41 protein-coding genes and 2 pseudogenes (1 of these 43 cut by a window edge) are annotated in these 57,671 nt (G+C 74.5%); 16 read left to right on the top strand and 27 right to left on the bottom strand.

What is annotated here, in order from left to right:
* The 18 genes and pseudogenes from ACIP5O_RS05130 to ACIP5O_RS05215 form a co-directional block, all read right to left on the bottom strand.
* A protein-coding gene (locus tag ACIP5O_RS05130) for an ABC transporter ATP-binding protein (RefSeq protein ID WP_401289347.1) crosses the window boundary here: on the bottom strand, positions 1-807 show its 5' portion. 183 nt of this gene lie to the left of the window's left edge; only the first 807 of its 990 coding nucleotides appear in the window; its start codon is at positions 805-807; the stop codon falls past the left edge of the window.
* Positions 807-3,800: an FtsX-like permease family protein gene (locus tag ACIP5O_RS05135; RefSeq protein WP_401288747.1), complete on the bottom strand. Its 2,994-nt coding sequence runs from the start codon at positions 3,798-3,800 to the stop codon at positions 807-809. Before ACIP5O_RS05135 ends, ACIP5O_RS05130 begins: the two co-directional genes overlap by 1 nt.
* A gap of 488 nt (positions 3,801-4,288) precedes the next feature.
* Positions 4,289-7,672, bottom strand: coding sequence for an FtsX-like permease family protein (locus ACIP5O_RS05140; protein ID WP_401288749.1), 3,384 nt, complete (start codon positions 7,670-7,672; stop codon positions 4,289-4,291).
* 187 nt (positions 7,673-7,859) lie between these two features.
* Positions 7,860-8,264, bottom strand: coding sequence for a globin (locus tag ACIP5O_RS05145; RefSeq protein WP_401288752.1), 405 nt, complete (start codon positions 8,262-8,264; stop codon positions 7,860-7,862).
* Positions 8,265-8,336: 72 nt separating this feature from the next.
* A pseudogene (locus tag ACIP5O_RS05150) lies at positions 8,337-9,413 on the bottom strand (FHA domain-containing protein); the annotation flags it as partial.
* A 593-nt stretch (positions 9,414-10,006) separates the two neighbouring features.
* Positions 10,007-11,329 (bottom strand): VWA domain-containing protein, encoded by a 1,323-nt coding sequence (locus ACIP5O_RS05155; protein WP_401288754.1) that lies wholly within the window; start codon positions 11,327-11,329, stop codon positions 10,007-10,009.
* Between the two features lie 70 nt (positions 11,330-11,399).
* Positions 11,400-12,725: a PP2C family serine/threonine-protein phosphatase gene (locus ACIP5O_RS05160; protein WP_401288757.1), complete on the bottom strand. Its 1,326-nt coding sequence runs from the start codon at positions 12,723-12,725 to the stop codon at positions 11,400-11,402.
* A 2-nt stretch (positions 12,726-12,727) separates the two neighbouring features.
* Positions 12,728-15,259 carry a tetratricopeptide repeat protein gene (locus ACIP5O_RS05165; protein WP_401289350.1) on the bottom strand — a complete coding sequence of 844 codons (2,532 nt, stop codon included), beginning with the start codon at positions 15,257-15,259 and terminating at the stop codon, positions 12,728-12,730.
* 59 nt (positions 15,260-15,318) lie between these two features.
* A complete protein-coding gene (locus ACIP5O_RS05170) occupies positions 15,319-16,623 on the bottom strand; it encodes a hypothetical protein (protein WP_401288759.1) in 1,305 nt (434 codons plus the stop codon).
* A 60-nt stretch (positions 16,624-16,683) separates the two neighbouring features.
* Positions 16,684-17,730, bottom strand: coding sequence for a glutamate ABC transporter substrate-binding protein (locus ACIP5O_RS05175; protein WP_401288761.1), 1,047 nt, complete (start codon positions 17,728-17,730; stop codon positions 16,684-16,686).
* 11 nt (positions 17,731-17,741) lie between these two features.
* Positions 17,742-19,184: a hypothetical protein gene (locus tag ACIP5O_RS05180; RefSeq protein ID WP_401288764.1), complete on the bottom strand. Its 1,443-nt coding sequence runs from the start codon at positions 19,182-19,184 to the stop codon at positions 17,742-17,744.
* 335 nt (positions 19,185-19,519) lie between these two features.
* The gene (locus tag ACIP5O_RS05185; RefSeq protein WP_401288766.1) at positions 19,520-20,518 is read right to left on the bottom strand and encodes an N-acetylglucosamine kinase; all 999 of its coding nucleotides are present in this window, start codon (positions 20,516-20,518) and stop codon (positions 19,520-19,522) included.
* Entirely contained in the window at positions 20,509-21,774 is a 1,266-nt protein-coding gene (locus tag ACIP5O_RS05190) for a 6-phospho-beta-glucosidase (RefSeq protein WP_401288768.1), read from the bottom strand. The genes ACIP5O_RS05185 and ACIP5O_RS05190 overlap by 10 nt, the downstream gene beginning before the upstream one ends.
* A 7-nt stretch (positions 21,775-21,781) precedes the next feature.
* Positions 21,782-22,657, bottom strand: coding sequence for a carbohydrate ABC transporter permease (locus ACIP5O_RS05195; protein WP_401288771.1), 876 nt, complete (start codon positions 22,655-22,657; stop codon positions 21,782-21,784).
* 3 nt (positions 22,658-22,660) lie between these two features.
* Positions 22,661-23,659 carry a carbohydrate ABC transporter permease gene (locus ACIP5O_RS05200; protein ID WP_401288774.1) on the bottom strand — a complete coding sequence of 333 codons (999 nt, stop codon included), beginning with the start codon at positions 23,657-23,659 and terminating at the stop codon, positions 22,661-22,663.
* A 16-nt stretch (positions 23,660-23,675) separates the two neighbouring features.
* On the bottom strand, positions 23,676-25,022 hold the full coding sequence (locus ACIP5O_RS05205) for an ABC transporter substrate-binding protein (protein WP_401288776.1): 1,347 nt from the start codon (positions 25,020-25,022) through the stop codon (positions 23,676-23,678).
* Between the two features lie 39 nt (positions 25,023-25,061).
* Entirely contained in the window at positions 25,062-26,276 is a 1,215-nt protein-coding gene (locus tag ACIP5O_RS05210) for an ROK family transcriptional regulator (RefSeq protein ID WP_356541072.1), read from the bottom strand.
* 171 nt (positions 26,277-26,447) lie between these two features.
* On the bottom strand, positions 26,448-27,524 hold the full coding sequence (locus ACIP5O_RS05215; RefSeq protein ID WP_401288779.1) for a mechanosensitive ion channel family protein: 1,077 nt from the start codon (positions 27,522-27,524) through the stop codon (positions 26,448-26,450).
* Positions 27,525-27,778: 254 nt separating this feature from the next.
* On the opposite strand from ACIP5O_RS05215, the gene ACIP5O_RS05220 reads away from it, so the two are divergent.
* Positions 27,779-28,342, top strand: a complete 564-nt coding sequence (locus ACIP5O_RS05220) for an HNH endonuclease (RefSeq protein WP_356541074.1) — start codon at positions 27,779-27,781, stop codon at positions 28,340-28,342.
* Positions 28,343-28,392: 50 nt separating this feature from the next.
* Here ACIP5O_RS05220 and ACIP5O_RS05225 read toward each other — a convergent pair whose 3' ends face one another.
* A complete protein-coding gene (locus ACIP5O_RS05225; RefSeq protein ID WP_401288781.1) occupies positions 28,393-31,608 on the bottom strand; it encodes a beta-N-acetylglucosaminidase domain-containing protein in 3,216 nt (1,071 codons plus the stop codon).
* A 234-nt stretch (positions 31,609-31,842) separates the two neighbouring features.
* Here ACIP5O_RS05225 and ACIP5O_RS05230 point away from each other — a divergent pair, with 234 nt between their 5' ends.
* Genes ACIP5O_RS05230 through ACIP5O_RS05240 form a run of 3 tightly spaced genes read left to right on the top strand, consistent with a single transcriptional unit; the run spans position 31,843 to position 34,515 of the window.
* Positions 31,843-32,040: a hypothetical protein gene (locus tag ACIP5O_RS05230; protein ID WP_351968624.1), complete on the top strand. Its 198-nt coding sequence runs from the start codon at positions 31,843-31,845 to the stop codon at positions 32,038-32,040.
* Position 32,041: 1 nt separating this feature from the next.
* Positions 32,042-34,267 carry a 4-alpha-glucanotransferase gene (gene malQ / locus ACIP5O_RS05235; RefSeq protein WP_401288783.1) on the top strand — a complete coding sequence of 742 codons (2,226 nt, stop codon included), beginning with the start codon at positions 32,042-32,044 and terminating at the stop codon, positions 34,265-34,267.
* Between the two features lie 20 nt (positions 34,268-34,287).
* Positions 34,288-34,515: a hypothetical protein gene (locus ACIP5O_RS05240; protein ID WP_030210606.1), complete on the top strand. Its 228-nt coding sequence runs from the start codon at positions 34,288-34,290 to the stop codon at positions 34,513-34,515.
* Positions 34,516-34,602: 87 nt separating this feature from the next.
* Here ACIP5O_RS05240 and ACIP5O_RS05245 read toward each other — a convergent pair whose 3' ends face one another.
* Positions 34,603-35,121, bottom strand: coding sequence for a MarR family winged helix-turn-helix transcriptional regulator (locus tag ACIP5O_RS05245; protein ID WP_401288786.1), 519 nt, complete (start codon positions 35,119-35,121; stop codon positions 34,603-34,605).
* Positions 35,122-35,278: 157 nt separating this feature from the next.
* On the opposite strand from ACIP5O_RS05245, the gene ACIP5O_RS05250 reads away from it, so the two are divergent.
* From ACIP5O_RS05250 to alc, 3 genes are read left to right on the top strand one after another with little or no spacing between them, the layout of a single operon-like run.
* Positions 35,279-36,343, top strand: coding sequence for an EamA family transporter (locus ACIP5O_RS05250; protein ID WP_401288788.1), 1,065 nt, complete (start codon positions 35,279-35,281; stop codon positions 36,341-36,343).
* A gap of 9 nt (positions 36,344-36,352) precedes the next feature.
* Positions 36,353-37,297: a LysR family transcriptional regulator gene (locus ACIP5O_RS05255; RefSeq protein WP_401288790.1), complete on the top strand. Its 945-nt coding sequence runs from the start codon at positions 36,353-36,355 to the stop codon at positions 37,295-37,297.
* A gap of 59 nt (positions 37,298-37,356) precedes the next feature.
* Entirely contained in the window at positions 37,357-38,481 is a 1,125-nt protein-coding gene (gene alc, locus ACIP5O_RS05260) for an allantoicase (protein ID WP_401288792.1), read from the top strand.
* Positions 38,482-38,548: 67 nt separating this feature from the next.
* On the opposite strand, the gene pepN (ACIP5O_RS05265) is transcribed toward alc, so the two are convergent.
* The 4 genes from pepN (ACIP5O_RS05265) to ACIP5O_RS05280 all read right to left on the bottom strand — a co-directional run bounded on the left by pepN (ACIP5O_RS05265) (position 38,549) and on the right by ACIP5O_RS05280 (position 46,996).
* On the bottom strand, positions 38,549-41,125 hold the full coding sequence (gene pepN / locus ACIP5O_RS05265) for an aminopeptidase N (protein ID WP_401288795.1): 2,577 nt from the start codon (positions 41,123-41,125) through the stop codon (positions 38,549-38,551).
* A gap of 198 nt (positions 41,126-41,323) precedes the next feature.
* Complete coding sequence (locus ACIP5O_RS05270) at positions 41,324-42,340, bottom strand: aspartate-semialdehyde dehydrogenase (RefSeq protein ID WP_401288799.1); 1,017 nt, start codon at positions 42,338-42,340, stop codon at positions 41,324-41,326.
* Positions 42,341-42,502: 162 nt separating this feature from the next.
* The gene (locus ACIP5O_RS05275; RefSeq protein ID WP_401288802.1) at positions 42,503-45,823 is read right to left on the bottom strand and encodes a S8 family serine peptidase; all 3,321 of its coding nucleotides are present in this window, start codon (positions 45,821-45,823) and stop codon (positions 42,503-42,505) included.
* Between the two features lie 183 nt (positions 45,824-46,006).
* A complete protein-coding gene (locus tag ACIP5O_RS05280) occupies positions 46,007-46,996 on the bottom strand; it encodes a LuxR C-terminal-related transcriptional regulator (RefSeq protein ID WP_401288805.1) in 990 nt (329 codons plus the stop codon).
* Positions 46,997-47,149: 153 nt separating this feature from the next.
* On the opposite strand from ACIP5O_RS05280, the gene ACIP5O_RS05285 reads away from it, so the two are divergent.
* From ACIP5O_RS05285 to ACIP5O_RS05300, 4 genes and pseudogenes are all read left to right on the top strand, one after another.
* Positions 47,150-47,470, top strand: a complete 321-nt coding sequence (locus ACIP5O_RS05285; protein ID WP_401288807.1) for a hypothetical protein — start codon at positions 47,150-47,152, stop codon at positions 47,468-47,470.
* A gap of 357 nt (positions 47,471-47,827) precedes the next feature.
* A pseudogene (locus tag ACIP5O_RS05290) lies at positions 47,828-48,004 on the top strand (response regulator transcription factor); the annotation flags it as partial.
* A gap of 230 nt (positions 48,005-48,234) precedes the next feature.
* Positions 48,235-49,035, top strand: a complete 801-nt coding sequence (locus ACIP5O_RS05295; RefSeq protein WP_401288810.1) for a hypothetical protein — start codon at positions 48,235-48,237, stop codon at positions 49,033-49,035.
* Positions 49,036-49,053: 18 nt separating this feature from the next.
* Complete coding sequence (locus tag ACIP5O_RS05300) at positions 49,054-49,236, top strand: hypothetical protein (RefSeq protein WP_401288812.1); 183 nt, start codon at positions 49,054-49,056, stop codon at positions 49,234-49,236.
* Positions 49,237-49,303: 67 nt separating this feature from the next.
* Here the strand turns inward: ACIP5O_RS05300 and ACIP5O_RS05305 are convergent, their stop codons facing one another.
* Positions 49,304-49,843 (bottom strand): CGNR zinc finger domain-containing protein, encoded by a 540-nt coding sequence (locus ACIP5O_RS05305; RefSeq protein ID WP_401288813.1) that lies wholly within the window; start codon positions 49,841-49,843, stop codon positions 49,304-49,306.
* A 130-nt stretch (positions 49,844-49,973) separates the two neighbouring features.
* Between ACIP5O_RS05305 and ACIP5O_RS05310 the strand changes: the two genes are divergently transcribed.
* The 5 genes from ACIP5O_RS05310 (at position 49,974) to ACIP5O_RS05330 (ending at position 53,824) form a co-directional block, all read left to right on the top strand.
* Positions 49,974-50,441 (top strand): VOC family protein, encoded by a 468-nt coding sequence (locus tag ACIP5O_RS05310; protein WP_401288815.1) that lies wholly within the window; start codon positions 49,974-49,976, stop codon positions 50,439-50,441.
* A 33-nt stretch (positions 50,442-50,474) separates the two neighbouring features.
* Entirely contained in the window at positions 50,475-51,353 is an 879-nt protein-coding gene (locus ACIP5O_RS05315) for a pyridoxamine 5'-phosphate oxidase family protein (RefSeq protein WP_401288818.1), read from the top strand.
* A gap of 134 nt (positions 51,354-51,487) precedes the next feature.
* Positions 51,488-52,054: an HPP family protein gene (locus ACIP5O_RS05320; RefSeq protein WP_401288820.1), complete on the top strand. Its 567-nt coding sequence runs from the start codon at positions 51,488-51,490 to the stop codon at positions 52,052-52,054.
* A 9-nt stretch (positions 52,055-52,063) separates the two neighbouring features.
* Positions 52,064-52,549, top strand: a complete 486-nt coding sequence (locus tag ACIP5O_RS05325; RefSeq protein WP_401288822.1) for an NUDIX hydrolase — start codon at positions 52,064-52,066, stop codon at positions 52,547-52,549.
* 120 nt (positions 52,550-52,669) lie between these two features.
* The gene (locus ACIP5O_RS05330) at positions 52,670-53,824 is read left to right on the top strand and encodes a serine hydrolase domain-containing protein (RefSeq protein WP_401288825.1); all 1,155 of its coding nucleotides are present in this window, start codon (positions 52,670-52,672) and stop codon (positions 53,822-53,824) included.
* A 3-nt stretch (positions 53,825-53,827) separates the two neighbouring features.
* On the opposite strand, the gene ACIP5O_RS05335 is transcribed toward ACIP5O_RS05330, so the two are convergent.
* The gene (locus ACIP5O_RS05335; RefSeq protein ID WP_401288826.1) at positions 53,828-54,832 is read right to left on the bottom strand and encodes a hypothetical protein; all 1,005 of its coding nucleotides are present in this window, start codon (positions 54,830-54,832) and stop codon (positions 53,828-53,830) included.
* Positions 54,833-55,014: 182 nt separating this feature from the next.
* On the bottom strand, positions 55,015-57,564 hold the full coding sequence (gene pepN / locus ACIP5O_RS05340) for an aminopeptidase N (RefSeq protein WP_401288829.1): 2,550 nt from the start codon (positions 57,562-57,564) through the stop codon (positions 55,015-55,017).
* Positions 57,565-57,671 lie beyond the last annotated feature (107 nt).

Raw genomic sequence — 57,671 nt, forward strand, 5'->3', positions numbered from 1 at the left:
GCGCAGGACCTCCGAGGAGGTGCGGCCGTCGCGGATGGCGACCGTGCGGCGCACCTCGGAGGCGACCGCCTGGTCGTGGGTGACGATCACGATCGTCGTGCCCAGCTCCTCGTTCGCGCGCCGGAAGGCCGCGAAGACCTGCTCGCCGGTGGCCGAGTCCAGCTCGCCCGTCGGCTCGTCGGCGAGGAGCACGGCCGGATCGTTGGCCAGCGCGACCGCGATGGCCACCCGCTGCTGCTGGCCGCCGGAGAGCTGGTGCGGCCGCCGGTCGCGGATCTCCGCGACGCCCAGCATCGCGAGCAGCTCCTCCGCCCGCTCCGCCTTCTGCCGCGCCTTCGACCGGCCCCGCAACTGCATGGGGAGGGCCACGTTCTGAGCGGCCGTCAGGTAGGGCAGGAGGTTGCGGGCGGTCTGCTGCCAGACGAAGCCGACGACCTCGCGCCGGTAGCGCAGCCGCGCCTTCCCGTCCATCGCCAGCAGGTCGCACCCCGCGACCCGGGCCGCGCCCGCGGTCGGCACGTCCAGGCCCGCCAGGATGTTCATCAGCGTCGACTTGCCCGAGCCCGACGCGCCGACCAGGGCCATCAGCTCGCCCTCCTTCACGAGGAGGTCGAGCCCCTGGAGCGCCTGCACCTCCACCCCGTCCGTGGTGAAGATGCGGACGAGCCGGTCGCAGGCGATGAGGGCGTCGTGCCCGTACGAGGGCCGGTCGCGCCGCGCCGTCGCCCGCCGCTCCAGCTCTTCGAGGGTCGCGCCACCCGCCGCGGCCCCCGCTCCCGCCCCGTCCCGGATCCCGGTCTCCGTCATCATGCGTCTCCTGCCCTGAGTTCCTTGATCGAGCCCCTGCGCCCCGCCCACCAGGCCTGTCCGACCGCCGCGAGCGCCGTCAGGAGCACGACGGCGAGCGCGGGCACGAGCAGCGACCACGGGTCCGCCCGCAGCGGCGCCCCGTCGGCCCCGGCGAGTCCCGGGGTCGTCGCGAGCGCCAGCCGGAACAGGTCGACGCCCGGTGCGAGCAGCGGCACCGTCGCCCAGCCCACCAGCGCGCCGCCGAGCGCCGCGAGGACCGCCTGCGGCAGCGCCTCCAGACCGAGCAGCCGCCGCCCCTGCCTCCGGGTCAGACCCATCGTCCGCAGCCGGGCGAGCAGCGCGTTCCGCTCCGGCGCGCCCTGCGCGAGCGAGAGCAGCACGGCCACCACGGCGTAGCCGGCGCCCGCGCCGATCGCGCCCAGGTAGATCCGCTCGGCGCCCGACTGGAGCGGCGAGTCCACGTAGCCGGCCCGCTCCTCGCTCCGCAGCGTCACCCGGAAGTCCTTCGCCCCCTCCCGCACGACGCCCCGCAGCGCGGCCCCGTCCACCGGCCCGGTGACGAGCAGCGCGGTGGCGCCCCGGCGGGCGAGGTCGGCGCCGTTGACGAGGAGGAAGTCCTCGCCGGGCAGGGCCGGGGTGGTCGACCGGACGCCGACCACCTCCACCCGGAACGTCCCGGCCGCCGCCACGACCTCCAGCGGCTCGCGGCCCAGCCGCTCGGCCACCGACGGCGAGGCGATCGCGGGCAGCACCCGGTCGGTGTCGGCCGCGGCGCCCTCCCCGCCCCTCCCCGTCGGGGCGAGCAGCTCCGCCGGGAACGCGCCGAAGCCGGTTCGCTTCGCCAGCCGGGTGTACGAGGCGGGGTCGACGCCCACGAGCGGCGCGCTCATCGCCTCGGCGGAGGTGCCCTCGTGGGACGGCAGGTCCACCCCGTACTCGATCTGCACCGGCGCCAGGTCCCGCACCCCCGCCGCACCGCGCACGGCCTCGGGGAGGCCCGCCGGCAGCGGGGTCCACTCGACCGGGGCGTCGATCCGGGCGTCCGCGCCGGTCGCCAGGAGCGCGGCCCGGTCTCGGGCGCCGGCGACGCCGGCGAGGACGGAGCCGCCGAAGGCCGCCGTGGTGAGCGCGAGGACGAGGGCGAGCAGGGGGAGCGTGCCCGTCGAGGACGCGCGCCCGGCGCGGGCCAGGGCCAGCGGGCCGACCGCCCCGCGCAGCCGGCGGGCCGGGCGGCCCAGCCACCGCAGCGGCAGCGGATAGACCCGTACGAGCACCAGGGCGGCGATCAGGCCGACCAGAACGGGGGCGGCGCTCACCAGGTGGTCGCCGGGGTCGCCCGCGCCGCGCAGCCGCAGCGAGGCGACCGCGCCCACGGCCAGCACGAGCAGGGTGAGTTCGAGGACCGTGCGGCGCCGGGAGGGACGCGCGGTCACCAGGTCGTCGCGCCCGCCGTGCAGCCGCGGGCGCCGGTGCCGCACGACCGCCCGCAGCGGCAGCACGAGCATCGCGACCAGGGCGACGGCGCAGGCGGCGAGGAGCGAGGGGCTGAGGGGGATCCCGCCGGCCGCCCCGGAACCCCAGACCGCCCCGGCTCCCCCGGCCGCTCCGGACCCGCCGGTGGGCGGGCGGACCGTCACGACCGCGAGGCCGAGGGCGAGCGCGGCGGCCGGCACGGCGACGGCCGAGGTCTCGCCGAGCAGCCGCAGGCCGATGCCGGTGAGGGAGCCGCCCCGGGAGCGCAGCAGCGCCAGCTCGGCGTCGCGGCGGGCGGCGGAGAGGCCGCCGGCCATGGCGAGGACGACGGCGGCGACCGCGCCGATGCCGAAGACGGCGACGGCCACGACCGGTTCGATCGCGTCGCGCATCGAGCGGTACGCGTCGACGATCTCGTCGAGCCCGGTGGTGAGGGCGCCGGTGCCGCCCATGGCGGTCCGCAGCCTGACCAGGTCCGGGCCGCCGCCGGCGGAGGACAGGGCGGCGGAGAGCCGGTCGGTGTCCCGCCCGGTGAGGTGGCCGGCCGTCGGCACGAACCGGAAGAAGACCTCCTGCTCGCCGATGGTGGCGAGCACCGAGGCCGCCGAGGCGGGGGAGAGGAGCAGGGCTCCCTGCCAGTAGTGCTTCACCTCGTCGCCGACCATCGGGGCGAGCGCGGGGGTCCGCAGCAGCGGCTCCACCGCCCAGTACGCGGTCTCGGGGCCGCGCGGCTCCACGACGCCGGTGATCGTGACGGCGAGCGGCTGACCGCTCTTGCTCGGCACGTGCACGACCGAACCGGGCTTCAGGCGCAGGGACTCGGCGGTCTTCGCGGTGACCACCGCCTCCGGGCGGAGGGCGCTGCCCCCGGCGGGCCGGCCCTGCCGGAGCGTCGCGTGCCGGGTCAGGTCGGACGGGGAGGAGAGCACGAACTGGGGGGAGAGGCCGTCCGGGCGGGGCAGCCAGGGGTCGAGCCCCTCGACCCGGCTGACCGTACGGACGCCGTGGACGCTCTGCGCCGGGTCGGTCCGGATCGGGTCGGGCAGCAGGGCCCGCAGCGCTTCGCTCCGCTTCCGGAGGACGGCGGGGGCCAGGGTCCCCTCGAACTGGGACGGGGAGCCGACGGGCAGCGGCGAGGTCAGTTCGAGGACGCTGTCGCGGGGTGCGGCGGACGCGATGTCGTGCCGGAGGCCCTCCGTCTCGTACCGGTCGACGGCGCGCGGCAGCGCCGCCGCGAGGTAGGCGGTGACCAGGACGAGGAGCGCGAGCGCGACGGCGGCCCGGGGCGCGGTCCGCAGCCGGGTCCGCACCCAGGGCGCGACGGCCCGGGGGGCCCTGCCGGACGGGACGGTTCCGCTGCGCGCGGCGGAAGGAGAAGGCGCGAGCTCGGAAGGCCGGTCGGGGCGGTCGGGCTCGGAAGGCCGGTCGGGCCGGACGGGTCCGGAAGGCCGGTCCGTCCGGGCGGACGCACCGGGCTCGGACGGCTGGTCGGGCCGGGAGGACCGGGGCCGGGGCATGTCGGGGGCCTTCCTGCGTGCGTCGGGCTTGTCGGTGCCGTCCCCGTCCGGGACGGCGGGCGTCTCGGCGGGGCCGGTGGCGCCGTCCGGGGTCGGGCCGGGTGTGCCGTCCGGTGCCGGGCCCGGTGTGCCGTCCGGGGTCCGGACAGGCGTGCCGCCCGTACCAGGGCCCGGCGTCCCGTCCGGGATCCGGCCGGGCGTCCCGTGCGGGGGCCGTCCTGGCGCGCTGTCCGCGTCGGGATCCGGCTTCGCGTCGGAACCCGGCTTCGCGCCGGGACCCTGCGTCCCTCCCGGGCCGGAGGCCCTGTCCGGTGCCTGGTCCGGAGACCCGTTCGCGTCGGAACCCGGCACCCCTCCCGGGCCGGAGGGTCCGCCCGGAGCGGAGGAACTTCCCGGGTCGGAGGCCCTGTCCGGTGCCTGGTCCGGAGACCCGTCCGCGTCGGGGCCCCGGGACCCGCCCCTCGTCTCGTCCTCCCCGCGCGCCGGCATCAGCTCGCCCCCTGGTGGCGCAGGGTCACGACCGGGTCCGTGCGGCGCAGGGCGATCACGGCGACGATGGCCAGGGGGAGGGCGGCGACCCCGGCGACGAGCAGGGCGACCCGGGCGAGGGGGAGTTCCACCAGGACCGGCGGGACGGGGCGGGCGGCCTGGCCGGTGAGGACGACGAGCGGGACGACCGCCCGGGCCAGGACCGTGCCGAGCCCGATGCCGACGAGCAGGCCGATGCCGATGAGCAGCCCCTGTTCGGCGGCGATCAGCCGGGCGAGGCGCCGCTGCGGCGTGCCGAGCGCCCGCAGCACCCCGAACTCGGCGGACCGCTCCCGCATCGCACCGGCCGAGCCGACCGCGAAGCCGACGGCGGCGAGCGCGGCGGCGGCCGCGGCCACCGCCATCAGGGCCGCGTTGGGGCCCGCGCCGAGCGGGTCGCCGAGGAGTTCGGCGGCCATCTCGTCGCGTACGAGCACCTGGGTCGGGTCCGCGTCGGGGCGGGCCCGCAGGGCGGCGGCGACCTCGGCCGTCCTCCCCGGGGCGGTGGTCAGCCACCACTCGGTGGCCGGCACGGTCAGGGTCCCGTCGCCGGACCCGGCCAGGTACCGGTTGACGGTGACCAGGTCGACGAGGACCGCGCCGCCGTCCGCCGGGGCGGTCACCGACGGGCCGGCGGAGGCCGTCGGGGCGGCCGGCCCGGTGGTCGGCAGCTCCTCGACCACCCGGTCGACGACGACGGGGACCCGCAGGCCGTCGACGGTGACCTCCACGGTGTCGCCGGGCCCGTCGCCGGTCGCCGTCATGAAGGCCCGGGTCGCCACGGCGGGCAGCCGCGCGGGCGGTTTCGGCGCGGGGGCCTCCATCCGCAGGGCGTACTCCTTCGGTGCCGGATAGCTGTCGTCGTCATCGTCGTGCGTGCCGTCGACCCCGAACGAGACGGCGTACGGGGCGGGGCCGCCGGTTCCGGCCGGGCCCGGGTCGCCGGCCGCGGTGCCGCTCTTCCGTCCCCCGTCGCTCTCGGTCTGCTCGACGCCGGACGACCAGCCGACGAGGACCTCCGCGGGGGAGTGCGTCCGCGTGCCGCCGTCCGCCCCGGTGGTGGCGAGGCGTTCGACCCGGACGGTACGGATGTGGTGCGGCTTCTCCACGATCCGGCCGTCGAGCTCCAGGCCGGTGAGGGTGAGCAGGCCGTCGGAGCCGCGACCGCCGTCGCCGCCGGACGCGCCGGTGCCGGACGCCCCGGTGAGGGCGCCGAGGTCGAGGGTCAGCCGGTGGGCGCGGTCGTCGGAGGGCAGGGTGCCCAGGGCCTGCCGGTACGGGACGCCGCTCGGGTCCTCCAGGAGGGCCGTGACCCGGGAGGCCCCGCTGCCCGCCGGTGCGGCGGCCCGCAGGTCCACGGTGAGCGCGCGGGTCCCGGCGGGGAGCGCGAGCCCGGGGCGCGGGCCGCCCTCCGGGGCCAGCGGGGCGAGGAGCGAGGGGGCCGTGGTGCCGGCGAGGTCGGGGCGCAGGAGCAGGCCGCCCGCGGCCTCGCGGGTGTCCACGGCGAGGACGGTGGCGTTCCGGCCGGACACGTCCGTGGTGGCGCGGTGCACGGCCGCCACGGCCGCGACGCCCGGCACGGCGCCCAGGCGCTCGGTCTGCGTGGCCTCGGCGGGGCCGGGGCTCAGGACGCGGACGTCCGTACCGGCCCGGAAGTCGGCCTGGTCGCGCTGCGAACGCTCCCACGAGCCGCTCTGCCCGATGGCCAGCATCCCCATCGCCACGGCGAGGACGAGCAGGAGGACGGGGCCCGCGCCCCGCAGCGGCCGGCGGCTGAACTGCCAGCCGGCGAGGGCGGCGGAGAGCCCGCGCCCGGCGGCCGCGCGCCGCTCGGCCAGCCTGGCGGCGGGCGGCAGCAGCCGCAGCGTCAGGACGGTCCCGGCGAGCAGGGCGAGGGCGGGCGCGGCGACGAGCACGGGGTCGATCGAGCCCCCGCCGTCCCCGTCCGCGCCGAGGGTGCCGCCCGCGGCGGCGGGCCGCTGGAGCTGCCAGTACGCGACGGCCGCGACGGCGAGCAGACCGAGGTCCGCCCCGGCCCGCACCGGACCGGGCAGCGACGCCGAGCGGGCCTTGCGCAGCGAGACGGCCGCGTCGTCCCCGGCGGCGAGCGCGGGTGCCACGACGGCCGCCGCGCAGCACAGCGCCACCACGGCCGCGACCAGCCACACCGGGAGCGAGGGCGAGGTGTCGAGCCGCACCCCGAGCGAGGAGAGGGCGGACCGCTCGGCGAAGAGCCGGGTCAGCGGCCCGGACAGGAGCGGGGCCGCGAGCGCCGCCGGCAGGGCGAGCAGCAGGGCCTCGGCGGCGGCGAGCCCGGCGATCCGGCGCCGCGAGCCGCCGCGCGCCCGCAGCAGGGCCGTCTCGCCGGAGCGCTCGGTGCTGAGCAGCCGGGCGACGAGCAGCAGCGCGTACGCGGCGAGCAGCACCAGCTGCACGGCGACGATCAGCAGGGTCGAGCGGGAGACGAGCAGGGCCCGCCCGGTCCGGTCGAGGACGGCCGGCAGCGCGGTGGACGCCGAGACCGTCGCGCCGAACGCCGCCCGGTTCTCGGCCAGCGCCTTCGGGCCCTCGGTCGCGGCGGCGCGCAGGGCGTCCATCCGGTCCGTGGTGAAGCCGGTGAAGTCGGCGGTGCCGAGCCAGGAGGTGTCGCCGGGGCTCAGCGCCCCGGAGGCGAGGACGGCCGGGTCGGCGAGCAGCGGCCCGTACGTCGTGAACGCGACCGTCCGCACGCCCCGCCCGCCCGCCTGGTCGAGTTGCCAGTAGAGGTCGGCGGTGTCGACGGGCCGGTAGACGCCGGTGATCCGGGCCTTCAGCCGCCGGTCGGTGAGCCGGTCGGTGAGGTCGAGCACGGTGCCGGGGCCGACCTTCAGGCGCCGGGCCGCCTCCTCGGGCAGCGCCGTCTCGACCGTGCCGCCGGTCCGGGCGGCCGAGGGCCAGGCGCCCCGGACGAGGGCGAGCCGCGAGCGGTCGAGCGCGGCGAAGTGGGTGAGGTCGGGATCGCCCTTGCGGGCGGCGGCCGGCTGGAGGCTCCGGGGCAGGGCGTACGGCCCCGAGCGTTCGAGCCGCAGCACGGTCACCGGCAGCCCGTCGAAGGACGCCCGCATCCCGTCGCGCACGGCGGCGTCGGCACCGGCCCGCTTCCCGGGGGCCACCTGTCCGCCGACGAGGAGCGAGGCGGCGGCCGCGGACCGGCCGCGCAGGCCCGCCTGGAGGGCGGCGTCCCCGATCGCGCCGGAGAAGGCGGCGAGGGTGGCGAGGACCGTGGTGGTCAGGAGCACGGAGAGCAGCGCGGCGGCGAGCAGCAGCCGGTGCGCCCTGACACGCAGAAATACGAACCCCGTCACCCGTCCCCCTGGCCGCCCTGATCACGGTGTGCGCGTCGAACGCATTCCGAACGCCCCCGAAACTCCTTACGGATGCTTTCAGAGTCCACGTACGGCTGGAAACCGCTTGCGGGCGCACCTTGACCCGATCGTGACCGTTATCCGGTGTCCCGGCTCCGGAATGCGTCACTCCGGGAGGGGGAGGCGGCTACCCCGCCGTGTTCACCATCGAGGCGGCGGCGTAGGTGAAGTACCGCCACAGCTCCGCCTCGTACGCGGGGGCGAGGTCCAGCTCGTCCAGGGCGGTCCGCATGTGGCGGAGCCAGGCGTCGTGGGCGGCCCGGTCCACGGTGAACGGGGCGTGGCGCATCCGGAGGCGGGGGTGGCCCCGGCGGTCGCTGTAGGTGCGGGGCCCGCCCCAGTACTGGATCAGGAAGAGGGCGAAGCGCTCCTCGGCGGGGCCGAGGTCCTCCTCGGGGTACATCGGGCGCAGCAGCGGGTCCTCCGCGACGCCCTCGTAGAAGCGGTGGACGAGACGGCGGAACGTCTCCTCGCCGCCGACCTGCTCGTAGAAGGTCCGCTCCTGTGCCGTTTCCCCGGGAATCTCGCTCACCGCTCCATCGTCTCAGATGCCCCGGCCTAGGACCGGAGGTCCAGGACCCCCGGCCCCGGCCCCTTCGCGGGGTCAGTCCTGGCGGATCGTGATCGTGGTCCAGGCGCCGACGTGCACCCGGTCGCCGTCCTGGAGCTGGACGGGGACGTAGGGCTGGATCGGCTCCTCACCGCCGTTGATCGTGGTGCCGTTGGTGGAGTTCTGGTCCACCACCGCCCACGAGCCGTCCGGCTGCTGCACCAGGACCGCGTGCTGGTGCGAGACCCCCGGGTCCTCCGGCGGCACCGACAGGTCGATGTCGGGGGACTCGCCGGTGGAGTGCCGACGGCGGCCGATGGAGATCTGGTTGCCCTGGAGCGGCAGGTGCTTGTCCGGGGAGTACGCGGGCAGGTTCAGGCCCGTGGCCTCCGGACCGCTGCGCTGCATCATCGCCATGAAGTACGCGCGGTCGGGACCGACGACCGCGCTCCAGCTCCGGGGCGCCTGCGGCGGCTGCGGCTGGAACTGCTGCGGAGGCGGCTGGGGCGCCTGGTGCTGCTGGGGCGGCGGTCCCTGGTGCTGCGGGGGCGCCTGCGGCGGCTGGTGCTGCGACGGCGGCGGCAGGAGCCAGTCGTCGTCCGCACGCGGCTGCGGCGGCGCGGGCGGCGCCGGAGCCTGGGCGGGCGCCTGGAGGTACGAGGGCGGCGCCTGCTGCTGGGACGGCTGCGGAGGCCCCGACGGCTGGTGCGGCTGGTGCGGCTGCTCCTGCGGGCGCTGCTGCTGCGGCGGGGCCTGGTGGTGGGTGGGCTCGGCGCCGAGCGGCTCGGCGGGCCGGTTCACCTGCGAGGGCCGCGAGCCCTGGTACCCGAACGGGTCCGGCTGCTGCGGGGCCCCCGGCGGCGGGGTCCGGAAGCCCGGCGGCAGGTTCAGGCCGGGCGGCGGACCGGGCTGGCGCGGCGGGAGGTTGGACGGGGCCACCGGCGTGTACGAGGTCGCCGTGTTCGTGAGGAAGTTCCAGCGGCACTCCTCGCAGAAGGGCGCCATGTGCTCGCGCGGCGTGCGGCACTGCGGGCACAGCTCCGCCTGGGCGGTGGCGTTCGGATCACCACCGGACCCGAAGCCGCCGGGGACGGGGGGACGGTTCGGGTCGCCGGGGCCGTTCGGACCGCCGTGAGCACCGGGACCGTTCGGGTCGCCGTACGGGCCCGGACCGCCGGGCGCGCCAGGGCCACCGGGGGCACCCGGACCGTTCGGACCGCCATGACCGCCATGACCGCCATGAGTACCGGGACCGTTCGGCCCGCCGTACGGACCGGGACCGCCGGGCGCGCCAGGGCCGCCCGGATTGCCGTACGGGCCCGGACCACCGGGACCGCCCGGACCGCCGTACGGACCCGGACCACCAGGAGCCCCCGGACCACCAGGAGCCCCCGGACCACCGGGGCCGCCCGGACCGTTCGGGCCGCCGGGAGCACCGGGTCCGCCGTGGGCACCCGGGCCGCCGGGCGCGCCCGGCGGAGGGCCCGCCGGAGGCTGACCGGGGCCGCCAGGGCCACCGGGACCGCCCGGGCCACCGGGGCCGGGGTATCCGTACGCGGGGGGCGGCGGCGGGGGAGGCGGCGGTACGGCACCCGTCGGCGCACCCGCCCCGGCCATGAGATGGCCGCAGACCTCGCACCAGTCGTCGGAGACCGACTGGTGTCCGTTCGGGCAGGTCGGCATGTCGGTGCTTCCCCCTCTCGTCGTCCGGCCCGGTGGCCGGGCTACCTCTTGACGCGAACGGTCTTCGTGGAGCGGGTCTCGAGTGTCATCTCGTCCGCTTCGGCGACCTTCGCCTTCAAACGCACAGTACCCGCCACCGCGTCGACCACGTCGACCACCTTCGAAAGCAGTTTCGCCGTATCCGCGTTGCCGGAGGCCGCCGCGAGCTGCACGGCACGCCCCAGTTTGGCCGTCGCGCCGTCGTGATCGCCCGATTTGCGGGCATCCAGGCCCTCCTGGATGGCGTCCGCCAGCTCGGCCTGGCCCGTGTAGTGCGCCACCTGCGGGTTGATCGCCGTAGACATCGCCAGGTCGTCCGTCCACACCGCCCGTACCAGCCCTTGGGACAGCGGGCGCGCGTCGCCGCCCGCCGGGTCCGGGGCGATCAGGGAGACCCGGGCGGCGAGCATCTCCTGGCCGACCGCGGCCCGCGGCACCCGCACGCTCACGTGGTAGTCGCGGGACTCGTCGCCCCACGAGCCCGTCGGGTAGTCCCCGGCGCGCGGCCCGGCGTCGGCGCGCCGCCCGGTGAGGTCCTCGACCGTCGGCGCCACCTGCTTCACGAACGCGATCTCGACCCCGACCGGGGTCCACAGGCGCAGCGCGACGTCCGCCACGCCCTTGCCCATCGCCTGCTCCATCATCGCCGTGAAGTCGGCCGCGAGACCGGCCGGGTCGGCGACGATGTCGGCGGTGCCGAGGAGCGCCGAGGCGATCCCGGTGACCTCCTTGACCTCCCAGTCGGTGCCGACCCCGCGCGCGTCGCAGGTGAACCGGCCCGCGCAGGCGTCGAGCGCGGCCCGCAGCTCCTCCGGGGACTCGTGCTCGTTGCGCCCGTCGGTGAGCAGGACGCCGTGCCGGATGGTGAGGTCGGCGGAGGAGAGCAGCCGGTCCGCGAGGCGCAGCCAGGTGCCGATCGCCGTGCCGCCGCCCGCGGAGAGCCGGCGCAGCGCCTCCTTGGCCTCGGCCCGGGTGCGGGCGTCGGCGACGGCGAGCCGTCCGTTCCCCGGGTAGACCTCCTTCGCCACGTGCGTGCCGGCGACGACGGCGAAGGAGGTGCCGTCGCGCAGGGTGTCGACGGCGGCGGCGGTCGCCTCCCGCGCCCCGCGCATCTTGGTGGCCGGGTAGTCCATCGAGCCGGAGCAGTCGACCATGATCACGACACCGGCCGCACCGTGGCCGCCCGCGCCCGCGCCGAGGGCGCCGCCCCCGGTCGAGGTGACCGTGACGATCGCGCTCACGTCCCGGCCGCCCTCCGGCAGGAACTCGTTCTGGTACACGTCCACCGAGAACCGGGGCGCGGTCGGCTTGGAGAAGTTCGCCATGAGTTCGGCTCCTCGGGCAACGGCGACAGGGCAACGACGGGGGAGTGGAGGGACGGGGCCGGCGACCGGCTCAGGCGGATCCCGCCCCTTGCGGGGGGACGGCGAACGGGACGAGCGCGACCGTGATGTTGTCGTGGCCCCCGCCGTCCAGGGCGTGCCCGACCAGGACCCGGGCACTGTGCAGCGGGCGGTCCGCCGCGTCGGACGGGACGACCCGGGCCATGTCCTCGGGGCCCTCCGCGTAGTTCCACAGGCCGTCCGTGCAGACCACCACCACGCCGGAGCGGTCCGGCTTGAACGCGACGGTGTGCGGGTCCAGTTCGTACGCGTCGGCGCCGAGCCAGCCGGTGATCGCGTGGGCGCGCTCGTCCGCGTACGCCTCGGCCTCGCTCATCAGGCCCGCCGCGACCATCTGCGCGGCCCACGAGTCGTCCTCGGTGAGCCGGGCGGCCGGGGTGGCGCGGTCGTCCGGCACCCAGTAGGCACGGCTGTCGCCGACCCAGCCCACGACGAGCAGGCCGTCCGCGACGACGGAGCCGACGATGGTGCACGCGGGCGCGTTGCGGTGGGGGTCGCCCTCCCCGGCCGGCTCCGCGAGGGAGTTGACGGCCTGGGAGGCGGCGACGATCGCCTCGTGCATCGCCTGCTGCGGGTGCGTGCCCCGGGGCAGCGCGGCGCACAGCGCGGCGCCGGCCGCCTCCGCGGCGGCGGCGGAGGCCTCGTCGGGGCGGGTCGCCGAGGAGACGCCGTCGCAGACGACGGCGAGGGTGGCGGGGGAGCCGTCGGGCAGGGTGGTCGAGGAGACGGCGAACGCGTCCTCGTTGCGGTGGTGGCGCAGCCCCCGGTCGCTGACGGCGGCCACGCCGCCGAGCTCCCGTTCCATGTGGTCGCGCTCGCGGGGCTGCGCGTGCCCGCAGTTCTCGCAGTACCCGTCGGTGTCCACCCGCCCGGCCCGGCAGGCCACGCAGAGCCCGACGGGCGCCGCCGCCGGATTCGGGGCCGGGGCCTGGGCCTGGGCCGACGCCGGTACGGGCGCGGGGGCCGGGGCCGGGTCGTCGACCCGTACGGCGGCCCGGGGATCGGGCGCGGCCAGCTCGAAGTCCCCGGCGGCGGGGGCACCGGGCGCCGGCAGGTCGTGGCCGCCCGAGTCGGTGCCCGGCAGGTCGCCGGGGTGCTGGGTCATGGTCGAGAGCGATCCGGGCTCGCGCGGCGGGGCGTCCGGCCAGCTCACCGGGGTGCCGATCGCCACGGTCGGGCGGTCGGGACCGGTCTCGGCGGCCGGCGCGGCCGACAGGTCGTAGCCGCACGCGCCGCAGAACCGGTCACCCGACTCCAGCGGCTCCGCGCAGCCCGGGCACGCGGCGAGTCCGTGCGACGGCTTCGGCTTCTGGGACATCCTCACACCCACGTCCGGGGGCGGAAGCGGTTGGCACGCTCCACCAGTTCGATCCTTTCCCCGCCCTGCTGGGCGAGCCGGGCCAGCACCCGGTACGCGCGTTCGAGGCCGAAGCGCAGTCCGCGCTCGTCCAGTTCGCTCCCGAGCAGCAGCGCGCCGCCGCCCGGTGCCGCACCGGGACTCCCGGAGAGTACCCAGTCGAGGGCCGTTCCGAGGACCTCCGTCGACAACCGCTCCCGGCGCACCGCGTCCAGACCGAAGCCCTGGAGCGCCGAGACCTGCGCGGCGGCCGCCGTCAGGTCGGCGCCGAGCGGCTCGGACGGGAGGCGCCGCCGCAGCCGCGCCCGCACGGCCGCGACCCGGGCCGCCGTGTAGTGGATCGACGCCTCGGGCACGGACTCCAGGGCCCGTACGGCTCCGGCGCGGTCGCCCGTCGCGAGCCGCACCCGGGCGAGGCCGAAGGCCGCGCTGACGAAACCGGGGTCGGTCGTCCACACCAGGCGGTAGTACTCGGCGGCGTTGTCGAGCTGGCCGAGGACCTCGGCGCAGATCCCCAGGGCCAGCTTCGGCGCCGGCTCGCCCGGGAAGGCGTCGTACACCGCGTCGAAGGCGAGCGCCGCGTGCTCGTGGTCCCCGGTCACCAGCGAGGCCACGCCCCGGTACCAGACGACCCGCCAGTCGTCCGGGTCCCGCTCCTCCAGACCGGCGAGGGTCCGGGCGGCGGCCGGCAGGTCCCGCAGCTCCAGCTGGGCCCGCAGGGTGCGGAGCCGCAGCTCGACCGAGGGCGCGGGCGCGGCCTGGAGCGCCCCGAGCAGCTCGCCCGGCGCGGCGGCGGCCAGACCGGCGAGGAAACCGGCGTTGGGGTCGGCGGGGGAGACGTGCGGCACGGGCAGCGCGAGCGCGGTGGCGGGCGCGTCGAGCGACGCGAGCAGCCCCCCGAGCCCGGCCCCCGGCCCGAACCCCGTCACAGGCCCGACCCCCGGCCCCGGCCCGGCTCCCGTCCCCGGCACGGCCGCCGCACCGGCGGCGCCCCCCGGCCCGGACAGCGCCTTCCGGCCCCTCCCGCCCCTCCGGACCCGCCGGGCCCCCAGCAGGGACACGTCCTCGGTCGGTTCGGCGAACAGCTCCGTGTCCGTGACCCGCACCTCCGTGCCGAACAGCGTCGACAGCGCCGGCCGCGGCCGCCCCGACTGGACCGCCACCACCTCCCGCAGCACGCCCGTCAGCTGCTCGGCCATCTCCTGAGCGGAGGCGAACCGGCGCGCCGGATCCGGGTCGGTGGCGCGGACCAGGAAGCGGTAGAACGACTCGTACGTCCGGAAGACCGCGATGTTCTCCGGGTCGGGCAGCGAGTCCGCGAAGACGTTCGTGTAGCCCTGGAAGTCGAAGGTCATCACGGCCAGCGTGCGCGCCACCGTGTACAGGTCGCTGGCCACCGAGGGGCCGACCTCGGCCACCTCCGGCGCCTGGTAGCCGACCGTGCCGTAGATCGCCGACTCGTCGTCGTCCATCCGCCGGACCGCGCCCATGTCGATGAGCTTCAGCTGGTCCTCGGTCTGTATGGCGTTGTCGACCTTGAAGTCGCAGTACAGCAGGTTCCGGCTGTGCAGGTGCCCGAGCGCCTCCAGGGCCTCGATCCCGTACGCGCAGGCCTGCTCCACCGGCAGCGGGTCGCGCCGGCCCTCGGGCGTCCGCCGCCCGTTGGCGATCTCCTTGAGCGACTTGCCGCCGACGTACTCCATGACGATGTAGCCGTCCAGGGAGCCGGTCCGCTGGTCGAGGTGCTCGACGAAGTTGTAGATCCGGACGATGTTGGAGTGCTCGATCTCGGCGAGGAAGCGGCGCTCGGAGATCGCCGCCGCCATGGCGTCCTGGTCGCCGGTGTCGAGCAAGCCCTTGAGGACGACCCAGCGGTCCGAGACGGCCCGGTCGACGGCGAGGTAGACCCAGCCCAGGCCACCGTGCGCGAGACAGCCCGCCACCTCGTACTGGCCGTGGACGATGTCCCCGGCGCGCAGCTTCGGCACGAAGGAGTACGGGTGCCCGCAGCTCGTGCAGAAGCCCTCCGTGCGGCCCGGCCGGTCGCCCCGCGCGCGGCCCACCGGGGCCCCGCAGTCGGAGCGCGAGCAGAACCGCTTGCGCTCGGGGACCTCGGGGTTCTCCATCACCGCGGCCCGCGGGTCGGGGCGCGGCACCTCCGGGATCGAGACCAGGCCCGCGCCGAGCCGGTTCCGGGCGGACTGCCCGGTCGACGTGCCCGAGCTGCGCACCGACACCGAGCGGCCCGTGGACCCCCCGGAGAGCGAGCGCGACAGCCGGCCCGAGACCGACCGGCGCGAGGTCGAGGAGCGGGACGAGGTGCGCGACGAGGCCCGCGAACCGCTCCGCGAGGAACCGGAGTCCGCCCCGCCCGTCCCTGTGCGGGAGGACCGGCCGGGCACGGCCATCCCGGTCGGCGACGAGCCGATCATCCCGCCGGGCGCGACGACCGGCGCGAGCCCGCAGGTGTCGCAGTACAGCTCGCCGCCCCCCATGTCCTCGTACGAGCCCTCGCACGAGGGACGCTGGCAGCTCCCCACGCCCGTCTCCCCGCTCACCACTGCCGTCCTCCCGCGCCTTCCGCGTTCCCCGCGCCCTCCGCGCCCCCGGGGGCGGACAGCACCTCGGCCGCCGCCCGCTGGTAGCGCAGCACCGCCTCCTCCGCGACCCGCAGGTCGCAGGGCGCGCTCCACAGCATCCGCCGGGCCGTGTCGTACCGCTCGACCAGGAGCGGGTCCTCCGCCCCGCCGAGCCGCGCCACCTTCGCCTTGTACGCGTCGAGCCGGCCGCGCAGCTCCGCCCGGACCGCGAGCGGCGCGGTGACCGCCGTCAACGACTCGCGGGCCCGCAGCAGTTCGTCCTCCGCCTCCCGCTCCAGGGAGTCCAGGAGCGGGGAGAGCCGGTGCCACTGGGCGTGCCTGCGGTACTCGGCGGCGGCCACGAGCCGCTCCTGGAGCGCCGTCGGCGGCCCGCTGACGGCCGGCACCTCGGAGGCGGCGATCTTCGCGAGGACCTCGCCGCGCGCGGCCCGCGCCTCGGCGAGCGTCCGGTCCGCCCGCGACAGCACGTCCCGCAGGCGGAGCAGCCGGTCCTCGGAGTCCTGCCGGACCGCGAGGACGGCCTCGATCTCGCGCCGCACGTCCTCCAGGGCCAGCGCGGCCCGGTCGTACCGCCCGGTGTCGGGGCGGCCCCCGCCGGGCGCCGAACTCCCCGCCGCCGGCCGCCAGAAGGCCAGCGGGTCCGTGATCACCTGGGAGCGCAGCAGGCCCAGCTCGGCCGTGATCTCCTCCAGCTCGTCCCCGGCCGGGTGCTCGCCCGGCCGCACGCCCACCGAGTGCGCGAGGGACCGCGTCCGGCCCAGCTCGGCGGCGAGCAGGTCTATCCGGGCGGGCAGCGCCGACCAGACGGCGTCGGCGGTGACCACCAGGTCGAGCGAGGCGGCGTACAGCTCGTTCATCCGCCGGACCAGGCCCTCCAGGGTGAAGCGCTCGGACAGCAGCGCCTCCTCCCCCGCGCCGCCCGGCACGAGGACGCTCTCGCCGCGCAGCCGGTCGGTCAGCTCCACCAGCTCCTCCCGGCCGGGCCAGCGGCGCCGCGCCCGCACCTCACGGGCCTCCCGCAGGGCGTCGGTGTACACGTCGAAGCAGGTCCAGAGCAGGGTGATGGTCCGCTCGGCCACCGCCCAGCGCTCCCGCGTCGTGCCGGTCAGCCCGGCCCCTTCGAGGAGCCTGCGGCCCGCGTGGTCCTGGAGCGCGAGGAGCGAGTCCTCGACCGCCTTGTGCTCGGCGCCGAGCCGCGCCAGCGCACGGTCCACCTCGTCCCGGTCCATCACCGGCCCAGGGGGTCCCGTGACGCCCATCGGTCACCTCTTCCGCCATGTGTACAAGGACTCTTGATGTGCAGGGGCCGCACGCGGCGGCTACTTGTACAGGGGAGCGGGCGGCCCGGATATCCCGGGCAGGTCCTTCTCCAGCCACTGTCTGTACGCCGCCTGCCAGGGGCCCTGCCGGTACCCCACCAGGACGTGGTTGACCCGGCGCACCAGGTCGTCGTTGCCCAGCTTGGCCGCCACCCCGTAGTACTCCTTCGTGAACGGCTTCCCCTTCAGCTCCACCGCCGGGTCCTGGGCGGCCTGGCCGGCCGCGAGGGCGTTGTCGGTGACGACGGCGTCCACCTCGCCCAGCTGGAGCCGGGCCAGGCAGTCCAGCTGGTTGGGGACGGTCAGCAGGTCCTTGTCGTCCTTGGTGCCGTCGCCCTCGTCCTCGAAGACGGCGCCGAAGGAGTTCTCCTCCAGGGCCTCGTGGGCCGTGGAGCCCTCGGCGGTGCAGACCCGCTTGCCGCGCAGCGAGGGGTCGTAGCCGGTGATGTCCGAGCGCTTGGGCGCCAGGACCTGCTGCCCGGCCTGGAAGTAGGCGGTGGAGAAGGCGACCTGCTCGATCCGCTTGCAGTTGATCGTCATGGTGCGCACGACGAGGTCGACCTTGCCGCTGTCCAGGGCGGCGATCCGCTGGTTGGTGGGGATCGCGCGGAAGATCACGGCGTTCTCGTCGCCGAGGACGCCCTTGGCGACGGCCCGGGCGAGGGCGATGTCGAACCCCTCCAGGACGCCCTTCTCCGGGTTCCGGTAGCCCCAGCGGTAGCTGGACTGGTCGACGCCGACGATCAGCTTCCCGCGCTCCTTGACGGCGCGGATCGCCGGCCCGTCCTCCGTGGAGGGCGTGAGGGAGGCCTCCGGGTTCCGGCAGGTGTCCGCCTTGACCTGGACGCCGACACCGGCACCGCCGCCGATGCCGACGCCGCCGACGCCCGCGCCGGGCGCGGCCGCCGCGCCGCCCTCCTCCCGGGCCAGCGGGAGCAGGGTGAGCGAGGCGGTGAGCCCGCAGGCGACGGCCATGGCCGCCACTCCGCCCCAGCCGCGCAGCCGCCGCGCCGCCCGCCGCACCAGCGGCTCCGTGCCCTCGGACATCCCTCCCCCTCTCACCGGTACTCCGACAGTCTGCGGTTGACGCCGAGCACGGCGCCCGCCGCCCCCAGGATCCCGAGGGCCGCCGCGCCCAGGGGCAGCCCCGTCAGGGCGCCCCGGGCGTCCCCGGCGGAGCGGGTGAACTCGGCCTGCTCGTGCGCGAGGGCCCGCTCCAGGGCCGCGTCGACCTGGTCGAAGGACTGCCCGGTGGACCCCTTCGCGCCGACGATCCGGTCGAGCGCGCCCTCGTAGTCGCCGGCGTCGTCCGCGGCCCGCGCCTCCTTGTGGCGCTGCCGCCACTCGCCCGCGCGGGCGGCGGACTCCTCGACGGGGTCCCGGCCCGCGTCGTCGTCGGCGAGCTTCCGCGCCGAGTCGAGCGCCTCCGTCAGGGCGCCCATGCCCGCCGTGTAGTCGGCCTCGTACTTGTCGCCCTTGCCGTCCTCGGTGAGGACGGCGCCCCGGGCGACCACGGTCAGGTTCTCGTTGGCGCGGGCGGTGAGCGAGCTGATCCGGGCCGTGTTGAGGACCTGGAGGGACTCCTGCCCGTGCGCCCGCGCGTCGTCCAGCCCGGTCCGGGCGACGGTGTGCGCGGCGAGCAGCCAGAGCAGGACGGCGGCGGTGGCGGCGGTGGCGGCGAGCAGCCCGTGGTTGAAGACCCGGTGGGTGCGGACGTAGGTGCGGCGCTGGGCCCAGCCGAGGACGGCGAGGGCGACCAGGCCGAGCGCGAGCGAGGCGTGGGGCCGGGCGCGGGCCGCGTCGTCGTCCCGGTGGAGCCGCTCCGTCTCCGCCGCGTACAGCCGCTCGGCGGCGGGCAGCAGGACGGTGGTCATCTGCTGGTTGGCGTACCGCAGATAGGCGCCGCCCAGCGGCAGGCCCTGCCGGTTGGCGGCCCGGGCGCGCTCCACGAGGCCCGTGTAGCGCGGGAGCTGCTCGCCCAGGACGGTGATCTCGCGGGCGGACTCCGGCGAACCGTCCGTGTTCGCCGCGGCCTTGACCAGGAGCCGGGAGGCGGTCGCGATGTCCTTCGCGTACCGCTCGCGCGACGCGGCCGGCTCCAGGGTGCCGGCGAGGAAGCCGCCGGCGGCGGTGGTGTCGGCGTCGGCGAGGGAGCGGTAGAGGGCGGCGGCGTCGGCGCTCAGCGGCTGGCTGCGGCCCACGACGTCGTCGGCGGCGGAGGCCCGGCCGGTGACCTCCAGGGCGGTGACGGCCCCGAACGCGACGACGAGCAGAGCCAGTACGGCCCCGAGGATCTGGAGCCGGCCGGGCTCGGTCGTCGTGGCCGTCCGCAGCCGCTCCCGCCCCACGGCCCAGGCCCCGCGCCCCGCGGGCGGACCGGCGGGCGGCGCGGGCGACGGCCGGACCGGCGACGGCTGCGCGGGCACGCCGACCGGGCGCGCGGGCGCCGGGCCCGTGCTCCGCACCGCCGGTTCGGCCGGCGGGTTCGGCTGCTGTGTCACTTGACCTCCCCCTCGGTCGCTGACAGGAGGGCCCGCCCCGGAGCGCCGGCGGACCGGCCCCGGTGGTGGACCACCCCGGCGAGCAGTATGGCCGCACGGGCCCTTCCGCACACCGGGATTGACTGGATCTTGTTCCTGACGGCTCCTATCGTGCCCCATGCCTCCCCCGTGTCCGCGGGAGAGCCCCCTCACCTTGAATACGTCCCCGGTCCGGGATCGGTTCCGGCCCGGACGTCGCTCGAACAGGTGAACATGCGTGCGGGGCGCCCCGGTCGGACCCACCGGAGACACCCCGCACCCCCACCCCTCACGCCCCGGAGCACACCCGGGCCCGTTCACACCCCGTAGTGCTCCCGCAGCCGCGCCGCGGCCGACGGGTCCGCCGCCCGCTCGTCCAGGGCGAGGAGCCCCGCCCCGAGGACCGGCGGCGCCGTCACGAAGCCGACCGCCGCCTTCGGCGCCCGTACCGCCAGGAGCGCGCGGACACGTTCCTCCAACTGCGGGTGGCGCGCGGCCAGCACGCTGCCGCCCAGCAGCACCGGCGCCGGTTCGTCGAGCAGTCCCAGCCGTCCGAGCGCCACCGACGCCATGGCCACGACCTCCTCCGCCAGCCGGTGCACGAGCGACAGCGCGACCGGATCGCCCGCCGCACTCACCCGGAAGAGCACGGGCGCCAGTTCGTGCCGCCGCTCCATCGGGATCCGGCCCAGGTGCAGGGCCTCGATCAGCGCGTACATCGTCTCCAGGCCGAAGTGCGCGGGCAGCGCCCGCGACAGCTCGGTCGGCCCGCCGCGCCCGTCCTCGCCGCGCGCCGCGCACCACAGGGCCTCGTCGGCCATGCCGCCGCCACCGCCCCAGTCCCCGGAGATCTTCCCGATCGCGGGGAAGCGGGCGGTCCGCCCGTCCGGGGTCATCCCGACGCAGTTGATCCCGGCCCCGCACACCACCGCCACGCCCCGGGGCCCGTCGACCCCGGCCCGCAGGACGGCGAAGGTGTCGTTGTGCACCCGCACGGACCGGCTCCAGCCCCGGGAGAGCACCTCGTCCCGGAGCGCGGCCTCCTCCACGGGCAGGTCGGCGTTGGCGAGACAGGCCGTGACGTGCGCGAACTCCGCCGGCACCCCGGCGTCGGCGCACGCCCGCGCCACGGTCTCCGCGAGCCCGTCCACCGCCGTCGCCACCCCCACCAGCGGGGGCTGGAACCCGCCGCCCCGGGCCGCCCCGAGGACGTGACCGTCCCCGGAGAGGACCGCGACGTCGGTCTTGCTGTTCCCCGCGTCGACCGCGAGGAGCGTCCCCGCGTCCGCCGCGGGGAGGTTCCCGTTCACGCCCACGCGAGGTGCTCCCGGTTGTGCGCGATCAGCCGGTCCGTGAGGCCGTCGGCGTACGCGTACTGCCCGATCAGCGGGTGCGCGAGCAGCGCCTTGAAGACCCGGTCCCGGCCGCCGCGCAGCGCCGCCTCCAGGGCCAGGTCCTCGTAGGCCGTCACGTTCGCGACCAGACCGGCGTACAGCGGGTCCACCGGCGTGACCGGCAGCGGCGCCGCGCCCTCCGGGCCGACCGCCGCCTGCGTCTCGATCACGGCGTCGTCCGGCAGGAACGGCAGCGTGCCGTTGTTGTACGTGTTCACCACCTGGTGCGGCGAACCGCCCCCGCCCAGGAGGGCGGCCGCCAGGTCCACGGCCGCCTCCGAGTAGAAGGCGCCGCCGCGCTTGGCGAGCAGGGCCGGCTTCTCGTCGAGCGCCGGGTCCCCGTACATCTCCAGGAGCTCCTTCTCCATCGCGGCGACCTCGGCGGCCCGCGAGGGCTTCTCGCCCAGCTCCCGCACCACCTCGTCGTGCGCGTAGAAGTAGCGCAGGTAGTACGAGGGGACGACGCCGAGCCGGTCAAGGACCGGGCGCGGCAGCCGCAGGTCGTCCGCGATCGCGTCGCCGTGCTCGGCGAGCAGCCGGGGCAGCACGTTCTCGCCGCCGGGGCCCCCGATCCGTACCGCGCGCTCCCACGTCAGGTGGTTGAGCCCGACGTGGTCCAGGTGCACGTCCGCCGGGGCCACGTCCAGGAGGGCGGCGAACTTGCGCTGGAAGCCGATGGCCACGTTGCACAGGCCGACGGCCCGGTGCCCGGCCTGGAGCAGGGCCCGCGTCACGATGCCGACGGGGTTGGTGAAGTCGATGATCCAGGCGTCCGGGTTGGTGCGCCGGACCCGCTCGGCGATGTCCAGGACCACCGGGACCGTGCGCAGCGCCTTGGCGAGGCCGCCGGCGCCGGTGGTCTCCTGGCCGACGCAGCCGCACTCCAGCGGCCAGGTCTCGTCCTTCTCGCGGGCGGCCTGTCCGCCGACCCGGAGCTGGAGCAGGACGGCGTCGGCGCCCTCGACCCCGGCGTCGAGGTCGGAGGTGGTGGTGATCCGCCCGTCGTGCCCCTGCCTGGCGAAGATCCGCCGGGCGAGTCCGCCGACCAGGTCGAGCCGGTCGGCGGCCGGGTCGACGAGGACGAGTTCGGTGACGGGCAGGGTGTCGCGCAGCCGCGCGAACCCGTCGATCAGTTCGGGGGTGTAGGTGGAACCGCCCCCCACGACAGTGAGCTTCATGTGTGGTTCAGCCCTTCACTCCGGTCAGTGTGACTCCCTCGACGAACGCCTTCTGGGCGAAGAAGAAGACGAGGATCACGGGGGCCATGACCAGGACGGTCGCGGCCATGGTCAGGTTCCAGTCGGTGTGGTGCGCGCCCTTGAAGGACTCCAGGCCGTAGCTCAGGGTCCAGGCGCCGGGGTTCTCGGAGGCGTAGATCTGCGGCCCGAAGTAGTCGTTCCAGCAGTAGAAGAACTGGAAGAGGGCCACGGCGGCGATCCCGGGCCTGGCCATCGGGACCACGATCCTGAGCAGGGTGCGCAGTTCGCCGCACCCGTCGATCCGGGCGGCCTCCACGTACTCGTCGGGGATCGTGAGGAGGAACTGGCGCAGCAGGAAGACGGCGAAGGCGTCCCCGAACGCCATCGGGACGATCAGCGGCCACAGGGTGCCGGAGAGGTCCATCTGCTTCGCCCAGAACAGGTACATGGGGATGATCACGACCTGCGGCGGCAGCATCATCATCGAGATGACGAGCAGCATCGACAGGTGGCGGCCCCGGAAGCGGAACTTGGCGAGCGCGTACGCGACGGGGACCGAGGACACCACGACGAGGACGGTGCCGAGCCCGGCGTACAGCAGGGAGTTGCGCCACCAGGTGAGGAAGCCCTCGGTCTCGAAGACCCGGACGTAGTTGTCCCAGTGCCAGGAGTTCGGCGTCAGGTCCCGGGTGAGCGCCTGCTGGTCGCCCATCAGGGAGGTCAGGAACACGAAGACGAACGGGAGCACGAAGAACAGGGCGGCGGCGACGCCGAGCGCGTGCACGGCGATCCAGTGCAGCAGCGCCTTGCGCCGGGCCCGCTTCCCCTCGGGGGTCGGGGCGGTGGCGGTGAGGGTCGTCATGGTTCAGTCACCCGAGCCGATCAGGCCGCCGCGCCGGCGCATCAGGAGCGCGGTGAAGGCCATGGAGAAGACGAAGAGCACCAGGGCCACCACGCAGGAGGCGCCGTAGTTGAACTGGCTGAAGCCGAGGCTGTAGACGAGCTGCGGCAGGGTGAGCGTGGAGTCGTCCGGGTAGCCGGGGACGAAGGTGGTGCCGGAGCCGCCCATCACGCCCGAGGCGACCTTGGAGGCCACGATCGGCTGCGTGTAGTACTGCGTCGCGCCGATGATCCCGGTGACCACCGCGAAGAGGACGATCGGCGCGATGTTGGGCAGCGTGATGTGCCGGAACCGCTGCCGGGGGGAGGCGCCGTCCAGTTCGGCGGCCTCGTACTGCTCCTTCGGCACGTCGAGCAGCGCGGCCATGAAGATGACCATGAGGTCGCCGACGCCCCACACGGCGAGGGCGGTGAGGGCCGGCTTGGACCAGGCCGGGTCGGTGAACCAGGAGGGGGCGGGCAGCCCGACCGTCTCCAGGAGCGCGTCGACCGGTCCTGTGCCGGGGTTGAGCAGGAAGACGAAGGCGAGCGTGGCGGCCACCGGCGGGGCCAGGTACGGCAGGTAGAAGAGGGTCCGGAAGATCCCGGCACCCGTCTTGATCTTCGTGATCAGCAGGCCGGTGCCGAGGCCGAAGACGACCCGGCAGGCGACCATGACGACGCAGAGCCAGAGGGTGTTGCGCAGGGCCGGCCAGAACTGCGGGAAGTCGGTGAAGACGTACGACCAGTTGTCGAGGCCCCGCCACTCGGGCGGGTTGAGGCCGTCGTACCGCATGAAGGAGAAGTAGACGGTGGAGACGAGCGGATAGACGAAGAAGACGCCGAATCCGATCAGCCAGGGCGACAGGAACGCCAGGGTGCGCAGCGCGTCGCGGCGGCGCCTGGACCGCAGCGTGTTCCGTCCCCCGGGGGAGGGGGCGGCCGGGGCGGCCGTCTCCTTCGCGGGCAGGGTGTCCGTGCTCATGGGCGGTGTCCGGCCGTCACTTCGCCGCGGCGATGTCGCGGTCGATCTGGGCGGCGGTGTCGGCGAGCCCCTTCTTCAGGTCCGTGACCTGCCCCTTCTCGTACCGCTGGGAGAACTTCTGGAGGGTGTCCTGGTAGGCGGAGCCGTTGACGGCGCCGTCCGAGGTGGTGGAGGCGGGGTGCCGGGCGATGTCCAGGAAGGTCTTGAAGCGCGGGTCGAACTTCAGGTCCGGGGACTTCAGCGCCTCCAGGGTGGAGGGCACGTTGCCGATGTCGTGGGCGAAGGCCACCACGGCGTCGGTGTCCGTGGTCATGAACTTGACCAGCTCCCAGGCCGCGTTCTGCTTCCGGCTCCGCGGCGCGATGCCCATGATCGTGCCGGAGAGGTAGCCCTTGCCGTACTCGGCCACCTCGTCGTCCGCGACCGGCAGCGGCGCGACGCCGATCTCGAAGCCGGGCTTCGCGTCCTCGGCGAACTTCAGCCGCCACTCGCCGTCGAGCTGCATGGCGACCCGGCCGGTGTGGAAGGGATGCTCGGGCCCCCACTCGTCGCCGAAGGTCGTGCGGTACCTGTCGAGCTTCCGGAATCCGCCGAGCGCGTCCACCAGGGACTTCTGGTACGTCATCATCGCGGCGAACGCCGGGTCCTTCGCGACGGTCGACTTCCCGTCCCGGTCGAAGTACCCGCCGTGCCTCCACTGGGACATGTAGTGCGAGACGACCGTCTCGTAGCCGAGGTAGGTCGGCATGAAGCCGAGCCGCTCGTACGAGTCGCCCTTGGGCTTCGTCAGCCTCTTCGCGACCTCGGTGAACTCGGACCAGGTCTTCGGCGGGGCCTCGGGGTCGAGCCCGGCCTGCCGGAAGGCGTTCTTGTTGTAGTAGAGCCCGTACGCGTCGGAGAGCAGCGGCAGGCTGCACCGCCGGCCCTCGAACCGCGTGTAGTCCTGGAGGACCTTCGGGAAGGTCTTGTCCAGGTCCAGCTTCGACTTCTCGATGAAGGGCTTCAGGTCCGCGAGGGCGCCCGAGGCGCAGAACTTGCCGACGTTGGACGTGGTGAACGAGGAGACGACGTCCGGTCCGTTCGAGCCGCCCGCGCGCAGGGCCTGGCCGAGCTTGTCGTCGTTGATGCCGCCGACGAGCTTCACCTCGATGTTCGGGTGGGCCTTCTCGAAGCGGGCGACGTTGGCCTCGATCGCCTCGACCTCGGCGGGCGCCGACCAGCCGTGCCAGAAGGTGATCGTCGTCTCCGCGTTCGGGTCGTCGGCTGCCGCGTCGCCCGTGGAGCCGGTACAGGCGGAGGCGAGGAGGGCGAGCGAGGCGGTGGCGGCGAGCGCGGCGGCGGCTCTGCGCGTGCGGACGGGCATGACGGTTCTCCCTGGGGCGGGGCGGAGGGGACGCGGGGGTCAGCGGGACGTGTCGAAGACCTCGTCGCGGGTGGCGGCGAGGGCGCTTTCGAGGGCCCCGCGCAGGACGGGACGCCGGGGCACGGCGGCGAGGACGAGGCGCGGCCGGGAGGCGGCCAGGTCGGCGAGCGCGGACTGCACGCGGGCGCGCAGGGGCTCGCCCCCGGAGACGAGGACCTCGCCGGAGAGCACGATCAGCTCGGGGTCGAGGACGGCCACGACGGAGGAGAGGCCGACGGCGACCCGCTCGGCGTACCGGTCGAGCAGGGCCGCGTACCGGGCGTCCTCGTCCGCCGCCCCGGCGGCGTGCGCGAGCAGCCCGGACGCCACCGGCACGTACGGCTGCTCGGGGGTGTCGATGCCGAGGGCGCGGGCGATCCGGGGCACGGACTGGACCCCGGCGAGCTCCTGGTAGCCGCCGGAGTTGGCCTTGGCGACCTGCCGTACGAGCGGGGTGCCGGGCACGGGCATGAAGCCGACCTCGCCGGCGCCGCCGGTGAAGCCCCGGTGCAGCCGCCCGCCCAGGACGAGGGCGGCGCCGATGCCCTCCTCGTTCCAGAGCAGGGCGAAGTCGGAGTGGCCCCGGGCGGCGCCCAGGCGCTGCTCGGCCAGGGCGACGAGGTTGACGTCGTTCTCGTACTCGAACGGCATCGGCAGGGCGGCGGCCAGCTCCTCCAGGAGGGTGGGGGAGTGCCAGCCGGGCAGGTGGGAGGCGTACCGCAGGCGTCCGGTGGCCGGGTCGAAGGCGCCGGGGGTGCCGATGACCAGGCGCCGCACGTCCTCGCGGGCGATCCCGGCCGCCTTCACGGCCCCGTCGAGGACCTCGGTGACCTGGCCGACGACCCCGGCGGCGGAGCGGCCGGGGGTGGGCAGCTCGGACTCGCCGACGATCTCGCCGGTGACGTCGGCGACGGCGGCGCGGATGCGGCGGGCGGTGACGTCGAGGCCCGCGGCGTACGCGGCGCGCGCGTTCACCGAGTAGAGCTGGGCGTTCGGCCCGGGGCGGCCCTCGGTGGTGCCGGTGGCGACGACGAGCCCGGCCGCTTCGAGGCGGGCGAGGAGCTGGGAGGCGGTCGGCTTGGAGAGCCCGGTGAGCTTGCCGATCCGGGTCCGCGAGAGGGGACCGTGCTCCAGGAGCAGGTCCAGGGCGGCCCGGTCGTTCATGGCCCGCAGCACGCGGGGCGTGCCGGGGGTCCCCGGAGTCGTACCGGCCATGGGGTGCGCACCTGCCCTTGCACTGTTAGGAAAGTTTCCTATTGAGTGGAAGGAAAATAAGTCGCCCGTCACCGGCCCGTCAATACCCGGGAACGCACGAAGCCCCCGGAGGCAACGGAATCGTTGCCGACGGGGGCCTCGGACGAGGGCTCGAACAGACGGCGCCGGGAGCTACTTGGAGAGGTCCTTCGGCAGCGGGGTCGCCGCCGCCGACTGCGGCGAGGTCGCGTTGGCGAAGACCGAGGGGGCCGCCATGCCCGCCGTCGGGTCGGCCGCCGCCTCCTCGGCCGGGGCCGGGAGCCCGCCCACGATCCGGATGCCGGCCTCGTCCAGGCCCCGCTTGATCCGCCAGCGCAGCTCGCGCTCCACGCCGAGCGCCTTGCCCGGCATCGTCTTCGCCGCCACCCGGACCGTCATCGAGTCCAGCAGCACCTCGTTCAGGCCGAGGACCTCCACCGGACCCCACAGGCGCTCGTTCCACGGCTCCTCCTTGGCCATGGCCTCCGCCGCCTCGGTGATCACCGACCGCACCCGGTCCAGGTCCTCCGTCGGCCGGACCGTCACGTCCACGGCCGCCGTCGCCCAGCCCTGGCTGAGGTTGCCTATCCGCTTGATCTCACCGTTGCGCACGTACCAGATCTCGCCGTCCACGCCGCGCAGCTTGGTCACCCGCAGACCCACCTCGACGACCTCGCCGGAGGCCACGCCCGCGTCGACCGAGTCGCCGACGCCGTACTGGTCCTCCAGGATCATGAAGACGCCGGAGAGGAAGTCGGTCACCAGGTTCCGCGCACCGAAACCGATCGCCACGCCGGCCACACCGGCCGACGCCAGCAGTGGCGCCAGGTCGATCTTGAAGGCGCCGAGGATCATCAGGCCGGCCGTGCCCAGGATCAGGAAGGACGCCACCGAGCGCAGCACCGACCCGATCGCCTCCGAGCGCTGCCGCCGCCGCTCGGTGTTGACGAGGAGGCCGCCCAGGGCCGTCCCCTCCACCGCCTGCGCCGAGCGGTTCATCCGCTCGATCAGCTTCGTCAGGGCCCGGCGGACGGCCATCCGCAGGAGCAGCGCGACGACCAGGATGAGGAGGATGCGCAGGCCGGTGTTCAGCCAGGTGGACCAGTTCTCCTCCACCCAGGTGGCGGCGCTGGTGGCCCGCTCCGCGGCCTCGTCCAGGGTCACCGGCATGGGTTCGGGTTCGGTGGCAGCCGCCAGGGCGGACCAGGACAAGGGACAACCTCCAGGCATCGCGTACGCAGGCCATCCACAGTAACGGGACGCCGGACGCGGTCCCGTCGTCCCGTTCGGGGGAGAGACGGACCTCACCCGGGAAGGAGGGAGGGGATGCCGACGCGGTCGGTGACCCCGGGTGTGGTCGACGACACCCCGGGCCCCTCACCCCGATACCGATACGTGGTGGCGCTCCGACCAGGCGTGAGGAGAGACTGGGGGCAGTCCGTCCCGGCGCGAGCCACGCGCCGCCGGCGCCATAGGAGGCATCCGTGCCGCATGTCCTGGTCCTCAACGCGTCGTACGAGCCGCTCGGCGTCGTACCGCTCCGCCGCGCACTCGTCCTCGTCCTGGAGAACAAGGCTCTCTGCCTCGAGGAGTCCGGCGCCTTCCTGCACAGCGAGACCCAAGTCGTCCCCGCGCCCAGCGTGGTGCGGCTGAAGCGCTTCGTGCGGGTCCCCTACCGGGGGCCCGTTCCCTTGACCCGCCGGGCCCTCTTCGCCCGCGACGGCGGGCGCTGCGCGTACTGCGGGGCCGTCGCGACCAGCGTCGACCACGTGATCCCGCGCAGTCGCGGGGGCACGCACGCGTGGGAGAACGTGGTGGCCGCCTGCCGCCGCTGCAACCACGTCAAGGCCGACCGGCACCTGCGCGAGCTCGGATGGCGGCTGCGCCACCCACCGGCCCCGCCGACCGGCCTGGCCTGGCGGATCATCGGAACCGGCCACCGGGACCCACGCTGGCTGCCGTACCTGCGGCCGTACGGCGCCGAGGACGTGATGGCCCGGATCGACTCCGTCGCGGAGACCCCCGTGGGGGCGCTCACGACGGGTTGAGCCGGGCCTTTCGCGTACGCGGGAGCCTCCGGCACGGAGCGGCGCGTCCCTCAGGGGGCGGGCCGCTCCTCCGGCGCGCCCGGGGGCGCGGTCTCGGGAACGTCGGCCGGGGGGTGCGTCGAGGACGGCACGGCACCGGCCTGTGGCGGCGCCGACGGCTTCGACGGCGCCGACGGCACCGACGGCTTCGACGGGACCTGAGGGGCCACCGCGTACGTCTCCACCGACCAGAGCGAGTAGCCGAAGCGGGTCGCCCGCTTCTCCCCCTGGATCCGCAGGAAGCGCGTGTCCGCCGCGTCCATCCGGACCGACTCCCGGCCGCCCCCGCCCTCCGCGACCGTCGCCGCCGTGCGCCACACCCGGCCGTCCGCCGAGACCTGGACGCGGTAGCGGGAGGCGTACGCGTCCTGCCAGTGCAGCACCACCTGCCCTATCCGGGCCGGCGCGGGCAGTTCGAGCTGCCACCAGGCGCCGTCCTCCGCCGGGGAGGACCAGCGGGTGGCCGGATCGCCGTCCGCGGCCGATGAGGCCGGGAAGTCGGGGGTCTCGTCGCCCGACGAGGACGCCGTCGCCGTCCGCGCCAGGTCGGGGCCCGCCGTACGGGGGAAGGCCCGGACCGTCAGGACCCGCTCCTCGCCCGCGAAGGACACCGGCACCCGGTACGCGCCGACCGGCACGTCCGCCGCCACCGACACCTCCAGGGGCACGCGCGTGCGGGCGCCGCGCTCCACCGCCGCCTGCTTCGGCAGCCGGACCGCGATCCCCTTCGGGGCCCTCGCCGTCAGCGGCCCGCTCACCCCGCCCGCGCGCCGGCCCGTCAGCTCCACGTCCACCCGCTGCGCCGGGCCGCCGATCTCCGCGTCCGTCTCCGTGCGGGCCAGGGCGACCCCGGCGCGCGGCCCGTCCGCGAACCACGGCACCAGGGAGCGCACCGCGGGGGCCGGAGCCCCCTCGCTCCACGCGACCCGCAGCGCCTCGGCCCGCAGCCCCTTCAGGTCGGTCTGCGTCCACCCCGACGACGACAGCGGGCCGAGCGGCCGCCAGCCCTCGCCGGGGACGTACGCCTCCACGCGCGCGTCCGTGCCCGCGCGCCCGCCGTCCGGGCCCGGTTCGGCCAGCACCGTCAGGGACTCCACGGCCCGCGCCCGGTCGAGCCGCACGGTGTACGAACCGGCGGCCCGCTCGGCCCGCGCCGCCGGGGTCCGGTCGGCGCCGGTCCAGGCCGCCGCCTCCTTCGCCGCGCGCGTGAGGAACGGGTCGAGGACCCCCGCGCCGACCGTCACCCGGCTCGTGTCCAGGGCCTTCCGCGCCCCTTCGAGCTCCAGCTGCGCCCGCCAGGCCGCCGCGCCGTCGCCGCGCCCCTGCGCGAGCAGCATGTCGACCGCCCGCTCGCCCGCCAGGCCGTACCGGGAGAGCTGCTCCAGCCACGGCCCCGTCTCGTCGTCGAGGGCGCCGCCCGCGGTGGCCGTGAGCCGCTCGGGGGCCCGGCGCATCACGGTGAAGGCGTCCCGCAGCGCGCGCGCCGCCCGTTCCCGCGCGCCCTGGTCCGCGCCCGCGCGGGCGTCCCAGAAGGCGGCCAGGAGCGGCTTCAGATAGGCCGATTCGCCCGCCGGGGCGAGGATCGAGGAGGCGCCGTTCCCGGCGAGCGCCCGCAGCGCCTCGCGGGCGGCCGGGTCCGGGCCCGCGAGGTCGTCGACGGCGGCCCGCCAGGACTCCCCGGGCCGGTAGCCCTTCGGGTTCCAGGCGTAGTCGGCGGTGGTGAACAGCGGCACGCGGGAGGCGGCCGCCTGTTCCATGGCGTGGGCGAGGTAGGCGGCGGAACCGGCGGCCACGGCCGGCTCCCGGCCCGTCGCGGGGCCGAGGAACAGCCGGTCCTGCGCGTAGTCGTTGACCGGGTAGTTGTCCATGGTGACCAGCGGGTGGTCCAGCGCCTCCCGGGCACCGGCCAGTTCGCCGCCGGTGATCGTGCGCGGCACGACGCCGACCCCGGTCCACGCCACCCGCACGTCCGCGTCGAGCGCCTCGGCGAGCTTCGTCCGGTACGCGGTCGACCCGTCCTGGTAGTACTCCGTCGGCATCACCGTCAGCGGCTCGCCGTCCGGGTGCCGTTCGGCCAGGTGCCGGGCGACCGTGTTCGCCACGCGCGCGTGGGCGGCGGCCGCGGCCTCGGGACCGCGCCCGAAGGCGTCGGCGTCCCGGGAGCAGTGCCACTCGTCGTACGAGGCGTCCTGGAACTGGAGCTGGAAGGAGCGCACCCCGAGCGCCCACATGTCGTCGAGCTTCCGGGTCAGCGCCGCCACGTCGGCGGACGAGGCCAGGCACATGGACTGGGCGGGCGACACGGCCCAGCCGAGCGTCACGTGGTTGGCGCGGGCCCGCTCCGCGAGCGCGCGGAACTCCGCCCGCTGCGCGGCCGGGTAGGGCTCCCGCCACTGGAGCTGGCGGTACGGGTCGTCCCCGGGCGCGTACAGATAGCGGTTCTGCTTGGTCCGGCCCAGGAAGTCGAGCTGCGCGAGCCGCTGTTCCCGGGTCCACGGGCGCCCGTAGAAGCCCTCGGTGACGCCGCGCTCGGCCGTGCCGGGCCAGTCCCGGACGACGACCCCGGGCACCTCGCGGCCGGAGCCGAGGAGCTGGCGCAGCGTCTGCACGGCGTGGAACAGGCCGTCCTCGCCCACCCCGTCCAGGACGACGGTCTCCCGCCCCCCGAACCGGCCCGTGGCGAGCCGGTAGCCGCCGCGCGGCAGGTCGAAGCGCTCGGGGACGCCCAGGGCGGTCAGCGCCTCCTCCGCGCCCTCTCCGGCGGGCCCGGCGGCCCGGACCACCGGGCCCCGGCCGGGCAGCCCGGTGTGGACGGTCCGCACCCCGGCCGCCCGCAGCAGCCCGCGCAGGGCGGCGAGGGCGTACGGATCGGCGTCGGCGTCCGCGAGCAGCGTCACCTCGTCCCCGAGCCGTACGGAGGGCCCGGAGCCGGCCAGGGACTGCGGCCGGGGCCAGACGGCGGGCACGCGCGCGGAGTCGCGGGCGGCGCTCGCCGGGGAAGCCGGGGAGCCCGCCGGGGGAGGGGCGGGGGCCGTCGGGTGCGCGGGGGTCCGTGAAGGCGCGGGAGGCGCCGGGACCGCGGGAGCCCGCGAGGGGGCGGGAGCCGCGGGGGCCGCCGACACCCTCGGGAACGCCTGTGCCGCCCCCGGGACGCCCCCGCCGAGGAGGCCGCCGATGACCGCGGCGGCGACGGCCGTCGCGGTGCGCCTGCTGTGCCCGAGGTGCACGGGGGTCTCCCTTCGGCGGGGCCGGCCGCTCCGCCGGTTGGTCACGAGTCGGTCACGAGCCCACCACCCGTCGCACGCGAGTGTCAATGCACAGGGCCGATGTGTCGGCTTTGCCCGGTGGGTCGTCGGCGGGGTGACGTCACTTCGTCACTTTCCGCCGGTAAAACGAGGTGCGGTGGGTATGGCTCAGTCGTTGTCCAGGTCCCACCTGTCGAGACGAACCGGGAGACCCCCGTGACCACGACCGCCCGCCACGGACGGATACGGATTCCGCAGCAGTCGGCGCCCGTCGGCGAACCGCTCACCAGCGAACCGCCGCTGCCCGACGCGTCCCCCCTCACCAGCGAGCCCCCGCTGACCGCGGAGGCCCATCTGACCAGCGAACCCACCGCCCCCGTCCACGCGGGCGGCCCGGAGTCCCCCGGAGTGTGAAGTGACCCTGGCCCGTCTCGCCGCCCGTCACGGCGTCGCCACCGTCCACAGTCCCGCCGACGGCGGTGACGCGCCCGTGCCGGAGGCCACCGTGGTGGCCGTCCTCGCCGCCCTGGGCGTGGACGCGTCCACGCCGGAGGCGGTCGCGGCCGCCCTCGAAGCGGCGGAACGTGCCGACCGGGAGCGCCTGTTGCCCCCGACCCTGGTCCACTGGCGGACCGGGGACGGGGGCGACGGACCCGGCGCCGGCCCACGCGAGGGGACCGGTCCGCGCGAGGGGACGGACCCGCACGAAGGGTCCGGCCCGTACGAAGGGACCGGCCCGTACGAGGGAGCCGCCCTGCGCGAAGAACCCTCCGCGCACCTCAAGGACGCCCCCCTCCGCCCCCCGTCCCACCTCCCGCCCGGCACCCGCCTCCAGGTCGTCACCGAGGACGGCGCCGTCGTCATCGGCGAGGACTGGTCGGAGCTGCCCCTCGGCGTCCACACGGTCGAGGCCGAGGCCCCCGACGGACGCACGGCCACCGGCACCCTGATCGTGAGCCCCGCGCGCGTCCCCGGGCCGGACCGGCGCGCGTACGGCCTCCTCGTCCAGCTCTACTCGCTGCTCTCCACCCGCTCCTGGGGCATGGGCGACCTCGGCGACCTGCGCGAGCTCGTCACCTGGGCGGGCCGGCGGCACGGCGCCGGGTTCGTCCAGGTCAACCCGCTCCACGCGGGCGTGCCCGGCGCGCCCGCCGACCCCTCCCCGTACCGCCCCTCCTCGCGCCGCTTCCCGGACCCCGTCCACCTGCGGATCGAGGAGATCCCCGAGTACGCCCTGATCGGCCCCGAGCGCCGCGAGGAGCTGGACCGGATCCTCGCCGACGCGGCCGAACTGCGCGAGCGGGTCCTCGGCAAGGGCGCCCTGATCGACCGGGACGCGGTCTGGGAGGTCAAGAGGCGGGCCCTGGAGCTGCTCCTCACGGGCGTGGAGCTCGGCCCCGGCCGGCGCGCCGACTTCCACGACTTCCTGGCCGGGCGGGGCCGCGCCCTGGAGGACCACGCCACCTACCAGGCCCTCGCCGAGCGGCACGGCCCCCACTGGCGCTCCTGGCCCGAGGCGCTGCGCACCCCGCGCGCGGCGGAGGCGGCCGTGCGCGCCGATCCCGCCCTGGCCGCCCGGGTCGACTTCCACTGCCGGCTCGCCTGGCTGACGGACCGGCAGCTCGCGGACGCCGCCGGGGCCGCCCGCGAGGCCGGGATGGCGGTCGGGATCGTCCACGACCTGGCGGTCGGGGTCCACCCGGAGGGTTCGGACGCCTGGGCCGGCCAGGAGGCCTTCGCCGCCGGCATGTCGGTCGGCGCCCCGCCCGACGCCTTCAACGCCCGGGGCCAGGACTGGGGCCTGCCGCCCTGGCGGCCCGACGCCCTCGCCGCCGCGGGCTACGCCCCGTACCGGGGGCTCCTGCGCGAACTCCTGCGCCACGCGGGCGCGCTGCGCATCGACCACGTGATGGGCCTCTTCCGGCTCTGGTGGGTGCCGGAGGGCCGCGAGCCCACCGAGGGCACGTACGTCCGGTACGACGCCGAGGCGATGCTCGCCGTCCTCGTCCTGGAGGCGCACCGCGCCGGGGCCCTGGTCATCGGCGAGGACCTCGGCACGGTCGAGCCGGGGGTGCGGGAGGCGCTGGCCCGGCGCGGGGTGTTCGGGACCTCCGTGCTCTGGTTCGAGCGGGACTGGGCGGGCACCGGCCGCCCGCTGCCCCCCGAGGAGTGGCGCGCGGAGTGCGTGGCCACCGCGACCACCCACGACCTGCCCTCCACCGCCGCCCGGCTCTCCGGCGACCACGTCGTGCTGCGGCACCGGCTCGGGCTGCTCCCCGGCGACCTGGAGCGCGAGCGGGCGGCGGACCGGGCCGAGACCGCCGAGTGGCGCGGCCTGTTCGAGCGGCTCGGGCTGCTCCCGGAGGGGCCGGGGGAGGAGGCCGAGATCCGGGCCGTCCACCGGTACCTGCTCGCCACCCCGGCCCGGATGGTCGGGGTGTGGCTTCCGGACGCCGTGGGGGACCGCAGACCGCAGAACCTGCCGGGCACCTGGGACGAGTACCCCAACTGGCGGCTGCCGGTCGCGGGCCCCGACGGGCAGCCGCTCACCCTGGAGCGGCTCGCCGCCTCGCCCCGGGCGCACGCCCTCCTGAGCGAGCTGCACGCCCGTACGGCACCCCCGGGCGCGCGGCGCGTTTAGGCGTTCGCTACGTTTGCACCGTGGACAAGAAGAACGCCCTGCGCGCCGGCGCCGTCGCGGCCGGTACGACGCTGATGATGCTGCTCATGTCGTCCCCCGCGCTCGCGCTCACCCGCGACGACGGTGACGACCCGGCCCCCAAGCTGGAGGTCGTCGAGACCCTCGGCCTGTTCGTGGCCGCCCCGCTGGTGCTGTTCCTGGTCATCACCGGCCTGGTGATGGTGCTCGACAAGTCCAAGAAGGCGTAACTCCTTCCTCCGGCTCCGTCGAAGGCGCCGCCCGGTACCGACGTACCGTGCGGCGCCTTCGCATGCCCGCGTGCCCGCGCCTCCGGTTCAGACCGTGGTCGCGAGCAGCTTGCGCAGCAGCCCGGCCAGCTGCTCCGCCTCCTCCGCGCCGAGCGCCGCCTCCAGGGCCGCGCGCTGCTCCGCGAGGCCGTCCGCGACCGCCCGGTCCACCAGTTCCCGGCCGCGCTCGCTGAGGGTGACCCGCAGCCCGCGCCGGTCGTTCGGGTCGGGGCTGCGGCCGAGCAGCCCGGCCCTCTCCAGACGGTCGAGACGGCCCGTCATGCCGCCCGTGGTGATCATCAGCGTGGCGGACAGCTCGCGCGGCGAGAGCGTGTACGGCTCCCCCGACCTGCGCAGGGTCGCGAGCACGTCGAACTCCCCGCGCGCCACGCCGTGGGGCGCGTACGCCCTGGTCACCCGGTCTCCCATGGCGTTCGCCAGCCGGTAGATCCGGCCGAAGACGGCCATCGGGACCGTGTCCAGGTCGGGCCGGACGGCCGCCCACTGGTCGGTGATGGCGTCGACGGCGTCGTGGGCGGGGCCCGGGCCGGGGGTCTTCGTGTCCATGCGCACAGTCTCCCTTTCCGCGGGACGCGACGGCAAGAAAGTAGCTTGTGCGTAAGTAGCTTAGTGCTAAGTTAATTAGCGCCAAGCCGAATCGGCCGGACCGGGCCCCGCGGCCCGGAACACCGACGCACCGGCATCCGTCTCCAGGGGGAACCGCATGTCCCACCAGGCCGTCACGTCCCACAGAGCCGCCTTCGTCGCCCTGACCTCCCTCGCCCCGATCTCCTGGGGCTCCACCTACTACGTCACCACCGAGTTCCTGCCGCCCGACCGGCCCCTCTTCACCGGTCTGATGCGCGCCCTGCCCGCCGGACTCCTGCTCCTGGCGCTCACCCGCAAGCTCCCGACGGGCGCCTGGTGGGGGAAGGCCGCCGTCCTCGGCGCCCTCAACATCGGCGCCTTCTTCCCGCTGCTCTTCCTCGCCGCCTACCGGCTCCCCGGCGGCGTCGCCGCCGTCGTCGGCTCCGTCGGCCCGCTCTTCGTCGTCGGCCTCGCCGCCCTCCTCCTGGGCGACCGGCCCACCGTCCGGGCCCTGGTCACCGCCGTCGCCGCCGCCTTCGGCGTCAGCCTCGTGGTCCTGAAGGCCGGGGCCGCGCTCGACCTCGTCGGCGTGATCGCCGGACTGCTCTCCGCCCTGTCCATGTCGACCGGCGTCGTCCTCACCAAGCGCTGGGGCCGCCCCGAGGGCGTCGGCGCCCTCACCGCCGTCGGCTGGCAGCTCACCGCGGGCGGCCTCGTCATCCTGCCGATCGCCCTCCTGGTCGAGGGCGCCCCGCCGGCCCTGACCGGCACGAACCTGGCCGGCTACGCGTACCTGGCCCTCGGCAACACCGCCCTCTCGTACGTCCTCTGGTTCCGCGGCATCGAGCGGCTGAGCGCCTCCTCCCTCACCCTCCTCGGCCCTCTCTCGCCCGTCACCGCCGCGCTCATCGGCTGGGCGGCGCTCGGCCAGGCGCTCGGCCCGGTCCAGCTCCTCGGCATGGCGATCGCCCTCGGCGCCACCCTGGCGGGCCAGCTGAACCCCCGTACGCCGGAGGCGTCGGCGGAAACCCCGCCCGAGGCCCCGGCGGAAACCGGAGCCTTCGACGAGACCGGAGCCTTCGACGAGACCGGAGCCTTCGACGAAACCGGAGCCTTCGACAAGACCGGAGCCTTCAGCGAAGCCGAACGAAAAGAACAGGAGGCTTCGGTCGAACCGGAGGCTTCGGAGGCGCCCCGATAGGTTGCGCCCATGACCGAGTGGGACATCAAGAAGCTCCGGATCCTCCGCACCCTCCGCGACCGCGGCACCGTCACCGCGACCGCGGAGGCCCTGCTCATGACCCCCTCGGCCGTCTCGCAGCAGCTCACCAACCTCTCCAGACAGCTCGGCGTCCGGCTCCTGGAGGCCCAGGGCCGCCGCGTCCGGCTCACCGACGCCGCCCACCTGGTGCTGCGCCACGCGGAGGCGGTCTTCGCGCAACTGGAGCGCGCCGACGCCGAACTCGACGGCTACCTGCGCGGCGAGGCCGGACAGGTGCGGGTGGCGGCCTTCTCCACCGCCGTCCCCGCCCTCGTCGTCCCCGCCGTACGGCACCTGCGGACCGCCCACCCCCGGCTCGACGTCCGGATCCGGGAGGCCGAGGCGGCGGAGGCGTACGAGCTGCTCGCGGCCGGCGAGGTCGACCTCGCCCTCTCGCTCGCCGCCCACGCCCCCTCCGCCCGCGACTCCCGGTTCGGCCGGGTGCCGCTGCTCGCCGACCCGCTCGACGTGGCCCTGCCCGCCGGGCACCCGCTCGCCGACGCCCCCGGCCTGCGCCTCGCCGACCTCGCCGCCGAACCCTGGATCTACGGCGGCTCCGGCCCCTGGTCCGAGATCACCACCGCCGCCTGCGAGGCCGCCGGCTTCGTGCCCGAGCAGGCCCACAGCGCCTCGGGCTGGACCGCGATCCTCGCCATGGTCGAGGCCGGGATGGGGATCGCGCTCGTGCCCCGCATGGCCTCCGCCGAGCGCCGGGGCGGCAGTGGAGTCGGTGGAGCCGGCGGGGTCGTCATGCGCGTCCTCTCCGCCGACCAGCCCCGCCGCCACGTCGTCGCGGCGGTGCGCGGCGGGGCGGAGGAGGGCCCGGCGGTCGCCCGGGTCCTGGCCGCGCTCCGCCGGGCGGCGGCGGAACGCGAAACCGTTCAGCAGAACTGAACGACACCGTCGAAAACATTCGATGGACCTGGACGGCGGCGACGCGGGAAGGTCGATCCATGAGCGACTTCGACACGAACCAGGACCCGCACGCCAACGACGCCGCCCCCTACGCCGGCGGAGACCCCTACGCCGACTACCGCGCCGGGGACTTCCCGTTCACCGAGCTCGTCGACCTCGCCGACCGCCGCCTCGGCGCCGGAGTCGTCGCCGCCAACGACGAGTTCTTCGCCGAGCGGGAGAACCTCCTCGTCCGCGAGCGCGCCGTCTTCGACCCCGAGCGCTTCGGACACAAGGGCAAGATCATGGACGGCTGGGAGACCCGCCGCCGCCGCGGCGCCGACGCCGAGCACGTCTTCCCCGCCCCCGAGGACCACGACTGGGCGATCGTCCGCCTCGGCGCCCCCGGCGTCGTCCGGGGGATCGTCGTCGACACCGCCCACTTCCGCGGCAACTACCCGCAGAAGGTGTCGGTCCAGGCCACCGCCGTCGAGGGCAGCCCGAGCCCCGCCGAACTCCTCGACGCCAAGTGGGAGGAGCTCGTCCCGCCCACCCCCGTCCGCGGCCACGCCGCCAACGGCTTCGCGATCGACGTGGAGCGCCGCTTCACCCACGTCCGCCTCCGCCAGCACCCCGACGGCGGCGTCGCCCGCCTCCGCGTCCACGGCGAGGTCGTGCCCGACCCCGAGTGGCTGGAGCTCCTCGGCACCCTCGACCTGGTCTCCGTACTGAACGGCGGCACGTACGAGGACGCCTCGGACCGGTTCTACTCCTCGCCCACCCAGATCATCCTGCCCGGCACCTCCCGCAAGATGGACGACGGCTGGGAGAACCGCCGCCGCCGGGTCCGCGACACCAACGACTGGGTGCGCTTCCGGCTCGCCGCCCAGGGCGCCGTCCGCGCCGTCGAGATCGACACCGCCTACCTCAAGGGCAACTCGGCGGGCTGGATCGCCCTCCAGGGCCGCAACGGCGAGAGCGGCGAGTGGTTCGAGATCATCCCCAGGACCCGGCTCCAGCCCGACACCCCGCACCGCTTCAAGCTGCCCGCGCGGGCCGTCGTCACCCACGTGCGCCTGGACGCCTTCCCCGACGGCGGCGTCGCCCGGATGCGCCTCCACGGCACCCTGACGGAACAGGGCGCGGCCGACCTGCGCGCCCGGTACACGGCCCTCGGCGGCTGACCGCCGGGCACGGAAAAGGGGCGCCCCACCGGGGAGGGCGCCCCTTCTCACGTACGGCCCACCGCTCTCAGACGGCCGCCGCCGAGTCCGCGGCCTGCGCCTTCAGGGCGCGCTCGACGCCCGCGCGGCACTCCGTCACCAGGCGCCGCAGCGCCGGAGCCGGCCGGTGCTCCTCCAGCCAGGCGTCCGTCGCGTCCAGGGTCTCCTGCGAGACCTGGAGCGTCGGGTAGAGGCCGACCACGATCTGCTGGATCATCTCGTGGCTGCGGGTCTCCGAGACGCCCTTGACCGCCGCGAAGTACTTCGCCGTGTACGGGGCGAGCAGCTCGCGCTGGTCGGACTGGACGAAGCCGCCGATCACGGCCTCCTGCACGGCGTTCGCCAGCTTGTCGTCCTCGACGACCGACGCCCAGGCCTCCGCCTTCGCCGCCTCCGTCGGACGGGCCGCCCGCGCGGTCGCCGCGTGCCGCTCGCCCGCCGCCGTGCGGTCGCGCTCCAGCTCGGCCGCGATCTCCGCCTCGTCGTACTCCCCGGTCGCCGCGAGCCGCTGCACGAACGCCCAGCGCAGCTCGGTGTCCACCGCCAGGCCCTCGATCGTCTCGCGCCCCTCCAGGAGGGCCGCGAGCAGGTCGAGCTGCTGCGGGGTGCGGGCGGTCGCCGCGAAGGCGCGCGCCCACGCCAGCTGGTGGTCGCTCGCCGGCTCGGCCGCGCGCAGGTGCGCGAGCGTCGCCTCGGTCCAGCGGGAGAGCCCGGCCTCGCGCCACTGCGGCGCCGCGTACAGGTCGAGGGCCGCCTTGACCTGGCCCTGGAGCGACTGCACCACGCCGATGTCGGACTCCTTGGCGATGCCCGAGAGCACCAGCTCCAGGTAGTCGCGGGTGGCCAGCTCGCCGTCGCGGGTCATGTCCCAGGCCGAGGCCCAGCACAGCGCGCGCGGCAGCGACTCGGCGAAGTCGCCCAGGTGCGCGGTGACGTTGGCCAGGGACACGTCGTCCAGGCGGACCTTGGCGTACGACAGGTCGTCGTCGTTGAGGAGGACGACCGCCGGGCGCTTCCTGCCGACGAGCTGCGGCACCTCGGTCCGCCCGTCCGCCGCGATGTCCAGCTCCAGGCGGTCGGTGCGCACGAGGCGACCGGTCTCGTCCAGGTCGTAGGAGCCGATCGCGATCCGGTGCGGACGCAGGACCGCCTCGCCCTTGGCGCCGACGGGCAGCGCCGGGGCCTCCTGGCGGACCGCGAAGGCCGTGACGGTCCCGTCCGCGTCGGTCTCGATCTCCGGGCGCAGGACGTTGATGCCGGCCGTCTCCAGCCACGCCTTCGACCAGGCGGTCAGGTCGCGGCCGGAGGTCTTCTCCAGGGCGCCCAGCAGGTCCGACAGGCGCGTGTTGCCGAAGGCGTGCGCCTTGAAGTACGCCTGCACGCCCTTGAAGAACTCGTCCTGGCCGACGTAGGCGACGAGCTGCTTGAGGACCGAGGCGCCCTTGGCGTACGTGATGCCGTCGAAGTTGACGAGCACGTCCTCCAGGTCGTTGATGTCGGCCATGATCGGGTGCGTGGAGGGCAGCTGGTCCTGGCGGTAGGCCCAGGTCTTCTCCGCGTTGGCGAAGGTGGTCCAGGCGTTCGGCCAGCGGGTGCCGGGCACGGCGGCCTGGCAGGCGACCGAGGTGTAGGTGGCGAACGACTCGTTCAGCCACAGGTCGTTCCACCACTCCATGGTCACGAGGTCGCCGAACCACATGTGGGCGAGCTCGTGCAGGATGGTCTCGGCCCGCCGCTCGTACGCCGCGTCCGTCACCTTCGAGCGGAAGACGTACTGGTCGCGGATGGTGACCGCGCCGGCGTTCTCCATCGCGCCCGCGTTGAACTCCGGCACGAAGAGCTGGTCGTACTTGGCGAAGGGGTAGTCGTACGCGAACTTCTCCTGGAACCAGTCGAAGCCCTGGCGCGTGACGTCGAAGATGTGGTCCGCGTCGAGGAACTCGGCGAGCGACGGACGGCAGTAGATGCCGAGCGGGACGGTCTGCCCGTCCTTCTCGTACGTGGAGTGCACCGAGTGGTACGGACCGGCGATCAGGGCCGTGATGTACGTGGAGATCCGGGGCGTGGGCTCGAACGCCCACACGTCGTCCTTCGGCTCCGGCGCCGGCGAGTTCGAGATGACCTTCCACCCGGCCGGGGCCTTCACGGTGAACCGGAAGGTCGCCTTGAGGTCGGGCTGCTCGAAGGAGGCGAACACGCGCCGCGCGTCCGGCACCTCGAACTGGGTGTACAGATAGGCCTGGTCGTCGACCGGGTCGACGAACCGGTGCAGGCCCTCACCGGTGTTGGTGTACGCGCAGTCCGCGACGACCTTGAGCTCGTTGCGGCCCTCCCGCAGGTGCGGCAGGGCGATCCGCGAGTCGCGGAAGACGGCGGCGACGTCCAGGGCGTGCCCGTTCAGGACGGCCTCGTGGACGGCGGGGGCGACGAGGTCGATGAAGGTCTCGGCGCCCGCCTCGGCGGAATCGAAGCGGACGGTGGTGACGGACCGGTAGGTGCCGCCCTCCTGCGCACCGGAGAGGTCGAGTTCGACCTCGTACGCGTCCACGGTCAGCAGCGCCGCCCGCTGCCGGGCCTCTTCACGGGTCAGGTTCGTACCAGGCACCCGGTCAACTCCTCTGTTTCATGACGATTGGGCCCATCCTTCCACGGGGCGGCTCCGTGGCGCACGGCACATTTCCACGGTCCGCCGCCGTTCGGCCGTCCGGTTCGAAGGAGGGGCCCCGCCACGCGCGGACGCGCCGGAGGGGCGGCTCCCACCACGGGAAACCGCCCCTCCGGCCGTACGCGCCCCGCGGGGTCGTCAGCCCTTGAGCTCGGCCGCGACCAGCTCCGCGATCTGCACGGCGTTCAGCGCCGCGCCCTTGCGCAGGTTGTCGTTGGAGACGAAGAGCGCGAGGCCGTTCTCGACGGTCTCGTCCACGCGGATGCGGCCGACGTACGAGGCGTCCTTGCCGGCCGCCTGGAGCGGGGTCGGGATCTCGGACAGCTCGACGCCCTCGGCGCCCTTCAGCAGCTCGTGGGCGCGCTCGACGCCGATCGGGCGCTCGAAGCGGGCGTTGACCTGGAGGGAGTGGCCGGAGAAGACCGGGACGCGCACGCAGGTGCCGGAGACCTTGAGCTCCGGGATCTCCAGGATCTTGCGGGACTCGTTGCGGAGCTTCTGCTCCTCGTCGGTCTCGAAGGAGCCGTCGTCGACGATCGAACCGGCGAGCGGCAGCACGTTGAAGGCGATCGGGCGCTTGTAGACGCCGGGCTCGGGGAAGTCGACGGCCCCGCCGTCGTGGGCGAGCGCGGCGGCGCCCTCGGCGACGGCCCTGACCTGCCCGTCCAGCTCGGCGACACCGGCCACGCCCGAGCCGGAGACGGCCTGGTAGGTGGTGGCGACGAGCGCGACGAGCCCGGCCTCCTCGTGGAGCGGCTTGAGGACCGGCATCGCGGCCATCGTGGTGCAGTTCGGGTTGGCGATGATCCCCTTGGGGCGGTCCTTGACCGCGTGCGGGTTCACCTCGGAGACCACGAGGGGGACCTCGGGGTCGCGGCGCCAGGCGGAGGAGTTGTCGATCACGACGGCGCCCTGGGAGGCGACCTTCTCGGCGAGGGCCTTGGAGGTGGCGCCGCCGGCGGAGAAGAGCACGATGTCCAGACCGGTGTAGTCGGCGGTGGAGGCGTCCTCGACCGTGATGCCGTCCACGACGGTGCCGGCGGAGCGCGCGGAGGCGAAGAGCCGCAGCTCGTCGAGCGGGAACGCGCGCTCGGTCAGGATGCTGCGCATGACTGTGCCGACCTGACCGGTGGCTCCGACGATTCCGACCTTCACGGGGACTCCTGCGTGCTCATGGGGACGTACGGGCGGGGTGCTGCCCTTCCATCATGCGGGCGACCACGGCCGCCTTGTCCAATCCATTGTCCGAGGACCGGGACGAGAACGGGGGAGGGGCGGGCACCGGAACCGGCACCCGCCCCTCCCCGTCACACGGTGTTACGGAGTGACCGCGCCGATCAGGACGCTGCCGGTGCCCGCGACGGTGCCGCGGGCGTTGACCAGCTGCACCTCGCCGAAGAACTGGCGTCCCTCGGGAGCGGCACCGGCGACGAGGACCTCGGCCGTCACCGTGGCGGACCCGCCGTTGGGCAGGGCGGCCGGCTTCGAGCCGTCGACCTTCACGGTGCCGAGGGCGGACGAGTAGTACACGTCCTTGTAGTCGTACGTGGTGCCGCCCGCGGCCTGGACCGAGTAGCCGTCGATCACGACGGTGTACGTGCCCGCGGCCGGCTTCACCAGGGAGACGGCCTCCTCCGAGTCGCCGTCGGCGGCCTGCGCGACCTGCTTGCCGTTGAGCGACACGGTCAGGTCGAGGTCGGCGGCCTTGTCGGAGGTGTTGCCGATGCCGATGTCGAGCCGCTCGACGCCCTCGCCGATGGTGACGGTCCGGGTGTGCTTCTGCTTGTTCAGGATGGTCGGCGTCTCGGTCTTCTGGGAGCCGAGGGAACCGCCCTTGAGGGTGCCCTCGATGCCCGCGAAGCGGTTGGTGACCTTCCACTGGACGGGGGCCGGGGTGCCGACCTTCGCCTCCGGGACGGTCTGGACGGCCGGGTCGAAGTCGACGCCGAGGGCCGCGACGCCCAGCGTGTACGGGTTGTCCAGGTCCGGCGACGTGCGGCGGGCCTCGACCTCGACCTCCCAGACGCCCAGCGTCGGGTCCGGGTAGGAGCGCAGGTCCGGACGGCAGGTGTTGGCCGGGTTGTAGTGCGGGTAGCAGCCCGTGGTCGCGGTCGGGTCGACGGGGACGCCGACCGGGTGGATCGCGATGAACCGGGTCTGGCTCTTCTCCTTCAGACCGGACAGCGAGACCTCCAGCGTCTTGGCGCCCGGGGGCACGGTGACGAAGTGGGAGGTGGTGCTGTTGCGCTGCACGGAGCCCCTGGCGGTGTAGCCGTAGACCGGGGCGGTCAGGTCGCTCGCGACGACCGAGGTGGCGAGGATCTGCTTGTCGACGCCCTCGGTGCGCTCGTCGTCGGCCTCCAGGATGACGCTGTGCACGCCCGCGGAGGACGCCTTGGCCTGGAGCCTGACGGTGACCGGCTTGTTCAGCGGCAGGTAGATCCGGTCGTCACTGACGATGCGGAAGGTGCCGTCGTTGTACTTGAGGTCCAGGTCGTGCCGGACCGGGCGGTCCGGGCCGCTGGTGCGGGTGACGACGACGTCGTAGACCCGCTTCTGGCCGACCTTGAGGTCGCCCTCGCGGTCGTACACGCCGGTGCCGGTGCGCGGGGCCGGGAAGATCACGGTGTCGACCGGGGCCTGCACCGTGTAGTCGTGGGCCGTGGCGCCGTCCTTGATGGACTCCCACGCCTCTTCGATGTCGATGCGGCCGGCGCCCTGCTCGTGCGCGGCGACACCGGGGATCCGCCGGGCGGTGGAGGTCAGCGCCGTGCGCAGGGTGAGCGGGGAGAGCTCGATGCCCTTCTGCTTGGCGGCCGAGATCAGCAGCGCGCTCGCGCCCGCCGCCTGCGGCGAGGACATCGAGGTGCCGTTGAGCATGCCGTAGCCGGCGGGCAGCGCGTAACCCGACTCGGCGAGGCCGGCGCCCGGCAGCCAGGTCGGGATGGTGTTCACGGCCGAGCCGGGGGCGGTGATCGTCGGGGTGAAGCCGCCGTCCTCGCGGGGGCCGCGCGAGGAGAAGGGGAACATGGCGTACTTCTTGTCGACGGCCGAGCCGTAGTTGGCGGCCCAGGTCTCCTTGGAGACGGCCGCGCCGACCGAGAGGACCTTGTCGGCCAGGCCGGGGTCGCCGATCGTGTTGATGCCGGGGCCCGAGTTGCCGGCCGAGATGACCAGCTGGACGCCGTACTGGTCGATCAGGCGGGTGTAGAGGCGGGCGCGGACGTTGTCGCCGTCGTTCTGCTGCGGCAGGCCGCCGATCGACATGTTGACGATGTCGACGCCGCGGTTGACGACGAGGTCCGTCATGCCCTCGGTGAGGGCGGTGTTGGTGCAGCCGCCGGTCCAGGTGCACGCGCGCGAGGAGACGATCTTCGCGCCGGGGGCCGCGCCGTTCATCCGGCCGCCGAAGAGGCCGTGGGCGGCGGTGATGCCGGCGACGTGGGTGCCGTGCGAGGACTCGACGAGACCGATGTTGACGAAGTCGGCCTTCTTGCCGATCCAGTCGCCCTTCAGCGGGTCCATCGGGACGTCCTTGCGGATCTCCACGACGAACGGCGTCTTCTCGACGACCTCGGTGGCCGGGTCGTCGGTGCCGAAGTACCCGATCTGGAACCCGTCCTTGTACGGCTTCATCGGCGCGTTGTCCGTGAAGTCGTTGTTCTGGTCGGCGTCCACGCGGACGGTCCCGGCGGCCGGGTCGTACAGCAGGCCGAAGACGTCGGTGGTGTCGCCGTCCCGGTTGACGTCACCGGCCGGGTCACCGCCCGCGGTGATCGACTCGGTGAAGCGGCTGAACCGGTACGAGCCCTCCGGGGCCTTCCAGCTCTGCGTGGAGGCGGTGAAGACGGGGCCGGCGACCGTGGTGATCTGCGGCTGCCAGGTGGCGTCGCCCTCGGTCAGCGGGTCCGTGGCGGTCACCCAGTCGACGATCTTGCGCTCGCCGGTGGTGGTCTTCTGCAGGGCCGGGTGGCCGAGGTCGACGCCGGAGTCCAGGATGCCGATGGTCACGCCGCGGCCGTCGGCCTTGGGGTGGCTCTCGACGAAGTCGACCGCGCCCGTCTCGTGGGAGGGGTTGTACGGATTCCTCGCCGGGGTCTTCTTGCCGGGGGCCGGGTACGTCTTCGCGACGGTGGTGCCCTCGACGGGGCCCGTCGGGCCGCCGGTGTCCGGGCGCGGGTCGTCGAGCGGGATCTCGGCCTGGAGGTCGACGGCCTGGACCGAGGAGAGCTTGGTCGCGGCCCGGATGGCGGCCTCGGCCTTGGCGGTCGGCAGGGTGGCGCGGACGTAGCCGAGCGCGTCCTGCCGCTTGCCGACCGAGGCGCCGGCGACGGCGTCCAGCTGGGCGGCGACCTGCTCGGTGGCGCCGGGGGCGGTGGCGACGAGGACGGTGACGTTCGCCTCGCCGTTCGCCTGCGCCTCGGTGAGGCGCTGGGCGTCGACGGCGCCGAGCTTGTCGGCGGAGTCCGACGCCTTGACCGGGGGAGTGGTCCCGGGGTCGTCGGTGGCGAGGGCGGGCACGGTGCCGGCCGCGACGAGCGCGGCGACGAGACCGGCGGCGGCCGCGACGCGCGCCGCCCGTCTCCGTCCGGGCACCGAGGACCGGGCTATGGGGCCCTGGGTCTGGGGGGTGGCCATGTGCATCCCTGTCTGTGAAGGAGAGGGTCCGGATATCGGTCCCGGATGACCGCTCAGCCTTTCGCAAGTCACCTGTGTTTGGGGAGTGTTGCAAGGCAGCGGAATGCGGCGATGGCGTACATCCGCCACCGTGGAACATGCGTCATCGAGGACGAACGGTTTCCAAGGTGGTCAAGTCCGGCCTCAGTCCCCGGAGCGCAGCCAGCCGCGTTCGCCCGCTTTGAGGCCGGCCTCGAAGCGGCTGCGTGCATCCAGCTTCTCCATCAGGCCCGCGGCCACTCGACGGGCCGTGCGATGGGACACCCCGAGACGCACGGAGATGGCCTGGTCGGTGAGCCCCTGCCCCAAGAGCCTCAGGAATTCGGCTTCTTGCGGAGAGAGACCGCGATCGTCGAGGGTGTGGGAGTGCCCCAGGGGCATGCCTCGTTCCCAGGTCGTGTCGAAAAGGGCGCACAACGCGGCGACCGTCCCCTGGCTGTGCAACACGATGGCGCCGATCGTGGCATCGGAGGTGTCCATCGGCAGGACGGCGTGCTTCCGGTCCATGATGATCATCCGTACGGGCAGGGTGGGCACGGTCCTCGCCCGGCCGCCCAGTGAGTGCAGCCACGTTGCGTAGTCCAGCGTGGGCTGGTCGTTGCGGATGCTGTCCAACCACAGAGTGCGCATGCGCACCCCACGTTCGAGCATGGGTCGGTCCACGGTCCTCGCCACCGCCAGATCGGCCGGACGCTGCGCCCCTCCCGGCGCGAAGGTCATGATCTCCTCTTCGACCTGACGGGTGAGGGCGCCGATGCGATCGCGTATCGCGTCGATGCCGATCAGCCGTTCCGTGGCCGGGTCCTCCGTGTCCTGGACGAGGCTGGAGCATTCCGAGATGAGCCGGGCCGCGGCGATGCGCGACTCTTCGATCTGTTGGCGGCGCTCCGCCAGTTCCGCCTGCTGACGGGCGAGCAGCCTCTCGATGCCGACCTCGGGCCTCACGGCACGACTGCCGCCCTCCAGGTCCGGTCCGACGAGTGCGAGCCTGCTCAGGCGTTCGAGTGCCCTGCGGACGGTGTCCTCCGCCTCGCCGAGGCTCCGGGCCAGTTCCGGCAGTCGAATGGTCGGATCCGCGAGCATGACTCGGTACACGCTTTCTGCCTGTTTGTCGAGTCCAATGGCTTCCAGCAAGGTTCCCCCCTCTGCTGTTCACGATGCTGCGCCCTGATCATCTTTCACGCCGGCGAGCGGTGACAAGTTTGTTCGGCCACTTAAGGCCAAGGGCCGATAAGGCCAGCTCGATCGTCTGGTCGTGGACGTCCTCGCTTGGCAGTGTCGTGCGGCATGTACCTCATTCACGCACGACTCCGGGCGAAGGGGGAAGTGTCCCTTCCCGAGAGGTTCGAGGAGGAGATCTGCCGTCAGGAAGTCGAACCGGCCAGCATTGAGCACGTGGTCCTCCACGACGACCTGCCGGGCATCCCCGTTCTCGGGCTCTTCGTGGCGGCACGCAATCTGGTGGAGGCGGAACGAGCGGCGGAGACCGCCTGCCTGCGTGTCCTCATGCCAGAGGGCTTGGCCGCCAGTTGGGAGCTCGTCACATGTGAGGCGGCGTTCGTGGCCGAGTTCTACAAACGCCTGCTGGCCGGCCCGCAGTGTCCGTGAGGGCCGCGGACCCTTTGGGTCAGGGCCACTTGAGTCCAGCCGCCGGGCCTTCCTGGTAGGGGAGCCGCGCGGAAACATATGTGGTGGCACCGGTTGAGGGATGCCGTTCCCGCTCTCGTCGATCCTGGGGGGATCCACCATGTTCCGCGCAAAGCTTCCGATCGTACTCGGAATGTTTCTCCTGATGCTGACGGCGCCGCTCTCGCAGGTTCCTCAGCAGTTTTCGGGAGGTGGCGTCGTAGCTTCCGGAAGTGCTCCGGGAAATCCGGTCACGGACGGAGAAGAAAGTGGTATCTGGGGTCCTTGAGAAAGGGTGCGGAAATGGATCACTCGATTGATCTCGGTTCGGCAGTCCAGCGAATGGGGCAACTGTCCGAGCGTGAGCACGAGGTGCTCGCGCTGTTGGCGACCGGAGACACGAACCATTCGATCTCCCGCCGTCTGGGGGTTTCCGAGGGGACGGTGAAGTCGCATGTCGGAAGAATTCTGTTGAAGCTCGGTCTCGAGAGCCGTACCGCTGCGGCGGTCGCGGCGGTCTGGCACCTGCATCCGTGTCGGTGCGCCTTTCCCGCCCCGGGAGCGAGATGGCCCCGTGGTGCTGCGCTGCGCGAGCACCTTCCCGTTCGGGCTATGCCGAAGGTTCAATAGCGGCGCGACGCCGGTCTGGACGAGGCTTTGAGGCGTCAGAGAGGCCCCGCCGAAACGGTTCGCTCGAACTCCCGGCGGGATGTCTCCCCAGGCTTCTCAGTGAGGTTGGTACAGCCATGTCGAAGTTCAGTGGTTCCGCTCGGCGACGCGTCGGCCGTCTGGTGGTGGCCGCCGCCGCGGTCGCTCTGACGGCGGGAGCCGTTCCGACGGCCCAAGCCGCTGGAACGGCCGACCCCGAGGTCGCCGCCGCCCTTCAGCGCATCGCCGACGCCTCCGGGAGCATCGCCGACTGCAAACTCGTCTACGAGCGGGACCCGGCGCTCTCCGAGCAGATTCCCTGCCCGTGGGTCAACATGGGTGCGGACGGCCCGGAAGTCGCCTACCAGACCCTGAACTACAACATCCTTCCGGACGGCACGTACGACAACCTCGACGACGTCACCATGAACTCGACGGAGACGAAGGCTCTCGTCAGCTCGTGGACCAACGGGGGAAACACCTCCACGGGCGACCTCGTGGAGGTGCCGGAAGAGGGTGCCTCGGGCGGTACGGGATTCAGCACCAGAGTGGCCGCCGGCAGGTGGAAGCTGGCCAAGGTGACGGAAACCAACTACAGCTACCTCGGCAGCGTCATCTACCGGTACGTCCACTACGCCAACTTCAAGTACGCGGGTGGAAAGGTCACCGCCTGGGGGACGCGCGGCGATTACCTGAGCAACGAGTCGAGCGTCGTCGACGACCAGGGACGCATAGCCAACACCGCGACGAAGCTTTCGGCTTCGACGGCGTACTCCTACATGAAGCACAAGATAGCCCTCGTGGCGCCCGTGTACGGCACGTACGCGTACAACTACCCTTGGGTGAAGATTAAGATGACGGGCTCCGGTGCCACTTCGTTCACCGGTGCCGCCCTCTAGACAAGTAGGTCGGAGATCATGACCAAGCTCATCGGCGGCGTCTTGTTGACGGTCGGTCTCTTCGCCGCGCTCGTCGCGCTCGCGGGGCAGCGTTTCGGCCCCCTGGAGATCGGAGCGTCGCTCCTCCTCCTGGTGGCGGTGATCGCGCTTCTCGTCCGGAACCATCTCCGGACGCGGCGGCACGGCTCCGGGCGGGGCTAGCGCCGCAGATGAACTCCGCACGGCGGCTCACCGGTTGACCGGTGGGCCGCCGCGGTGCGTCATGGGGTCATTCCTTGGCGCGGGCGTAGTGCCGGGAGGCCTTGGCGCGGTTGCCGCAGACCGCCATCGAGCACCAGCGGCGGGTGCCGTTCCGCGAGGTGTCGAAGAAGTGCAGGATGCACGCCTCGTGGGCGCAGGCCCGGATCCGGTCGGGCGCGGTGCGCAGCAGGTCGAGGTAGTCGCGGGCGGCGGTCCAGGCCGGCCCCCACGCGGGGTCGGCGAACTCGGCCTCCTCGCCGGGGCCCTCGGCGGTGAGCGTGGCCCGGATGCGGCCGCGGCCGAGGACGGTGTCGACGCGGGCGGTGGCGGCGGGGTCGCCGGGGCGGTCGACGAGCGCGGCGAGCGCGTCCCGGGCGGTGAGGGTGTGACGCAGGGTGGCGGCGTCGGCGGCGAACCGCCCCTCCAGGCCGTTGGCGGCGAGCCAGACGGCGAGCCCCTCGACGTCGGTGAGCAGGTCCCGGCGGACGCCCTCCTCGTTCCAGCGGGTGTTGAGCAGGTCCAGGGAGACGGGCTCACCGGTGAGCGGCCGGGGGTCGACGGCGGTCATGGGCGGGCACCTTCCTCCGGGGGCTAACCCCTCAAGAGTACGTGAGCGGTTGACGTTCGCTCCGGCTAACCCTTAAAGTCGAGTTAGAGGGTTAGCCCGCACGGGGCGGCCCGTACGGGAGGGAACCGTCATGTCCGCGATCGGCACGCTCACCACCCACCACGTCGGCATCAACGTCACGGACCTGGAGCGCTCGCTCGCCTTCTACGCCGACGTGCTCGGCTTCGAGGTCATCGGGAGGAGCGCGGAGGGGGAGACGGACGAGGGGAAGGAGTACGCCTTCCTCGGCCGGGACGGCCGCCTGGTGATCGCCCTCTGGCGGCAGGCCGAGGGCGCCTACGACTCCGGCCGCCCCGGCCTCCACCACCTCGCCTTCGAGGCCGAGTCCCTCGACCACGTCCGCGCCGCCGAGGCCGCGCTCACCGCGCGCGGCGCCACCTTCGCGTACGAGGGCGTCGTCGCCCACCGGGAGGGCGCGGCCTCCGGCGGCATCTTCTTCCACGACCCCGACGGCACCCGTCTGGAGATCTCGGTCCCGAAGGGCGCCGAAACGGCCCCGGCCCCGTCGGGCTCGGCCCCCGCCTGCGGCTTCTTCTAGACGACGGACCGCCCCGCACCCCGGAGGAGCCCCATGGACGCCTATCACCCCGGATCGCTCGCCGTGCAGGAGCGCGTCGGCGTCCGCGACCTCGCCGACCACGTGGGCCGCTCCGTCGGCTCCGGCATCCGCCCGGTCGCCGCCGCCTTCCTGGAGGCCCAGCCGATGCTGGTGATCGGCGCGGCGGACGCCTGCGGGCGCGTCTGGGCGAGCCTGCTCGCCGGCGCGCCCGGCTTCGCCCGCGCCACGGGCCCGCACACCGTCTCCGTCGCCGGCGGCGTCCCCGCCCACGACCCGCTCGCCGGCGCGATCACCCCGGCCGGCACCCCCGTCGGCACCCTCGCCCTCGACCCCCGCACCCGCCGCCGCATGCGCCTCAACGGCACCGCCCGGCCCAGCGGTCGCGGCTTCACCGTCGAGGCGGATCAGGTCTTCTCCAACTGCCCCAAGTACCTCCAGAAGAGGGAGTGGTACGGCTCCGAGCCCGCGGGCTCCGGAACCGGCGCCGCCCGCGGCGAGGCGCTCACCCCCGCCCAGGCGGCCCGCGTCCGGGCGGCGGACACCTTCTTCGTGGCCACCGCCGCCCCCGACGGCGCCGACACGAGCCACCGGGGCGGCAACCCCGGCTTCGTCCGGGTCGAGGGGCCCCGGGAGCTGAGCTGGCGGGACTACCCGGGCAACGCGATGTTCCTGACCCTGGGCAACCTGGAGTCGGACGGCCGCGCCGGCCTGCTCTTCCTGGACTGGGAGACCGGCACGACCCTCCAGCTCACCGGCCACGCGCACGCCGAGTACGGCCCCGACGAACGCGTGGTCCGCTTCCGCGCCGACCGCGTGGTGGAGACGCCGGGCGCCAGCCCCCTGCGCTGGTCGCCCCCGGAGTACTCCCCGGCCAACCCGGCCACACCCTGACGACCCGACCCGACCCGACCCGACCCGACCCGACCCGACCACGGCCGCGGCCGCGGCGCCACGGGCCCCTGCGACCCCAGGGGCCCGTGGCGCCCCGGCCGGGCCCCACCGCGACCGCCGACCCCGAGGACCCCGTGCCCACTACCCCGGCCGCAGAGGCCTCCGAAGTCCCCGAAGTCCCCGAAGCCCTTCGACCTTCCGCCGCGCCCGCGGCGTCCGCGCCCCGCCCCCGGCCACCCGCCCGCCCCCGCCCCCGCGTCCTCCTCGGTGCCACCGCCGCCGCGGTCGCCGTGCTCCTCCTCCTGGTCGCGGTGGGCGCCCTCCTCCACCAGCCCCTGCTGATCCCGCCGCTCGCCGCGAGCGCCGCGCTCGTGGCGGGCGCTCCCGACCTGCCGCTCTCCCAGCCCCGCTCGGTCGTCGGCGGCCAACTCCTCTCCGCCCTCACCGGGTTCGCGGTCCTGGCCGTGGCCGGGCCGGGACCGTGGGGCGCCGCCGTCGCGGGCGGCCTCGCCCTCGGCGTGATGGCCCTCGCCCGCGCCCCGCACTCGCCCGCCGCCGCCACGGCCGTCGTCGTCGCCCTCCAGGACCCGCCCCTCTGGTCGTTTCTCGGCCTTCTCGCCCTCGCCTGCCTCCTCCTGGTCGCCGCCGGCCTCGCGGCCGCCCCCGCGACGGGGCGGACGTACCCCACGTACTGGCTCTAACCCCGGTGCATGGGAAAGGAGTTGAGGATGCCGTCCTACGCCGTGTGCGTCCGGGACGACGAGATCCTGCTCGCCCGCCGGGCGGCGGGCGACGGCGGCAAGCTGTGGACCCTGCCGGGCGGCGGCACGGACCACGGCGAGGAACCCTCCCGGACCGTGGTCCGGGAGGTCGGGGAAGAGACCGGATACGCCGCCGAACCCGTCGCCCTCCTCGGCATCGACTCCGTCCGGCGCGGCCGGCCGCGCCGCTTCGCGAGCCCCGGCGACTTCCAGGGCCTCCGGATCGTCTACGAGGCCCGGATCACCGGCGGCGAGCTGCGCCACGAGACCGGCGGCTCCACCGACCTGGCCGCCTGGCACCCGCTCTCCGCCGTCCCCGGCCTGCCCCGCGTCGAACTCGTCGGCATCGGCCTCGACCTGTGGCGGGAGCGGCCCCCGACCGGCCGCTCCCGGCTGAGCGTGCCGCGCGACCCCGCCCTCCCGCCGAACGGCTGAAAACGGCTCAACCGTCCCCGGACCGCTCAACCCTCCCCGCACCCCGCCGGGTCCTGCCCGCCGACCGCAGCACGCGCAGCACACGCCGTGCAGAGCCCGGCAGAGTCCAGGAGAGTCCGCATGCCAGCCGTACGCACCACCCGTAGCCTCCGCACCGCCGTCGCCGCCGCCCTCGTGGCGGGCCTCACCGCCACCGCCCTCGCCACCCCCGCCCTCGCGGCCCCCGAGCCCCGGCAGCGCGACCACGCGGCCACGCAGCGGGCGCTCCGGGCCCAGGTCGACGCGGGCGTGCCCGGCGTCGTCGCGCAGGCCCGCGACGGGCGGAGGAACTGGACCGGCACCGCCGGCGAGCGCGGCGGCGACGACCACTACCGGATCGGCTCCCTCACCAAGACCTTCGTCGCCACCGTCCTTCTCCAGCTCCAGGCCGAGGGCAGGATCGACCTCGACGACCCGGTCGAGAAGTGGCTGCCCGGCGTCGTCCGGGGCAACGGCCACGACGGCCGCAGGATCAGCGTCCGCCAGCTGCTCAACCACACCAGCGGCGTCCACGACGTCACGTCCGACCCCGCCTTCCAGGAGAGGGTCTTCGGCCCCGGCTTCCTGGAGCACCGCTACGACACCTGGACCCCGCGGCAGCTCGTCGACGTGGCGCTGTCCCACCCCGCCGACTTCCCGCCCGGCACGAGCTGGAGCTACTCCAACACCAATTACGTCCTCGCCGGCATGGTGATCGAGAAGGTCACCGGCCGCCCCTACGGCAGGGCCGTCGAGAACCGGATCATCAAGCCCCTGAAGCTGCGCGGCACCAGCGTCCCCGGCACCCGCCCGTCGATGCCGGAGCCCAGCAGCCCGGCCTGGTCCAAGCTGTCCCAGGACCCGGACGCGCCCGTCCACGACGTCTCCCGGCTCAACCCGTCCGTGGCCGGGGCGGCGGGCGAGATCATCTCCGACTCGAACGACCTCCAGACCTTCTACCGCGCCCTCCTCAAGGGCCGGCTGCTGCCGAGGGCGGAGATGCGGGAGCTGACCACCACCGTCCCGGTCTCCCCGGACGTGCCGCAGATCCGGTACGGGCTCGGGATCATGGAGGAGAAGCTGAGCTGCGGCAAGGAGATCTGGGGCCACAGCGGCGGCATCCACGGCTCCTCCACCGAGGGCCGGGTCACCCGCGACGGCGAGCACTCCCTCGCCCTGAACTTCAACGCCGACTGGACGGGCGACAGCGGCGCCGTCCTGGAGGCCGAGTTCTGCGGCACCTCCCCCCGGCCGTAACCCTCACCGGGGCAGGACGACGACGTACGCGGCGGGGTGCCGGTCCGGCGCGGCCATCAGGGCCGTACGGACCACGGTGGCCTGCTGGTCCCTCGCCTCGCGCAGCTTGCGCGGGGTGAGGTGGACGACCGTGATGCCGAGCCGCTCCAGGTGCTCGCGCTTGCGGGTGTACTCGGACCACAGCGCGTCGTCGTCCTGCCGGGGCGCCCGGGTGTCCAGCTCGACGGCCACCGCCTGGTCGGGCCAGTAGGCGTCCACCCCGCCCAGGTGCGGGCCGCCCGGCAGCCGCAGGTCCACGTTCCACAGCGGGTCCGGCAGCCCGAACTCCCGCACCAGCGCGTACAGCCGCTCCTCGGAGAGCGAGCGCCCCTCGGTGAGCAGGGCGTCCACCGCGTCCGCCACGTGCGGCCGGGAGAGCAGCCGGGCCCGGCTCAACTCCCGTACGACCGCGCTCGGTTCGCAGTGCCCGCCGCGCACCGCCTCGGTGAGCAGCGCGCGGACCTCCTCCGCCGCCGAGAGGCCCGACACCGCGTCGGCGACGGCGCGGGCGACCGGGGCGACGGGGACGCCCGTGAGCTGGACGGGCTCCGGCGCCTCCGGGGCGCGCACCACCCGCACCCACCCGGTCGAGCGCAGCCGCCGGGTGCGCGGCACCAGGACGTCGATCCGCTCCAGGGCGGTGAGCGGGGGAGCGGAGGCGAAGCGGTGCAGGGTCAGGGCGGCGAGCCCGGTGATCATCGCCTCCGGCCCCTGCCGCGGCAGCGTCCCGGGCCGGCGGGCGTAGAGCAGCGCGGCGTGCAGCCGGTCCTCGCTGGTGGGCGGCCCCGGCCGGAGCAGGAAGACCCCGGGCAGCACCTGCTGCCACCCGCCGGGCCGGCACTGCGCGGCGACCTCGGCGGCGGGAAAGCCCTGCGCCCTCAACTGATCGGCACTGGCGAGACGCTGGGCACTCCCGGTGCGGGAGGAGAGGGGGAGGGGGCGGGGGGTGAGGGGGGCGTTGTGGTTCATGCCGGGGGTCTTCCGCTTCCGAAGGCTCCCCTAACCCCTGTTACACGTTCGTCGACAATTGGGGACAAGCTCGCCCTAAAGTACGCGCGTTCGAATGCCGATGAGGCACGGCCCCGTCCCGCGCACACGGCGACGGGGGCCGCGGACCGAAGCCCGCGGCCCCCGTCGCGTCCAGTCGGGCGTCACTCCGCCGCGCGGTCGCACTCCTGGGCGCGCAGGGCCCGCGCCAGGTCGTCGCGGGACTCCAGGACCAGGCGCCGCAGGGCCGGTGCGGAGGACGCGTGGGAGGCCAGCCAGGCGTCCGTGGCGGCCAGGGTCGCCGGGTCGTCCTGGAGCCCCGGGAACAGGCCCCGGACCACGTCCATGCCGATCTGGATCGACCGCTCGGCCCACAGGCGCTCGATCGCCGCGAAGTACTTCTCCGCGTACGGGGCGATCAGCTCGCGCTGCGAGGGCTGGACGAAGCCCGAGATCGTCGCCTCGACGAGCGCGTTCGACAGGGTGTCCGACTCGACGACCTGCGCCCAGGCCTGCGCCTTGACCGCCGCCGAGGGGCGCGAGGCCAGCAGCCGCACCTGGTGGCGCTTGCCCGTCGCCGTGTCGTCCCGGGCCAGCTCCTCGCCGATCCGGGCCTCGTCCGCGCGCCCGTGCGCGGCGAGCGGCGAGAGGAGCGCCCAGCGCAGCTCCTGGTCGACGTCCAGGCCGTCGATCCGCGCCGTACCGTCGAGCAGCCCCTCCAGGAGCTGGAAGTCGGCGTCGGTGGAGGCCGTCGCGGCGAAGAACCGCGCCCAGGTCAGCTGGTGCTCGCTGCCCGGCTCCGCCGCCCGCAGCTCGCGCAGCCCGCCCTCGGCGAGCAGCCGGCCGCCCTCCTCGCGCCACTCCGGGTCCGCGTAGAGGGTGACGGCCGACTTCGTCCAGGCGTGCACCATCTGGAGGACGCCGATCTCGGTCTCGCGGCCCGCGAAGGCGAGCACGACGGCGACGAAGTCCCGGGCCGGCACCAGCCCGTCGCGGGTCAGGTTCCACAGCGCCGACCAGCACAGCGCGCGGGCCAGCGGATCGGTGACGTCCCCGAGGTGCTCCCGCAGGGTGACCAGCGAGCCCTCGTCGAAGCGCATCTTGCAGTAGGTGAGGTCGTCGTCGTTGACGAGCACCAGGTCCGGCCGCTCCTCGCCCGCCAGGTCGGCCACGACCGTGCGGGCGCCGGTGACGTCCGCCTCGGCCCGCGCGTACCGGGTGAGCGCGCCGTCCGCCCCCAGCCGGTACAGGCCCACGGCCGTCCGGTGCGGACGGAGCTCGTCGCCCTCCTGGAGGACGGCGAGCTCGGTGATCCGGCCCTCGGCGTCGTAGGTGACGTCCGGCGCCAGCACGTTCACGCCGGAGGTCTGCAGCCAGGACTTCGCCCACGCCTTCATGTCGCGCCCGGAGGTCTCCTCCAGGATCGCGAGCAGGTCGCCCAGGCGCGTGTTCCCGTACGCGTGGCGCTTGAAGTAGCGGCGCGCGCCCTCCAGGAACGCCTCCCGCCCCGCATAGGCCACGAGCTGCTTCAGGACCGAGGCGCCCTTGGCGTACGTGATGCCGTCGAAGTTCAGCTTGGCGTCCTCCAGGTCACGGATGTCGGCCGTGATCGGGTGGGTGGACGGGAGCTGGTCGGCGCGGTACGCCCAGGACTTGCGGTTGTTGGCGAAGGTCACCCAGCTGTTCGTGAAGCGGGTCGCCTCGGCGTTCACGAAGGAGCCCATGAAGTCCGCGAAGGACTCCTTCAGCCACAGGTCGTCCCACCACACCATGGTGACCAGGTCACCGAACCACATGTGCGCCATCTCGTGCAGGATGACGTTGGCCCGCGCCTCGTACGAGGCCTGCGTGACCTTGCCCCGGAAGACGTACTCCTCGCGGAAGGTCACCATCCCCGGGTTCTCCATCGCGCCGAGGTTGTACTCGGGGACGAAGGCCTGGTCGTACTTCCCGAAGGGGTAGGGGAAGTCGAAGTTGTCGTGGAAGAAGTCGAAGCCCTGCTTGGTGACCAGGAAGACGTCGTCCGCGTCGAAGTGCTTCGCGAGGCCCTTGCGGCACATCGCCCCGAGCGGGATCTCCAGGTCCCCGCGCCGATAGGTGTCCGTCACGTAGTGGTACGGGCCGGCGACCACGCAGGTGATGTACGTGGAGATCGGCGCCGTCCCGGCGAACCGCCACACGCCTTCGGCGTCCCGCTCCCCGGCGCCGTTCGACCAGACCGTCCACTCCTCCGGCGCGGTCACCGAGAAGCGGTACGGCGCCTTGAGGTCGGGCTGCTCGAAGTTGGCGTACACCCGGCGGGCGTCGGCCGGCTCGTACTGCGTGTAGAGGTAGACCTCGCCGTCCTCCGGGTCGACGAAGCGGTGCATGCCCTCGCCGGTCCGGCTGTAGGCGCACTGCGCGTCCACGACCAGCGTGTTCTCGTCCTCCAGGCCGTCCAGCGCGATCCGCGCGCCGTCGAAGACCTCCGCCGGGTCGAGCGGGCGCCCGTTCAGGGTCACCGCGTTCACGGAGGGGGCGACCAGGTCCGCGAAGGTGCTCGTGCCCGACCCCGTACGGCGGAAGCGGATCGTCGTCACCGAGCGGAAGGTGCGCACCGCCTCGTCGGACTCCCCGACCGCCGAACGCAGGTCGAGGTCGACCTCGTACCCGTCGACGGACAGCAGCGCGGCCCGCTCGTGGGCCTCGTCGCGGGACAGATTCTCACCGGGCACGGTCACTCCTTCGTGGCGCGTTCGAAACAGCACCGATCCTCCCATGTGCCCCTGTCACCCGGTACACGGGAATGCCCGTCCGGGTCCGTGGCGTTCTCCCCTTCCGA

The sequence above is a fragment of the Streptomyces sp. NPDC088915 genome, assembly GCF_044749825.1.
Lineage (GTDB): Bacteria > Actinomycetota > Actinomycetes > Streptomycetales > Streptomycetaceae > Streptomyces.

Excerpts from the sequence above, each read along its gene's own strand:
- ACIP5O_RS05250 (WP_401288788.1), top strand. The coding sequence starts at position 35,279 with ATGTCCCACCAGGCCGTCACGTCCCACAGAGCCGCCTTCGTCGCCCTG.
- ACIP5O_RS05190 (WP_401288768.1), bottom strand. The coding sequence starts at position 21,774 with ATGAAGCTCACTGTCGTGGGGGGCGGTTCCACCTACACCCCCGAACTG.
- ACIP5O_RS05310 (WP_401288815.1), top strand. The coding sequence starts at position 49,974 with ATGTCCGCGATCGGCACGCTCACCACCCACCACGTCGGCATCAACGTC.
- ACIP5O_RS05165 (WP_401289350.1), bottom strand. The coding sequence starts at position 15,259 with ATGGGGGGCGGCGAGCTGTACTGCGACACCTGCGGGCTCGCGCCGGTC.
- ACIP5O_RS05200 (WP_401288774.1), bottom strand. The coding sequence starts at position 23,659 with ATGAGCACGGACACCCTGCCCGCGAAGGAGACGGCCGCCCCGGCCGCC.
- ACIP5O_RS05175 (WP_401288761.1), bottom strand. The coding sequence starts at position 17,730 with ATGTCCGAGGGCACGGAGCCGCTGGTGCGGCGGGCGGCGCGGCGGCTG.
- ACIP5O_RS05295 (WP_401288810.1), top strand. The coding sequence starts at position 48,235 with ATGTCGAAGTTCAGTGGTTCCGCTCGGCGACGCGTCGGCCGTCTGGTG.
- ACIP5O_RS05135 (WP_401288747.1), bottom strand. The coding sequence starts at position 3,800 with ATGCCCCGGCCCCGGTCCTCCCGGCCCGACCAGCCGTCCGAGCCCGGT.
- ACIP5O_RS05215 (WP_401288779.1), bottom strand. The coding sequence starts at position 27,524 with ATGCCTGGAGGTTGTCCCTTGTCCTGGTCCGCCCTGGCGGCTGCCACC.
- ACIP5O_RS05300 (WP_401288812.1), top strand. The coding sequence starts at position 49,054 with ATGACCAAGCTCATCGGCGGCGTCTTGTTGACGGTCGGTCTCTTCGCC.
- ACIP5O_RS05245 (WP_401288786.1), bottom strand. The coding sequence starts at position 35,121 with ATGGACACGAAGACCCCCGGCCCGGGCCCCGCCCACGACGCCGTCGAC.
- alc (WP_401288792.1), top strand. The coding sequence starts at position 37,357 with ATGAGCGACTTCGACACGAACCAGGACCCGCACGCCAACGACGCCGCC.
- ACIP5O_RS05255 (WP_401288790.1), top strand. The coding sequence starts at position 36,353 with ATGACCGAGTGGGACATCAAGAAGCTCCGGATCCTCCGCACCCTCCGC.
- ACIP5O_RS05275 (WP_401288802.1), bottom strand. The coding sequence starts at position 45,823 with ATGGCCACCCCCCAGACCCAGGGCCCCATAGCCCGGTCCTCGGTGCCC.
- ACIP5O_RS05325 (WP_401288822.1), top strand. The coding sequence starts at position 52,064 with ATGGGAAAGGAGTTGAGGATGCCGTCCTACGCCGTGTGCGTCCGGGAC.
- ACIP5O_RS05335 (WP_401288826.1), bottom strand. The coding sequence starts at position 54,832 with ATGAACCACAACGCCCCCCTCACCCCCCGCCCCCTCCCCCTCTCCTCC.
- ACIP5O_RS05330 (WP_401288825.1), top strand. The coding sequence starts at position 52,670 with ATGCCAGCCGTACGCACCACCCGTAGCCTCCGCACCGCCGTCGCCGCC.
- ACIP5O_RS05305 (WP_401288813.1), bottom strand. The coding sequence starts at position 49,843 with ATGACCGCCGTCGACCCCCGGCCGCTCACCGGTGAGCCCGTCTCCCTG.
- ACIP5O_RS05170 (WP_401288759.1), bottom strand. The coding sequence starts at position 16,623 with ATGGGCGTCACGGGACCCCCTGGGCCGGTGATGGACCGGGACGAGGTG.
- ACIP5O_RS05205 (WP_401288776.1), bottom strand. The coding sequence starts at position 25,022 with ATGCCCGTCCGCACGCGCAGAGCCGCCGCCGCGCTCGCCGCCACCGCC.
- ACIP5O_RS05155 (WP_401288754.1), bottom strand. The coding sequence starts at position 11,329 with ATGGCGAACTTCTCCAAGCCGACCGCGCCCCGGTTCTCGGTGGACGTG.
- ACIP5O_RS05195 (WP_401288771.1), bottom strand. The coding sequence starts at position 22,657 with ATGACGACCCTCACCGCCACCGCCCCGACCCCCGAGGGGAAGCGGGCC.
- ACIP5O_RS05285 (WP_401288807.1), top strand. The coding sequence starts at position 47,150 with ATGTACCTCATTCACGCACGACTCCGGGCGAAGGGGGAAGTGTCCCTT.
- ACIP5O_RS05160 (WP_401288757.1), bottom strand. The coding sequence starts at position 12,725 with ATGTCCCAGAAGCCGAAGCCGTCGCACGGACTCGCCGCGTGCCCGGGC.
- ACIP5O_RS05210 (WP_356541072.1), bottom strand. The coding sequence starts at position 26,276 with ATGGCCGGTACGACTCCGGGGACCCCCGGCACGCCCCGCGTGCTGCGG.
- ACIP5O_RS05315 (WP_401288818.1), top strand. The coding sequence starts at position 50,475 with ATGGACGCCTATCACCCCGGATCGCTCGCCGTGCAGGAGCGCGTCGGC.